General features: G+C 63.7%; 43 protein-coding genes, 1 tRNA gene and 2 riboswitches (1 of these 46 running past the window's edge). Of the genes, 27 read left to right on the top strand and 17 right to left on the bottom strand.

Annotation, left to right across the window (positions count from 1 at the left end; all coding sequences use genetic code 11):
* The 9 genes from atpB to AB4Y34_RS25960 form a co-directional block, all read left to right on the top strand.
* On the top strand, positions 1 to 399 hold the final stretch of the coding sequence (atpB, locus tag AB4Y34_RS26000; RefSeq protein ID WP_013090956.1) for a F0F1 ATP synthase subunit A. The gene continues 453 nt to the left of window position 1, outside the view; 399 of the gene's 852 nt are visible here — the last part of the coding sequence; its start codon lies off the left edge, out of view; its stop codon occupies positions 397 to 399.
* An 81-nt stretch (positions 400 to 480) separates the two neighbouring features.
* On the top strand, positions 481 to 750 hold the full coding sequence (gene atpE / locus AB4Y34_RS25995; protein ID WP_007180033.1) for a F0F1 ATP synthase subunit C: 270 nt from the start codon (positions 481 to 483) through the stop codon (positions 748 to 750).
* A gap of 136 nt (positions 751 to 886) precedes the next feature.
* Positions 887 to 1357 carry a F0F1 ATP synthase subunit B gene (locus AB4Y34_RS25990; protein ID WP_176125381.1) on the top strand — a complete coding sequence of 157 codons (471 nt, stop codon included), beginning with the start codon at positions 887 to 889 and terminating at the stop codon, positions 1355 to 1357.
* A 2-nt stretch (positions 1358 to 1359) separates the two neighbouring features.
* Positions 1360 to 1899, top strand: coding sequence for a F0F1 ATP synthase subunit delta (locus AB4Y34_RS25985; protein ID WP_176109928.1), 540 nt, complete (start codon positions 1360 to 1362; stop codon positions 1897 to 1899).
* A 56-nt stretch (positions 1900 to 1955) separates the two neighbouring features.
* Entirely contained in the window at positions 1956 to 3497 is a 1542-nt protein-coding gene (gene atpA / locus AB4Y34_RS25980; protein ID WP_018432453.1) for a F0F1 ATP synthase subunit alpha, read from the top strand.
* A gap of 140 nt (positions 3498 to 3637) precedes the next feature.
* Positions 3638 to 4522 carry a F0F1 ATP synthase subunit gamma gene (gene atpG, locus AB4Y34_RS25975; protein WP_368717643.1) on the top strand — a complete coding sequence of 295 codons (885 nt, stop codon included), beginning with the start codon at positions 3638 to 3640 and terminating at the stop codon, positions 4520 to 4522.
* Positions 4523 to 4623: 101 nt separating this feature from the next.
* Positions 4624 to 6018, top strand: coding sequence for a F0F1 ATP synthase subunit beta (gene atpD, locus AB4Y34_RS25970; protein WP_176109931.1), 1395 nt, complete (start codon positions 4624 to 4626; stop codon positions 6016 to 6018).
* 158 nt (positions 6019 to 6176) lie between these two features.
* On the top strand, positions 6177 to 6602 hold the full coding sequence (locus AB4Y34_RS25965; RefSeq protein ID WP_008917918.1) for a F0F1 ATP synthase subunit epsilon: 426 nt from the start codon (positions 6177 to 6179) through the stop codon (positions 6600 to 6602).
* 222 nt (positions 6603 to 6824) lie between these two features.
* Positions 6825 to 8555 carry an AMP-binding protein gene (locus tag AB4Y34_RS25960; protein ID WP_176380022.1) on the top strand — a complete coding sequence of 577 codons (1731 nt, stop codon included), beginning with the start codon at positions 6825 to 6827 and terminating at the stop codon, positions 8553 to 8555.
* An 818-nt stretch (positions 8556 to 9373) separates the two neighbouring features.
* Here the strand turns inward: AB4Y34_RS25960 and AB4Y34_RS25955 are convergent.
* A complete protein-coding gene (locus AB4Y34_RS25955; protein ID WP_176380023.1) occupies positions 9374 to 10165 on the bottom strand; it encodes a transporter substrate-binding domain-containing protein in 792 nt (263 codons plus the stop codon).
* 294 nt (positions 10166 to 10459) lie between these two features.
* On the opposite strand from AB4Y34_RS25955, the gene hemE reads away from it, so the two are divergent.
* The 5 genes from hemE to AB4Y34_RS25930 all read left to right on the top strand — a co-directional run bounded on the left by hemE (position 10460) and on the right by AB4Y34_RS25930 (position 21893).
* The gene (gene hemE / locus AB4Y34_RS25950; protein WP_176380024.1) at positions 10460 to 11560 is read left to right on the top strand and encodes a uroporphyrinogen decarboxylase; all 1101 of its coding nucleotides are present in this window, start codon (positions 10460 to 10462) and stop codon (positions 11558 to 11560) included.
* Positions 11561 to 12025: 465 nt separating this feature from the next.
* A complete protein-coding gene (locus tag AB4Y34_RS25945) occupies positions 12026 to 14272 on the top strand; it encodes a primosomal protein N' (RefSeq protein ID WP_368717642.1) in 2247 nt (748 codons plus the stop codon).
* Between the two features lie 169 nt (positions 14273 to 14441).
* The gene (locus tag AB4Y34_RS25940) at positions 14442 to 15872 is read left to right on the top strand and encodes a YeiH family protein (protein ID WP_176380026.1); all 1431 of its coding nucleotides are present in this window, start codon (positions 14442 to 14444) and stop codon (positions 15870 to 15872) included.
* Between the two features lie 845 nt (positions 15873 to 16717).
* Positions 16718 to 20656: a trifunctional transcriptional regulator/proline dehydrogenase/L-glutamate gamma-semialdehyde dehydrogenase gene (gene putA, locus AB4Y34_RS25935; protein WP_368717641.1), complete on the top strand. Its 3939-nt coding sequence runs from the start codon at positions 16718 to 16720 to the stop codon at positions 20654 to 20656.
* A gap of 88 nt (positions 20657 to 20744) precedes the next feature.
* Positions 20745 to 21893: a branched-chain amino acid ABC transporter substrate-binding protein gene (locus AB4Y34_RS25930; RefSeq protein ID WP_176109940.1), complete on the top strand. Its 1149-nt coding sequence runs from the start codon at positions 20745 to 20747 to the stop codon at positions 21891 to 21893.
* Between the two features lie 72 nt (positions 21894 to 21965).
* Here the strand turns inward: AB4Y34_RS25930 and AB4Y34_RS25925 are convergent, their stop codons facing one another.
* The 8 genes from AB4Y34_RS25925 to AB4Y34_RS25890 form a co-directional block, all read right to left on the bottom strand.
* Positions 21966 to 23693: a thiamine pyrophosphate-binding protein gene (locus AB4Y34_RS25925; protein ID WP_368717640.1), complete on the bottom strand. Its 1728-nt coding sequence runs from the start codon at positions 23691 to 23693 to the stop codon at positions 21966 to 21968.
* Between the two features lie 239 nt (positions 23694 to 23932).
* The gene (locus AB4Y34_RS25920; protein WP_368717639.1) at positions 23933 to 25321 is read right to left on the bottom strand and encodes an L-serine ammonia-lyase; all 1389 of its coding nucleotides are present in this window, start codon (positions 25319 to 25321) and stop codon (positions 23933 to 23935) included.
* Positions 25322 to 25349: 28 nt separating this feature from the next.
* Positions 25350 to 26480, bottom strand: a complete 1131-nt coding sequence (locus AB4Y34_RS25915) for an alginate lyase family protein (protein WP_176380031.1) — start codon at positions 26478 to 26480, stop codon at positions 25350 to 25352.
* 124 nt (positions 26481 to 26604) lie between these two features.
* On the bottom strand, positions 26605 to 29541 hold the full coding sequence (gene gcvP / locus AB4Y34_RS25910) for an aminomethyl-transferring glycine dehydrogenase (RefSeq protein ID WP_368717638.1): 2937 nt from the start codon (positions 29539 to 29541) through the stop codon (positions 26605 to 26607).
* An 82-nt stretch (positions 29542 to 29623) separates the two neighbouring features.
* Positions 29624 to 30004 (bottom strand): glycine cleavage system protein GcvH, encoded by a 381-nt coding sequence (gene gcvH / locus AB4Y34_RS25905; RefSeq protein ID WP_013090937.1) that lies wholly within the window; start codon positions 30002 to 30004, stop codon positions 29624 to 29626.
* Between the two features lie 60 nt (positions 30005 to 30064).
* Positions 30065 to 31183, bottom strand: coding sequence for a glycine cleavage system aminomethyltransferase GcvT (gene gcvT / locus AB4Y34_RS25900; RefSeq protein ID WP_368717637.1), 1119 nt, complete (start codon positions 31181 to 31183; stop codon positions 30065 to 30067).
* 80 nt (positions 31184 to 31263) lie between these two features.
* Positions 31264 to 31424, bottom strand: a riboswitch (glycine riboswitch).
* Positions 31425 to 31444: 20 nt separating this feature from the next.
* Positions 31445 to 31547, bottom strand: a riboswitch (glycine riboswitch).
* Between the two features lie 49 nt (positions 31548 to 31596).
* Positions 31597 to 31947, bottom strand: coding sequence for a hypothetical protein (locus AB4Y34_RS25895; protein ID WP_176109946.1), 351 nt, complete (start codon positions 31945 to 31947; stop codon positions 31597 to 31599).
* Between the two features lie 217 nt (positions 31948 to 32164).
* The gene (locus AB4Y34_RS25890) at positions 32165 to 33214 is read right to left on the bottom strand and encodes an oxidoreductase (RefSeq protein WP_368717636.1); all 1050 of its coding nucleotides are present in this window, start codon (positions 33212 to 33214) and stop codon (positions 32165 to 32167) included.
* A 249-nt stretch (positions 33215 to 33463) separates the two neighbouring features.
* Here AB4Y34_RS25890 and AB4Y34_RS25885 point away from each other — a divergent pair, with 249 nt between their 5' ends.
* Positions 33464 to 35548: a UvrD-helicase domain-containing protein gene (locus tag AB4Y34_RS25885; protein ID WP_176380035.1), complete on the top strand. Its 2085-nt coding sequence runs from the start codon at positions 33464 to 33466 to the stop codon at positions 35546 to 35548.
* Positions 35549 to 35665: 117 nt separating this feature from the next.
* Here the strand turns inward: AB4Y34_RS25885 and AB4Y34_RS25880 are convergent, their stop codons facing one another.
* Positions 35666 to 36565, bottom strand: coding sequence for a cytochrome c5 family protein (locus AB4Y34_RS25880; protein WP_368717635.1), 900 nt, complete (start codon positions 36563 to 36565; stop codon positions 35666 to 35668).
* 308 nt (positions 36566 to 36873) lie between these two features.
* On the opposite strand from AB4Y34_RS25880, the gene AB4Y34_RS25875 reads away from it, so the two are divergent.
* A tRNA-Arg gene (locus tag AB4Y34_RS25875) sits at positions 36874 to 36949 on the top strand.
* A gap of 224 nt (positions 36950 to 37173) precedes the next feature.
* Here the strand turns inward: AB4Y34_RS25875 and AB4Y34_RS25870 are convergent.
* Entirely contained in the window at positions 37174 to 39306 is a 2133-nt protein-coding gene (locus AB4Y34_RS25870) for a tetratricopeptide repeat protein (RefSeq protein WP_368717634.1), read from the bottom strand.
* A gap of 293 nt (positions 39307 to 39599) precedes the next feature.
* Here AB4Y34_RS25870 and AB4Y34_RS25865 point away from each other — a divergent pair, with 293 nt between their 5' ends.
* The 6 genes from AB4Y34_RS25865 to rpsU all read left to right on the top strand — a co-directional run bounded on the left by AB4Y34_RS25865 (position 39600) and on the right by rpsU (position 48391).
* Positions 39600 to 40799, top strand: a complete 1200-nt coding sequence (locus AB4Y34_RS25865) for a flagellin (protein ID WP_368717633.1) — start codon at positions 39600 to 39602, stop codon at positions 40797 to 40799.
* Positions 40800 to 40947: 148 nt separating this feature from the next.
* Complete coding sequence (fliD, locus tag AB4Y34_RS25860; RefSeq protein ID WP_368717632.1) at positions 40948 to 42519, top strand: flagellar filament capping protein FliD; 1572 nt, start codon at positions 40948 to 40950, stop codon at positions 42517 to 42519.
* 19 nt (positions 42520 to 42538) lie between these two features.
* Entirely contained in the window at positions 42539 to 42838 is a 300-nt protein-coding gene (gene fliT, locus AB4Y34_RS25855) for a flagellar protein FliT (RefSeq protein ID WP_368717631.1), read from the top strand.
* Between the two features lie 210 nt (positions 42839 to 43048).
* Positions 43049 to 46492 (top strand): tetratricopeptide repeat protein, encoded by a 3444-nt coding sequence (locus tag AB4Y34_RS25850; RefSeq protein ID WP_368717630.1) that lies wholly within the window; start codon positions 43049 to 43051, stop codon positions 46490 to 46492.
* 326 nt (positions 46493 to 46818) lie between these two features.
* The gene (locus AB4Y34_RS25845; protein ID WP_368717629.1) at positions 46819 to 47760 is read left to right on the top strand and encodes an aldo/keto reductase; all 942 of its coding nucleotides are present in this window, start codon (positions 46819 to 46821) and stop codon (positions 47758 to 47760) included.
* A 418-nt stretch (positions 47761 to 48178) separates the two neighbouring features.
* Entirely contained in the window at positions 48179 to 48391 is a 213-nt protein-coding gene (gene rpsU / locus AB4Y34_RS25840; protein ID WP_006050883.1) for a 30S ribosomal protein S21, read from the top strand.
* 101 nt (positions 48392 to 48492) lie between these two features.
* Here the strand turns inward: rpsU and AB4Y34_RS25835 are convergent, their stop codons facing one another.
* Entirely contained in the window at positions 48493 to 48918 is a 426-nt protein-coding gene (locus AB4Y34_RS25835; RefSeq protein ID WP_368717628.1) for a hypothetical protein, read from the bottom strand.
* A gap of 161 nt (positions 48919 to 49079) precedes the next feature.
* On the bottom strand, positions 49080 to 49676 hold the full coding sequence (locus AB4Y34_RS25830) for a DNA-3-methyladenine glycosylase I (protein ID WP_368717627.1): 597 nt from the start codon (positions 49674 to 49676) through the stop codon (positions 49080 to 49082).
* Between the two features lie 140 nt (positions 49677 to 49816).
* Between AB4Y34_RS25830 and AB4Y34_RS25825 the strand changes: the two genes are divergently transcribed.
* Positions 49817 to 50707, top strand: a complete 891-nt coding sequence (locus tag AB4Y34_RS25825) for a BadF/BadG/BcrA/BcrD ATPase family protein (protein ID WP_368717626.1) — start codon at positions 49817 to 49819, stop codon at positions 50705 to 50707.
* Positions 50708 to 50754: 47 nt separating this feature from the next.
* Positions 50755 to 51576 (top strand): Cof-type HAD-IIB family hydrolase, encoded by an 822-nt coding sequence (locus tag AB4Y34_RS25820; protein ID WP_368717625.1) that lies wholly within the window; start codon positions 50755 to 50757, stop codon positions 51574 to 51576.
* Between the two features lie 99 nt (positions 51577 to 51675).
* Here the strand turns inward: AB4Y34_RS25820 and AB4Y34_RS25815 are convergent, their stop codons facing one another.
* The 3 genes from AB4Y34_RS25815 to aqpZ form a co-directional block, all read right to left on the bottom strand.
* Positions 51676 to 51969, bottom strand: coding sequence for a PXPV repeat protein (locus tag AB4Y34_RS25815; protein ID WP_176109961.1), 294 nt, complete (start codon positions 51967 to 51969; stop codon positions 51676 to 51678).
* 287 nt (positions 51970 to 52256) lie between these two features.
* Positions 52257 to 53024, bottom strand: a complete 768-nt coding sequence (locus AB4Y34_RS25810) for a histidine phosphatase family protein (protein ID WP_368717624.1) — start codon at positions 53022 to 53024, stop codon at positions 52257 to 52259.
* Between the two features lie 173 nt (positions 53025 to 53197).
* Positions 53198 to 53938, bottom strand: a complete 741-nt coding sequence (gene aqpZ / locus AB4Y34_RS25805) for an aquaporin Z (RefSeq protein ID WP_368717623.1) — start codon at positions 53936 to 53938, stop codon at positions 53198 to 53200.
* A 285-nt stretch (positions 53939 to 54223) separates the two neighbouring features.
* On the opposite strand from aqpZ, the gene AB4Y34_RS25800 reads away from it, so the two are divergent.
* Positions 54224 to 54526 carry an H-NS family nucleoid-associated regulatory protein gene (locus AB4Y34_RS25800; RefSeq protein ID WP_013090908.1) on the top strand — a complete coding sequence of 101 codons (303 nt, stop codon included), beginning with the start codon at positions 54224 to 54226 and terminating at the stop codon, positions 54524 to 54526.
* 295 nt (positions 54527 to 54821) lie between these two features.
* On the opposite strand, the gene AB4Y34_RS25795 is transcribed toward AB4Y34_RS25800, so the two are convergent.
* The gene (locus AB4Y34_RS25795) at positions 54822 to 55886 is read right to left on the bottom strand and encodes a glycosyltransferase family 4 protein (protein ID WP_176124460.1); all 1065 of its coding nucleotides are present in this window, start codon (positions 55884 to 55886) and stop codon (positions 54822 to 54824) included.
* 803 nt (positions 55887 to 56689) lie between these two features.
* On the opposite strand from AB4Y34_RS25795, the gene flhD reads away from it, so the two are divergent.
* Both flhD and flhC read left to right on the top strand, forming a co-directional pair.
* Positions 56690 to 57010, top strand: coding sequence for a flagellar transcriptional regulator FlhD (gene flhD / locus AB4Y34_RS25790; RefSeq protein ID WP_176109964.1), 321 nt, complete (start codon positions 56690 to 56692; stop codon positions 57008 to 57010).
* Positions 57010 to 57660 carry a flagellar transcriptional regulator FlhC gene (gene flhC / locus AB4Y34_RS25785; protein WP_176109965.1) on the top strand — a complete coding sequence of 217 codons (651 nt, stop codon included), beginning with the start codon at positions 57010 to 57012 and terminating at the stop codon, positions 57658 to 57660. Before flhD ends, flhC begins: the two co-directional genes overlap by 1 nt.
* Positions 57661 to 57671: the final 11 nt, after the last annotated feature.

The raw sequence follows: 57671 nt of genomic DNA, 5'->3' as shown, positions 1-57671 counted from the left end.
ATCGCACTCGGCGTGTTCGTGCTGATGATTTACTACAACTTCAAGATCAAGGGCGCTGGCGGCTTCGTGCATGAACTGCTGTCCGCTCCGTTCGGCGCGCATCCGCTGCTGTGGATCCCGAACCTGGCACTGAACATCATCGAGTTCGTCGCGAAGACGGTCTCGCTCGGCATGCGGCTATTCGGCAACATGTACGCGGGCGAACTGTTGTTCCTGCTGATTGCCCTGCTCGGCAGCATCTGGAGCTTCGGCGCGGACACGACGGTGCTTGGCTTCATCGGCCACGTGGTCGCCGGCACAGTGTGGTCAATCTTCCACATCCTGATCGTTCTGCTGCAGGCGTTCATTTTCATGATGCTGACGCTGGTGTACATCGGCCAGGCACACGACGCGCACTAACCTGCGTTGTCGGCAAAGACTCGTAGTTTTTTAAATCCCAGTTCCAACCAGTTCTAAAAGACTTTTCACAAAGGAGTGATCATGCAAGCTTTCATCGCCAACATCCAGGGTCTGACCGCCATCGGTATCGGCATCATCATCGGCCTGGGTGCTATCGGCGCCTGTATCGGTATCGGTCTGATGGGCGGCAAGTACATCGAAGCATGTGCCCGTCAGCCGGAACTGATGAACCCGCTGCAAACCAAGATGTTCCTGCTGGCTGGTCTGATCGATGCGGCGTTCCTGATTGGCGTTGGTGTGGCAATGCTGTTTGCGTTCGCGAACCCGCTGCTCTCGAAGCTGGCAGGCTGAGGTTCCTCGGAGGTTTGCGCTTGAGCTATAACAAGTAAAGGCGCAGGGCGGAACGGGTACTGGGGCGCTGATCGAGCAGAATCGATGAGCGCCTTGCCGTTTCACTTTCCGAACAAGCAACGTTTAAGGAAACACCGTGAATCTCAACGCAACCCTGTTTGCGCAAATGGTCGTGTTCCTGATCCTCGCGTGGTTCACGATGAAATTCGTGTGGCCGCCGCTGATCAACGCCCTCGACGAGCGCGCGAAAAAGATCGCCGACGGTCTGTCCGCCGCGGAAAAGGGCAAGCAGGAACTCGAAGCCGCTCATAAGCGCGTCGACCAGGAACTGGCCCAGGCTCGCAACGACGGCCAGCAACGCATCGCCGACGCTGAAAAGCGCGCTGTCGCAGTCGCCGACGAAATCAAGGCTCAGGCGCAGGCGGAAGCCGCCCGCATCATCGCGCAGGCGAAGGCCGAAGCGGACCAGCAAGTCGTGAAAGCGCGCGAAGCGCTGCGTGGCGAAGTCGCTGCACTCGCTGTGAAGGGCGCTGAACAGATCCTGAAGCGCGAAGTCGACCAGGCAGCTCACGCTGACCTGCTGAATCAACTGAAAGCCGAGCTCTGATCATGGCCGAACTTGCAACCATCGCCCGTCCGTACGCGGAAGCGCTGTTTGGCGTGGCCGAAGCTGGTGACATCGCCGCCTGGTCCACGCTCGTGCAGGAGCTGGCACAGGTTGCGCGTCTGCCCGATGTGCTGTCGATCGCCTCGAGCCCGAAAGTGAGCCGCGCCCAAGTAAGCGATCTGCTGCTGGCTGCGGTCAAGTCGCCGCTCAAGGACAACGCGCAAGCGAAGAATCTGGTGCAGATGCTGGTGGACAACCATCGCCTGCAGCTGCTGCCTGAAATCGCCTCGCAGTTCGAAGAGTTGAAGAACGCCCGCGAAGGCGCGGCAGATGTGCTGGTCGTCAGCGCATTCCCGCTCGAAGGTGCGCAGTTGAACGAACTCGTCGCAAGCCTCGAACGCAAGTTCAAGCGCAAGCTGAAGCCGACGGTCGAAATCGATCAGTCGCTGATCGGCGGCGTACGCGTGACGGTCGGCGACGAAGTGCTCGATACCTCGGTCCGCGCGCGGCTCGCCAGGATGCAAACGGCCCTGACGGCCTGAAGCGCTTCGCGCTTTAGCGGCTGGCACGCAACAGAATTGACTATCAGGAGCGAATAATGCAACTCAATCCCTCTGAGATCAGCGAGCTGATCAAGAGCCGGATCCAGGGCCTTGAAGCGAGCGCAGACGTTCGCAACCAGGGCACCGTGATCTCCGTGACCGACGGTATCGTGCGTATCCACGGTCTGTCGGAAGTGATGCAGGGCGAAATGCTCGAATTCCCGGGCAACACCTTCGGTCTGGCGCTGAACCTCGAGCGCGACTCGGTCGGCGCCGTGATTCTGGGTGAATACGAACACATTTCGGAAGGCGACATCGTCAAGACGACGGGCCGCATTCTCGAAGTGCCGGTTGGTCCGGAGCTGCTCGGCCGTGTGGTCGACGCGCTCGGCAACCCGATCGATGGCAAGGGCCCGCTCAACGCGAAGATGACCGACGCAATCGAAAAGATTGCACCGGGCGTGATCTGGCGTAAGTCGGTTTCGGAACCGGTCCAAACCGGTCTGAAGTCGATCGACTCGATGGTGCCGATCGGCCGTGGCCAGCGTGAGCTGATCATCGGCGACCGTCAGTGCGGCAAGACCGCAGTCGCGGTCGACGCGATCATCAACCAGAAGGGCAAGAACCTCGTCTGTATCTACGTCGCGATCGGCCAGAAGGCTTCGTCGATCATGAACGTGGTGCGCAAGCTCGAAGAATCGGGCGCGCTCGAATACACGATCGTCGTCGCCGCTTCGGCTTCGGATTCGGCCGCAATGCAATACCTCGCGCCGTACGCCGGTTGCACGATGGGCGAATACTTCCGCGATCGCGGCCAGGACGCGCTGATCGTTTATGACGACTTGACCAAGCAGGCTTGGGCATACCGTCAGATCTCGCTGCTGCTGCGCCGCCCGCCGGGCCGTGAAGCTTACCCGGGTGACGTGTTCTATCTGCACTCGCGTCTGCTCGAGCGTGCTGCTCGCGTCTCGGAAGAGTACGTCGAGAAGTTCACCAACGGTGAAGTGAAGGGCAAGAGCGGTTCGCTGACGGCACTGCCGGTCATCGAAACGCAGGCAGGCGACGTGACCGCATTCGTTCCGACGAACGTGATCTCGATTACCGACGGCCAGATCTTCCTTGAAACCGACCTCTTCAACGCAGGTATCCGCCCGGCAATTAACGCTGGCGTGTCGGTGTCGCGTGTGGGTGGTGCGGCTCAGACGAAGGTCGTGAAGAAGCTGTCGGGCGGTATCCGTACCGACCTCGCGCAGTACCGTGAACTCGCTGCGTTCGCGCAGTTCGCATCGGACCTCGACGAAGCGACCCGCAAGCAGCTCGAGCGCGGCCGCCGCGTGACGGAACTGCTGAAGCAGCCGCAGTATCAGCCGCTGCAAGTGTGGGAACTGGCTGTGTCGCTGTTCGCAGCGAACAACGGCTATCTCGACGACCTCGAAGTTGCCCAAGTCCTGCCGTTCGAGAAGGGCCTGCGCGATCACCTGAAGTCGAGCCATGCTGACCTGGTCAAGCGTATCGAAGATACCAAGGAACTCTCGAAGGACGACGAAGGCCTGCTGCACACGGCCGTCAAAGACTTCAAGAAGTCCGGCGCGTATTGATCCGCGAGTGATCCGCAAGGCATAAACGGACCTTGAAGCGGCGCGGGCCGCATGCGAATGCTCCCGCGCTGCTTCGGCCGCTTTGCATGGGACCCGAGTAAGCGCTGAAGCGCTAACTCGGGCCGACAAAGGAGCAAGCAATGGCTGGAATGAAGGAAATTCGCGGCAAGATCAAGAGCGTGCAAAACACGCGCAAGATCACGAAAGCGATGGAGATGGTGGCCGCATCAAAGATGCGCCGCGCTCAGGAGCGCATGCGCGCTGCTCGCCCGTATGCCGACAAGGTCCGCGACATCGCCGCGCACATGAGCCGTGCGAACCCGGAGTATCGTCACCCGTTCATGGTGTCGAACGAAGGCGCAAAGGCGGCCGGTATCATCCTCGTCACGACTGATAAAGGTCTTTGCGGCGGGATGAACACCAACGTGCTGCGCGCGTCGCTGCAGAGGTTCAAGGAACTTGAAGGCCAGGGCAAGACGATCGAGGCAACCGCGATCGGCAGCAAGGGTCTGGGCTTCCTGAACCGTCTGCAGGCGAAGGTCGTGTCGAACGTCGTGCAACTGGGCGATACGCCGCATCTGGAAAAGCTGATCGGCGCGGTGAAGGTGCAACTCGACCTGTTCTCGGAAGGCAAGATTTCGGCGGTGTACCTCGCGTACACGCGCTTCGTCAACACGATGAAGCAGGAGCCGGTGATCGAGCAACTGCTGCCGTTGTCGGCGGACCAGTTCGAGCGCACGGAAGAAGACGGTACGACGCCGAGCACGCAGTGGGACTACATCTACGAGCCGGATGCGCAAGCAGTGGTGGACGAACTCCTGGTGCGTTATGTCGAAGCGCTGGTCTATCAGGCCGTCGCGGAAAACATGGCATCGGAGCAGTCGGCCCGCATGGTCGCGATGAAAGCCGCTTCGGACAACGCGAAGACGGTCATCAGCGATCTGCAGCTCGTGTACAACAAGAGCCGTCAGGCCGCGATCACGAAAGAACTGTCGGAAATCGTCGGTGGAGCGGCGGCCGTCTGACCTCGGTCAGACAGGTCGTTGCGTGTGCGCCCGAGCGGCGCACCCATCGGAGAAACTGCGCCTTTGCGCGAGTGAAGAATTGAGTATCTAAAGGAAAAGCGATGAGTACTACTGCTTTGGTAGAAGGCAAGATCGTACAGTGCATCGGCGCGGTGATCGACGTGGAATTTCCGCGTGAATCCATGCCGAAGATCTACGACGCGCTCATTCTCGAAGGTTCGGAGCTGACGCTCGAAGTCCAGCAGCAGCTGGGCGACGGCGTGGTCCGTACCATCTGTCTGGGTGCTTCGGACGGTCTGCGCCGCGGCACGATCGTGAAGAACACGGGCAACCCGATTAGCGTGCCGGTCGGCAAGCCAACCCTCGGCCGTATCATGGACGTGCTGGGCCGTCCGATCGACGAAGCCGGCCCGATCTCGAGCGAAACCACGCGTGCGATCCACCAGAAGGCTCCGGCGTTCGACCAACTGTCGCCGTCGACCGAACTGCTCGAAACCGGCATCAAGGTTATCGACCTGATCTGCCCGTTCGCAAAGGGCGGTAAGGTGGGTCTGTTCGGTGGCGCCGGTGTGGGCAAGACCGTGAACATGATGGAACTGATCAACAACATCGCGAAGGAACACGGCGGTTACTCCGTGTTTGCCGGTGTGGGCGAGCGTACCCGCGAAGGGAACGACTTCTATCATGAAATGAAGGACTCGAACGTTCTCGACAAGGTCGCGCTGGTGTACGGCCAGATGAACGAGCCGCCGGGCAACCGTCTGCGCGTTGCGCTGACCGGTCTGACGATGGCCGAGCACTTCCGTGACGAAGGCCTCGACGTGCTGTTCTTCGTCGACAACATCTACCGTTTCACGCTGGCCGGTACCGAAGTGTCGGCACTGCTCGGCCGTATGCCGTCGGCGGTGGGCTATCAGCCGACGCTGGCTGAAGAAATGGGTAAGCTGCAAGAGCGGATTACGTCGACCAAGACTGGCTCGATTACGTCGGTGCAGGCCGTGTACGTCCCTGCGGACGACTTGACCGACCCGTCGCCGGCTACGACCTTCGGCCACCTGGACGCAACCGTCGTGCTGTCGCGTGACATCGCTTCGCTCGGTATCTACCCCGCGGTGGACCCGCTCGATTCGACCTCGCGTCAGATCGACCCGCACGTGATCGGCGAAGAGCACTACTCGATCACGCGCGGCGTGCAGCAAACGCTGCAGCGCTACAAGGAACTGCGCGACATCATCGCGATTCTGGGCATGGACGAACTCGCGCCGGAAGACAAGCTCGCCGTCGCGCGTGCTCGTAAGATCCAGCGTTTCCTGTCGCAGCCGTTCCACGTCGCCGAAGTGTTCACGGGTTCGCCGGGCAAGTACGTGCCGCTGAAGGAAACGATCCGCGGCTTCAAGATGATCGTCGAAGGCGAGTGCGATCACCTGCCGGAGCAAGCGTTCTACATGGTCGGCACGATCGACGAAGCCTTCGAAAAGGCCAAGAAGATCCAGTAAAGGTCGGGTGTAACGAAGCGGGCGCGGGCCTCGCGCATCACGACTGCCAAAACGGTAGTGTTGAGCAAAGCCAGCGTCTCTTATTACGCTCAACCCGCCTTGCATGGGACGGGGGTCAGCACTAAAGCGCTAACTCTCGTCGACAGGAGTCGACACATATGGCAACCATTAAAGTAGACGTCGTCAGCGCGGAAGAGGAAATCTTCTCGGGCCAGGCGAAGTTCGTCGCGCTGCCAGGCGAAGCGGGTGAACTCGGCATTCTGCCGGGCCACACGCCGCTCATCACACGGATCCGTCCGGGTGCGGTGCGCATCGAAGTTGAAAACGGCGAAGAAGAGTTTGTGTTCGTCGCCGGCGGCATCCTCGAAGTCCAGCCGGGCGCAGTGACGGTTCTCGCCGACACCGCGATTCGTGGCAAGGATCTCGACGAAGCCAAGGCCGAAGACGCACGCAAGCGTGCGGAAGAGGCGCTGCAGAACACGGGTTCGAACCTCGAGTACGCCACCGCACAAGCGGAGCTCGCGTACGCGACCGCACAACTCGCGGCAATCCAGCGTCTGCGCAAGCTGCGCGGCCAGCACTAAAGCAGCACGTAGCAGAAGAAAGCAGCCCACGCGGCTGCTTTTTTTTTGATATCTGGTTGACGTTTACGTAAAGGACGGCAAAATCCATGAGGGTGGAGACATGGGAGTCGGTCGGCGCGATGCGGTGCGGGTAAGACTTGATGCCGGCCCGGTACGCGCCGGTGCACAATCGATTTCAAATTCATTTCAATCGAGCGCGCTCGCGCTCACGGAGACAACACCATGGCAACGCATAGCTCGGGCGAAGGTGCGCTCATCGAACCCGCAGATGGACTGTCGTACGTGCGCGGGTCGACTGAAAATCCGTTGAGCGAAGCGACCGTCGGCGAGTTTCTGCGCGACACCGCGGCGCGCTTTCCCGAACGACCGGCCGTGGTGTTTCGCGAGCAGCGCATTCGCTGGACGTGGAGCGAATTCGCGCAAGAAGTGGACGTGCTTGCGTCCGGGCTGCTTGCACTCGGCATCGCCAAGGGCGACCGCGTAGGCATCTGGTCGCCGAACCGCGTCGAGTGGCTGCTGACGCAGTTCGCGACCGCGCGTATCGGCGCGATCCTCGTCAATATCAATCCGGCCTACCGGCTTGCGGAGCTCGAATACGCGCTGAACAAGGTCGGTTGCAAGGCGATCATCACCGCGGAGCGCTTCAAGACGTCGATGTACCTCGAGATGCTGCAGGAGCTTGCGCCCGAACTCGCGACGCAGCCGCCGGGCGAACTGCATGCCGCGCGGCTGCCGGAGCTGCGCTACGTGATCCGCATGTGCGACACGGAGACGCCAGGCATGCTGAGCTTTTCCGATGTGATCGAGCGTGGGCGCGCGTCATTCGACGCCACCCGGCTCGATGCGATCGGCGCGACCTTGTCGTGCCGTGAACCAATCAACATCCAGTTCACCAGCGGCACAACTGGCAATCCAAAGGGCGCGACGCTGACGCATCGCAACGTCGTGAACAACGCGCGCTATATCGCGATGGCGATGCGGCTCAGTGAGCAGGACGGCCTGTGCATTCCAGTGCCGCTGTACCACTGCTTCGGGATGGTGCTGGCGGTGCTCGCATGCGTGTCGGTCGGGGCGAACATGGTGTTCCCGGGCGAGGGCTTCGATCCCGCCGCGACGCTCGCCGCGACAGCCGAGGAAAAATGCACCGCGCTGCACGGCGTGCCGACGATGTTCATCGCCGAACTCGACCATCCGACCTTCGCGTCTTACGACTTCTCGCGGCTGCGCACCGGCATCATGGCGGGCTCGCCGTGCCCGATCGAGACGATGAAGAAGGTCGTCTCCAAGATGCACCTGAGCGAGATCACGATCGCCTACGGCATGACGGAAACCAGCCCGGTCTCGTTTCAAAGCTCGACGACCGATCCGCTCGATAAGCGGACGACGACTGTCGGGCGCATCCAGCCGCATCTCGAAGTGAAAATCGTCGATCCACTGGGCAATACCGTCCCGGTTGGCGAAACCGGCGAGCTATGCACGCGCGGCTACTCGGTGATGCTCGGTTACTGGGGCGACGAAGCGAAGACGCACGAGAGCATCGTCGACGGCTGGATGCATACGGGCGACCTGGCGACGCTCGACGCCGAAGGCTATTGCAACATCGTCGGCCGGCTGAAGGACATGCTGATTCGCGGCGGCGAAAACATCTATCCGCGCGAGATCGAGGAGTTTCTGTTCCGCCATCCGAAGATCCAGAGCGTGCAGGTCTTCGGCGTGCCCGATACCAGGTACGGCGAAGAAGTATGCGCGTGGATCGTGCTGCGGACGGGTGAACAGGCAACGGCAGAAGAGATCCAGCAGTTCTGCCACGGACAGATTGCGCACTACAAGGTGCCGCGATATATCCGCTTCGTCGACGAACTACCTATGACCGTGACCGGCAAGGTACAAAAATTCGTGATGCGCGAAAGCATGATCAGCGAATTGAAACTCAGAGAGGACAAGACGGCATGACGCTGCCGTGGCAGGCTCCGCAGCCAAACATGAGCAATGGGTGAGGAGTCGAACCGAAGTTGCGCGGCGGACATTCGTCGCGCGCAAACGTTTGAGCAGACGAAAAAAAAGCGGGCCTGGAGCCCGCTAAAAACCACACGCTACGGGGTTAGCGCGAGGAGACCAATGATGGGACGGTTATGCCGACGACCCTGCGTCGATCACGGCCCCAGCAGGGATGCCCCTTCACAGGGCTTCGGCAACCGCCGACCGGCAAGTGCATCGTATCCGCTCACACCACGCACACAGCCACATCCGTGTTGAAACCGTTGAGGGCATTGTGGGCGAATTAACCTACGAAGGCGGTAACAAAGTGTTTCAGGTTGTAACGCCCGCCAGATAAGGCGTTGCGGGATTTATTGCCAAAACAAAAGCGTGTGAAACGTAATTTTTACCGATGACTGCGACGCAGTTCACGCAGCATGATTGATGCCAGTCATGACGCACATCACAGTATAAATTCGGTCATTCATCAGCGTGAAATGGTTGCATTTGCAGCTTTCGAGCGACGAACTTCCTGCGAATAAGCACTGCGACTATGCCCCGAAATATTCGCAAACCGGCGAAAATCTGCGCTGCAACGCAACGACACGAAGCCCCTTGCGCCACTGATTAAATAGAGGCGCATGTCTTCCTTATAGAGCTGATCCGGCAGGTATTACAGCTCGAAGACATCGCCCTTCGTTACATCCTCGCCGATGCGACGCCTTCAGGCCTGCGCAAACCGCCCATGCCGCAATTATTTAGCAGGCTGACGGCCCGGCACGCACACGGTCGTCTTACTTCAACCACTTGTCCGAAATAGCCTGATACTCGCCGGTCGCTCGGGCGAGGTGCAGCCACTGATCGACGTATTGCTGGAACGCGACGTCGCCGCGCGGCAGCAGCCATGCCTTCTCGCCGTACTGAAACGGCTTGTCCGGATGCACAGAGCATAGGCCGGGATTGAGCTTCTGCTGTAGCAAGGTCTCCGACGCATCCGTCACCATCACGTCCGCCTTGCCCGCGAGAATCTGTTTGAAGATCGTCACGTTGTCCGGATAAACGGTCACGTTTGCGTGCGTGAAGTATTGCTTCGCGAACTTCTCGTTGGTGCCACCCGGGTTGACGATCACTCGCGTGGACGGTTGATCGATCTGCGCGACCGTCTGATATTTGTTTACGTCGTCGCAACGGACGATCGGCGTCTTGCCGTCGATCATGTAAGCCTGAGTGAAGAACGCATGCTTCTGGCGCTCGAGCGTCGGCGACACACCGCCGATGCCGATGTCGCACTTCGCGACGAAGTCGTTCATCAGATTCGACCATGACGTCTTGACGAACTCGACCTTCACGCCGAGCGACTTCGCGAGCGACTCAGCCATGTCGATATCGATGCCCTCGAACTGGCCATCGCCTTTGTAGAACGAGTACGGCTTGTAGTCGCCGGTAGTGCAGGCGCGTATCGTGCCGCGGCTGATGATGTCGTCGAGCCGGGACGGCGCGGCCGCGGCGCTTTGGGCGTTGGCCACGCCGACATGCATGAGGACGCCGGCGAGCGCGCCGAGCATTGCGAGTGCTGCCTTCTTCATCGAGTCTCCTAGTGGTGTGTAGTGTGTAATTCATCGGTAAAGCTGTCGGATAGTAGCTTGGCAGCGCGGGCTTGAACATTGGCCGTTCAGCCAGGGTGACCGGGGCAGCAGAAGACAGCGACCCGAAGCCGTACACGCAGTGGCGGCCGGCAGCTGGCGGAGGTAGGCCCGAGCTGCACTTCGCCCGCTTCCCACGACGCGCAGTCGCAACGTCGATTACCCCGCGATGCGCGATGACCGCGGCCGCCTCCGGTAAAATGCTCTTTTGCCCTCAGCCCTCCAGTCGCACGCAACGTGGCCCATCAACTCCTGAACGACACTTTCCTGCGCGCGCTGCTGCGCCAGCCCACCGACTACACGCCGATCTGGCTGATGCGGCAAGCTGGCCGCTATCTGCCGGAATACAACGCCACGCGCGGCCGCGCGGGCAGTTTCCTCGGTCTCGCGAAGAATCCGGCTTTCGCGACGGAAGTCACGCTGCAGCCGCTCGATCGGTATCCGCTCGACGCCGCGATCCTGTTCTCCGACATCCTGACCGTGCCTGACGCGATGGGCCTCGGCCTCGATTTCGTCAACGGCGAGGGGCCGAAATTTGCCCGTCCGGTGCGCACCGAAGACGACGTCGCGCGCCTCGCGGTGCCGGACATCGACGCGACACTGCGCTACGTGACCGACGCCGTGCGTGAAATCCGCTCGGCGCTAAAGGACGCGCAAGGCCGCCAGCGGGTGCCTTTGATCGGCTTCTCGGGCAGTCCGTGGACGCTCGCGTGCTACATGGTAGAAGGCGGGGGCTCGGCGGACTTTCGCACGATCAAATCGATGCTGTACGCGCGTCCCGATTTGCTGCAGCGGATTCTCGAGATCAACGCGCGCTCGGTCGCGGCGTATCTGAACGCGCAAATCGAAGCCGGCGCGCAAGCAGTGATGATTTTCGACACATGGGGCGGAGCGCTCGCCGATGGCATCTATCAGCGCTTTTCGCTGCGCTACATCGAGCAGGTGGTCAGTCAGCTGAAGCGCGAGCACGACGGCGAAAAAGTGCCCGTGATCGCCTTCACGAAGGGCGGTGGCCTGTGGCTCGACGATATCGCCGCGAGCGGTGTCGACGCGGTGGGCCTCGACTGGACCGTGAATCTCGGTAAGGCGCGCGAGCGTGTCGGTAACAAGGTGGCGCTTCAGGGCAACATCGATCCGTCGGTGCTGTTTGCACCACCCGCCGCTATCCGCATGGAAGCGCGCGCGGTGCTCGACAGCTTCGGCAATCATCCCGGCCACGTTTTCAACCTGGGTCATGGCATTTCGCAGTTCACGCCGCCAGAGCATGTTGCCGAGCTGGTCGACGAAGTGCATCGTCACAGCCGCGCGATCCGTAGTGGTGCACACACACCTTCGTGAGACTGTAATCGTTACCGTTTCGTGTTGCGTTGCAGCGAATTGGGCTCTGGGCCTAAGGACCGCAGTTCCTCGAAGAGGCCGTCAGATGGTGGTCTTACGAAAGTCAAGAGTTGACTTATGCACACTTCGCACGCTGCGGCGCAGTAGAGGCTTTAATCGCGGCCGGACCCTTGCACATAGCCGGCGCATTTGATCTGAGCCTTGTCGGGCAAGGCTTTGCGGCGAGCGGGACGAAATGTGCGGAATCCCACACAAGGCCGTCGCTACGCCATTTGCGGCCCGTCGAAGCGAAGTTCTCAACAAAGTTATCCACAGGGCCACGCGCCGAGCGGAATTGTTCAGCCGAATCCAAAACTTAGCGGTGAAATTAAGGTTTTACTTTAACTTCGACGGTATCGCCTACCGCGCGAGCCACCGCGCGCCGCGATTTGGCCTCGTGCCGGCTCGTCCTCAGCGCCTCGCCGAGTGAACGAAGTGTTCGTCCGCGTCGCGCTCGATCATCCGCTGCCGACCTTGTTCGACTACCGCTGCGGCACATCCAAGGCGGCTGTCGTGGGCGCGCTCGTCAGCGTTCCCTTCGGCAAACGGCACGTGGTGGGGCTGATCTGCGAGGTGGCCGCTCACAGCGAGGTGCCCGCCGAACGCCTGCGGGATGTGGATAAGGTCTGCGCGTCGTGTCCGCCGGTGTCGGCGCATTGGCTCGCGCTCGCCGGGTTCGCCGCGGACTACTATCAACGCAGTCTCGGCGAAGTGGCGCTGCCCGCGCTGCCGCAGGCGCTGCGCGACGCGTCCCGCTGGTCGCGGCTGTTCGCGCCGGAAGAGCGCTATCGGTTGACGCCGGAGGGTCGCACGGCATTGCCTGACGCGTTGCCGGTCCGCGCGACGGCCCTCCGAGGGCTCGCGCAGGCACTCGCGCAAGCCGACTTCCTGCTCGCCGCCGACGCCCGCGCGCTGCATCCGAAAGCGCTGGCGACACTCGACACATGGCAGGCCGCTGGCTGGGTGACGCTCGACGTGATCGACGCCGCCGCGGTGCCCGCCGCCGCTTCGCTGCAGGACGCGCCCGCGCCGGTCCTGCCGACCCTCACCGACGAGCAGGCGAGTGCTGTCGAAGCTATCCGCGCCGCCGACGGCTTCGCGCCGTTCCTGCTGCACGGCGTGACGGGCAGCGGCAAAACCGAGGTGTACCTGCGCGCACTCGCCGCGATCCTGGCCGCCAGGCCCGATGCGCAAGCGCTCGTGCTGGTGCCGGAAATCAACCTGACGCCGCAGTTCGAGGCGGCGTTCCGTGCCCGCTTCGCCGCCTTTGACGCCGGCGCGATCGTCACGCTGCACAGCGGCCTCGCCGAAGGCGAGCGCGCCCGCAACTGGTTCGCCGCCCACACCGGCCGCGCGCGCATCGTGCTCGGCACACGGCTCGCGGTACTCGCGTCGCTGCCGCGGCTGGCGATCATCGTTGTCGACGAAGAGCACGATCCGGCCTACAAGCAGCAGGAGGGCTTGCGCTATTCGGCGCGCGATCTCGCGATTTATCGGGCGAAACAGCTCGGTGTGCCGGTCGTGCTCGGCTCGGCGACGCCATCGCTCGAGAGCTGGTGGCAGGCCGATCAGGGCCGCTCCAAGCGGCTCACGCTGTCGCGCCGGGCCGTCGCCGACGCCGCGCTGCCGGCCGTACGCCTGATCGATCTCGAAGACGAGCGCCGCCGCGGGCGGGCGTCGATCGAAGGCTTGTCGGGTCCGTTGATCGCCGCGATGAAGGCGCGGCTCGAACGCGGCGAGCAGAGCCTCGTGTTCCTGAACCGACGTGGCTACGCGCCGCAACTCGCCTGCGACGCGTGCGGCTGGGTGGCCGGTTGTCCGCGCTGCAGCGCCTACGTCGTGCTGCACAAGCCCGAGCGCGCGCTGCGCTGCCATCACTGCGGCTGGGAGTCTCGTATTCCGCGTTCGTGCCCGGAGTGCGGCAACGTCGACATCGCACCGCTCGGGCGCGGCACGCAGCGCGTCGAGGAAACGCTCGCCAGCGCGGTTCCGGGCGCCCGCGTGCTGCGTATCGATGCCGATAGCACGCGCCGCAAAGGCAGCGCGCAGGCGTTGTTCTCCGACGTGCACGCGGGCGAGGTCGATATTCTGGTCGGTACACAGATGATCGCGAAAGGGCACGATTTCCAGCGCGTGTCGCTGGTAGGCGTGCTGAATGCCGATACCGCGCTGTTTTCGCATGATTTCCGCGCGAGCGAGCGCCTGTTCGCACAGCTGATGCAGGTGAGCGGCCGCGCGGGCCGCGCCGGTTTGCCGGGCGAAGTGCTGGTGCAAACGCGCTATCCGCGGCACGCGCTGTATCACGCGCTGGGCCGTCACGACTACGTCGGCTTCGCCAACTCGACGCTCGCGGAGCGACGCGACGCGCACCTGCCGCCGTTCGTCTATCAGGCGCTGCTGCGAGCCGAAGGCCGCACGCTCGAAGCGGCGCTCGCGTTCCTGCAGCAGGCCGCCGCCGAGCTTGCGCAGATTCCGGCCGCCGAGCGTGTCACCGTATACGACGCGGTGCCGCTCACGATCGTCAAGGTGATGCACGTTCATCGCGCGCAGCTGCTGATCGAAAGCGCGTCGCGCGCCGCGCTGCAGGCCACGTTGCGTGCATGGCAGCCGCTGTTGCGCGCGCTCAAGGGCGTGCTGCGCTGGAATCTCGAAGTCGATCCGCTCGACATCTGACGTCACGGCCCAGGTGACGCCGGCCTTACTTCTTTGAGTCATATCCATAGAGCGAATGATCGTTTCGCTTTGCGATAGCGCTCGCCTATATTCGCCAAATCGGCGCATTTTGCGGCTAAACGACAATAATTTCGCGCCGATGCCACTCAACTTTCTCGGGGCATCTGCAATGAGCGACACCCATCATCCAGCACCGGCGGGCACCGCACCGGGTCATCGGCAAGGTGCACAAGACGCGCAAACCGCACGAGGCAGCGGCTTTTCGCTGACCGAAGACTGGCTCGCCGCTGGCGTCGGCCTGCTCGTGATCGTGATTGCGTGGGCGCTGTTCGCGTCGGGCAGCAGCATCAGGTGGCTCGCGGTCGCGCCGGCCAAATGGTCGAGCGTCGCGCAGGCCGCGCAGGACATCGGCAAACATTTGCCCAACTACCTCGCGCTGTTCGCGACATTCGCGGTGCTGTTCGGAGCGAGCGTCGCTCTGCTCAGGCAGCGCGTCGGCGCGTTTCTCGCGGCGTTCGTCGTCGTATTCGTCGCTTCCGCGCTGATCCTGACGCTCGGCGCGTGGGTCGACGCGTCGAAGTACAACCTCGAGCCGCCGCTGGTTGCGCTCGCGCTCGGGCTGCTCGTGTCGAACCTGTTCACGCTGCCGCAGTGGCTCGGGGCGGGGTTGCGCGTCGAGTTTTACATCAAGGTCGGTATCGTGCTGCTCGGCGCGACGCTGCCGTTCACGTTGCTCGTGTGGGCCGGGCCGGTTGCGGTCGTGCAGGCGAGCATCGTGTCGTTGGTGACGTTCTTCGTGATCTTCTTCGTCGCGCGCGCGTTCGGGCTCGATCGGCGCTTTGCCGCCGTGCTCGGTGTCGGCGGCGCAGTGTGCGGCGTGTCGGCGGCGATCGCGATTGCCGGCGCGGTACGGGCGAAGCGCGAGCAGGCGTCGGTCGCGATCACGCTGGTCGTGCTGTGGGCGATCGTGATGATCTTCGTGCTGCCGTTCGTGTCGCGCTCGCTCGGCCTGTCGACGGCCGTCGCCGGCGCCTGGATCGGCACCTCCGAATTCGCCGACGCCGCAGGCATCGCCGCGGCCCAGGCCTACGGCGATTTCGCGCGGCACGCCGGCGGCGCGATCGCCGGCGCGCCGGAAGCGTCGTTGCAGGCGTTCACGCTGATGAAGGTGGTCGGCCGCGACATCTGGATCGGCATTTGGGCGTTCGTGCTCGCAATCGTCGCGACGACGCGCTGGGAAGCGCAGGACAGCGGCGTCACCGCGCGCGCGAATGCCGGAGAGATCTGGGCGCGTTTCCCGAAGTTCGTGATCGGCTTCGTGATCGCGTCGGCGTTGGTCACGTGGATCGCAAGCCATTATTCGCTTGCCGACTACCGCAAGGTCGTCACGCCGGAGTTCGTCGCGCCGATCACGGTGCTGCGCACGTGGGCGTTCACCTTCTGCTTCCTGAGCATCGGTCTGACGACGCGCTTCCGCTCGCTTGCGGCGACCGGTCTGAAGCCGTTCCTCGCGTTCACGGCGGGCGTGGTGGTCAATATCGCGATCGGCTATGCGCTGTCCGCGCACGTGTTCGCGTCGTACTGGAACAGCCTCGGATAATGCCCGTGAAGGTTTCCAAGGATCGTGGCGCGGCGGACACGCGGTGCTGCGCCGGATGCCGGCATCGCGCGAGTGAACGGGACGCGCTCGAGCAGCGTATTCCAGGGCTTGTCGCGTTTAGTTCGGGGTTCGGCGCGAGCGTCGCCGATAGCAGGCTGTGTCGTCTGCACGACCAGCTGGTTTCCCCCGGCGATGTCTGTGCGCAGTTCGAGCCCGTTGCGCCGTCGCTCGGGCCGCGCTGACCCGTAAGCGCGATCTTCAGGCGCCAAGCTCCGCGCACCAATCCAGCTGCACGTTCCCACATCCGCGCGCGTCCGGCTTCATGAGCCGTCGCGCGGGCTTCCCCCGATCTCAGTCATTCAGCGCGCTTCGCGTATCGCCCGCCGATCCACGCGAGGCCGCGCTTGCCTGTTTGCGCTCGTCTTCGCGCGGATTCGAGCTCCTGGTCGCGCCTCGAATGAAAAACACCGCACAAGCCGCGCACATCATCCAGATGCCCAGTATTACCAGCCACTTTTCCATCACACCAACCCTCGGGAACCCCGTTTATCTTTTCTGCGTGCCCTGAAACCGACGTTTCGGGCCGTCCATCGTCATGCTTCTGTATATCGGCGCGCGAAGTCGTTTGATAAGGCTTATTTCAAAAAGAATCACGCCAGGGAAAGTACCGATCGAAAACACCACGCTCCGACTCGCGCTCACCGCCCGGAAAGCCCCGTCCCACAAGGCTCGCGGCATGGTGCAACCAACCTGTCGAATTGGTTGCACCTTTTTATTTGTAGGCGTACGATTCGCCCAACTTTTAGTCTTTCGCCAGGCTCACGCCCGGTATCAAAGAAGGAAACATGGCTAGCACCACCCTTGGCGTCAAGGTCGACGACCTCCTGCGTTCCCGGCTCAAAGATGCCGCCACCCGCCTAGAGCGCACCCCGCACTGGTTGATCAAGCAGGCGATTTTCGCCTACCTCGAAAAGATCGAGCACGGCCAGTTGCCGGCCGAACTGTCGGGCGCAACCGGCACGGCCGATCTCGCCGACGGCGCGGCGGTCGAGAACGAGGAAGATGGCGCGTCGCATCCGTTCCTCGATTTCGCGCAGAACGTGCAGCCGCAGTCGGTGCTGCGCGCGGCGATCACCGCCGCGTATCGCCGCCCTGAACCCGAATGCGTGCCGTTCCTGCTCGGCCAGGCGCGTCTGCCGGCCAACCTCGCGGGCGACGTGCAGGCGATGGCCGGCAAGCTCGTCGAAACGCTGCGCACGAAGAGCAAGGGCGGGGGCGTCGAAGGGCTGATTCACGAATTTTCGCTGTCGAGCCAGGAAGGCGTCGCGCTGATGTGCCTCGCCGAGGCGCTGCTGCGCATTCCCGATCGCGCGACCCGCGACGCGCTGATCCGCGACAAGATCAGCAAGGGTGACTGGAAATCGCACGTCGGCCAGGCGCCGTCACTGTTCGTCAACGCGGCGACCTGGGGTCTGATGATCACCGGCAAGCTGGTGACGACCAATAGCGAGACGAGCCTGTCGTCGGCGCTTACGCGGCTGATCGGCAAGGGTGGCGAGCCGCTGATCCGCAAGGGCGTCGACATGGCGATGCGCCTGATGGGCGAGCAGTTCGTCACCGGCGAGAACATTTCCGAAGCGCTCGCGAACAGCCGCAAGTACGAGGCGCGCGGTTTCCGCTATTCGTACGACATGCTCGGCGAAGCGGCCACCACCGAGGCCGACGCGCAGCGCTACTACGCCTCGTACGAACAGGCGATCCACGCGATCGGCAAGGCCGCGGGCGGCCGCGGCATCTACGAAGGCCCGGGCATTTCGATCAAGCTGTCGGCGCTGCATCCGCGCTACTCGCGCGCGCAGCAGGAACGCACGATGAGCGAGCTGCTGCCGCGCGTGCGTTCGCTCGCGATCCTTGCGCGCCGCTACGACATCGGCCTCAATATCGACGCCGAAGAAGCCGACCGCCTCGAACTGTCGCTGGATCTGCTCGAAGCGCTGTGCTTCGATCCGGAGCTGCAAGGCTGGAACGGGATCGGCTTCGTCGTGCAGGCGTATCAGAAGCGCTGCCCGTTCGTGATCGACTACATCGTCGATCTGGCGCGTCGCAGCCGTCACCGCATCATGGTGCGGCTCGTGAAGGGCGCGTACTGGGATACGGAAATCAAGCGCGCGCAGGTCGATGGCCTCGAGGGCTATCCGGTCTACACGCGCAAGGTCTATACCGACGTGTCGTACCTAGCCTGCGCAAAGAAACTGCTCAGCGCGCCCGATGCCGTGTATCCGCAGTTCGCGACGCACAACGCGCACACGCTGTCGGCGATCTATCACCTCGCCGGCAACAACTACTACCCCGGCCAGTATGAGTTCCAGTGCCTGCACGGTATGGGCGAGCCGCTGTACGAAGAAGTCACCGGCCGCGACAAACTGAACCGCCCGTGCCGCGTGTACGCGCCGGTCGGCACGCATGAGACGCTGCTCGCGTACCTCGTGCGCCGGCTGCTCGAAAACGGCGCGAACACGTCGTTCGTGAATCGCATCGCCGACGAATCCGTCGCGATCAAGGACCTGGTCGCCGATCCGGTCGAGGAAGCGTCGAAGATCGCGCCGCTCGGCGCGCCGCACGCGCGCATTCCGCTACCGCGCAATCTGTACGGCGCCGAGCGGCTCAATTCGATGGGTCTGGATCTATCGAACGAGCATCGGCTCGCGTCGCTGTCATCGGCGCTGCTCGCGAGCGCGCATCATCCGTGGCGCGCCGCGCCGATGCTCGAAGACAACGAGATCGCCGCCGGCGCCGGACGTGACGTGCGCAACCCGGCCGACCATCGTGATCTCGTCGGCACCGTCGTCGAAGCGACGCCGGAGCACGTGAGCGCCGCGCTCGGCCACGCGGTGGCCGCCGCGCCGATCTGGCAGGCGACGCCGGTCGAGGCGCGCGCCGATTGCCTCGCGCGTGCCGCCGATCTGCTCGAAGCGCAGATGCACACGCTGATGGGACTCGTGGTGCGCGAGGCGGGCAAATCGCTCGCCAACGCGGTCGCGGAAATCCGCGAGGCGATCGACTTCCTGCGCTACTACTCGGCGCAGATCCGCGACGAGTTTTCGAACGACACGCATCGGCCGCTCGGTCCGGTCGTCTGTATCAGCCCGTGGAATTTCCCGCTGGCGATTTTCATGGGCCAGGTGGCCGCCGCGCTCGCAGCCGGCAACACGGTGCTCGCGAAGCCGGCCGAGCAGACGCCGCTGATCGCAGCTCAAGCTGTGCGGATTCTGCGCGAAGCGGGCGTGCCGGCGGGCGCGGTGCAACTGCTGCCGGGTAATGGCGAGACGGTCGGCGCCGCGCTGGTCGCCGATCCGCGCACGCGGGCGGTGATGTTCACCGGTTCGACCGAAGTCGCGCGTCTGATCAACAAGACGCTGTCCGGCCGACTCGATCCGGATGGCAAACCGATCCCGCTGATCGCCGAAACCGGCGGCCAGAACGCGATGATCGTCGACTCGTCGGCGCTCGCCGAGCAAGTCGTCGCCGACGTCCTGCAATCGTCTTTCGACTCGGCTGGTCAACGGTGTTCGGCGTTGCGCGTTCTATGTCTGCAGGACGATGTTGCGGACCGCACACTCGAAATGCTGACGGGCGCGATGCGCGAGCTCGCGCTCGGCAACCCGGACCGGCTGTCGACCGATGTCGGCCCGGTGATCGACCTCGACGCCAAGCGCGGCATCGACGCCCACATCGCGGCGATGCGCGACAAGGGCCGCAAGGTCGAGCAACTGCCGCTGCCGGAAGGCGCGACGCAGGGTACGTTCGTGCCGCCGACGCTGATCGAGCTCGACAGCATCGACGAGCTGAAGCGCGAAGTGTTCGGCCCGGTGCTGCACGTGGTGCGCTATCGCCGCAGCCAGCTCGAGAAGCTGCTCGAACAGATTCGCGCGACGGGTTACGGTTTGACGCTCGGCATTCACACGCGCATCGACGAAACGATCGCGCACGTGATCAGCCGCGCACACGTGGGCAACATCTACGTGAACCGAAACGTGATCGGCGCGGTGGTCGGGGTGCAGCCGTTCGGCGGCGAAGGACTGTCCGGTACGGGGCCGAAGGCCGGCGGCGCGCTGTATCTGCAGCGTCTGCTCGCGACCCGTCCGGCTGGTTTGCCGAAGTCGCTCGCGAAGGCGCTGGTGGTCGAAGTGCCGCAGGCGGCGCAGGCAGCAGAAAAGGGCGACAATCCGGCGGCCGCGCTGACCGCGTTGCGCGACTGGCTGATCGCCGAGCGCGAGCCGCAGCTTGCCGCGCGTTGTGACGGCTATCTGTCGCATGTGCCGGCGGGCGCAACCGCGGTACTGTCGGGGCCGACGGGCGAGCGCAATACATACACGCTGGGCCCGCGCGGCACGGTGCTGTGCATCGCATCGACGGCGAGCGGCGCACGCGTGCAGTTCGCGGCGGCGCTGGCTACGGGAAATCGTGCGTTGTTCGAAGGCGCGGCCGGTGAACAATTGGTCTCGCAATTGCCGGCGTCGCTGAAGGCGCATGCGAGCGTGAAGAAGAGCGCCGACGCACCGTTCGACGCCGTGCTGTTCGAAGGCGACAGCGACGAGCTGCTCACGCTCGTGAAAGAGGTCGCGAAGCGCGCGGGGCCGATCGTGTCGGTGCAGGGCGTCGCGGCCCGGGCGCTTGCGAGCGGCGAAGAGGACTACGCGCTCGAGCGTCTGCTGACCGAGCGCTCGGTCAGCGTGAATACCGCGGCGGCAGGCGGTAATGCGAATTTGATGACGATCGGTTGAGCGAACCTCGGCGATTTCTTCAATAGAAAGGAAGCGGGCACGGCGACCCCGACACCGCTTCATCCACACCTGGTATCAAGGAGAAGCTATGCAACACAAAATGAAACAGCTGGCAGGCGCAGCTCTGGTTGCCGCTATGTCGCTGGCGGGGACGGCCAACGCTCAATCGACGGAAGACGTGAAGATCGGCTTCGCTGGTCCGATGACGGGCGCACAGGCGCACTACGGCAAGGACTTCCAGAACGGCATCACGCTCGCGGTCGAAGAGTTCAACGCGACGAAGCCGGTGATCGGCGGCAAGCCGGTTCGCATCGTGCTCGACTCGGCCGACGACCAGGCCGACCCGCGCACCGGCACGACGGTCGCGCAGAAGCTCGTGGATGACGGCATCAAGGGCATGCTCGGCCACTTCAACTCGGGCACGACGATTCCGGCCTCGCGCATCTATGCGAACGCGGGCATTCCGCAGATCGCGATGGCGACCGCGCCGGAATACACGCAGCAGGGCTTCAAGACCACCTTCCGCATGATGACGTCGGACACGCAGCAAGGCTCGGTCGCTGGCACGTTCGCGGTGAAGAACCTCGGCATGAAGAAGATCGCGATCGTCGACGATCGCACCGCTTACGGCCAGGGCCTCGCGGATCAGTTCGAGAAGGCAGCGAAGGCGGCCGGCGCGACGATCGTCGATCGTGAATACACGAACGACAAGGCCGTCGACTTCAAGTCGATCCTCACCAAGCTGAAGTCGTCGAACCCCGATCTGATCTACTACGGCGGCGCGGATTCGCAAGCGGCACCGATGGTCAAGCAGATGAAGCAGCTCGGCGTGAAGGCGCCGCTGATGGGCGGCGAAATGGTCCACACGCCGACCTTCATCAAGCTCGCCGGCGACGCGGCGAACGGCACGGTGGCATCGCTCGCCGGCCTGCCGCTCGATGAAATGCCGGGCGGCAAGGCGTACGTCGAAAAGTACAAGGCGCGCTTCAACGAAGACGTGCAAACGTACTCGCCGTACGCGTTCGATGGCGCGATGGCGATGTTCAACGCGATGAAGAGCGCGAACTCGACCGATCCGGCCAAGTACCTGCCGGTGCTCGCGAAGACCTCGAAGCCGGCCGTCACGACGGCCAACCTCGCGTACGACGAGCGCGGCGATCTGAAGAACGGCGGTATCACGCTGTACAAGGTCGTCGATGGCAAGTGGACGACGCTGCAAAGCGTGGGCGGCAAGTAATTTTTTGGGCTGAACCCGGTTGACCACAAAAAACCCCGCTTCGGCGGGGTTTTTTGATTGGCGGCGCGATTTTCACTCCCCCCGCATCTTCCTCCCCTGCTCACGAATCATCTCGAGTGTCGCCGCGGGCGTGCTCGCTTCCTGCGGCATCCGAATCTCGATCACGGCCGGCAGCTGCGATTCGATCGCGCGCTGCAACGCCGGCAGAAAATCCGCGGTACGTTCAACGGTCTCGCCATGCGCACCGAACGACCGCGCAAATGCCGCGAAGTCCGGATTCGTGAGACCGGTGCCATGCACGCGATGCGGATAGTGCCGCTCCTGATGCATGCGAATCGTGCCGAAATGGCTGTTGTTGACGACGATGAACAGCACGCGCAGGTCATACTGCATCGCTGTTGCCAGTTCCTGCGCGGCCATCATGAAGCAGCCATCGCCGGCGAGCGCGACCACCGCGCGTTGCGGATACAGCGACTTTGCCGCGAGCGCCGCCGGCACGCCGTAGCCCATCGCGCCGCTCGTCGGTGCGAGCTGCGAACGGAAGTGTCGATATGAGAAATGTCGATGCAGCCACGTCGCGTAATTGCCCGCGCCGTTGGTGACGATCGCGTCCTCGGGCAAATGCGCGCGCAATTGCTCGATCACTTCCCCCATCTGCACGTCGCCGGGAGTCGGACGCGGCTTGCGCCATTCCAGATACGCGCGATGCGCTTCTTCTGCGGCACCCGCCCAGGCGAGCTTGCCGGACGTCGACGGCTTCAGTTCCGCCAGCATCGCCGTGAGTTCAGGCATGCCGGAGACGATTGGCAGATCGGCCGCATAGACGCGCCCCAGTTCTTCCGCACCCTGATGCACGTGCACCAGCGTCTGTTTCGTCTTCGGGATGTCGAGCAGCGTGTAGCCGTTGGTCGTCGCTTCGCCGAGGCGCGGACCGAGCGTGAGCAGCAGGTCCGCGTCGCGAATGCGCTGAGCGAGCGCGGGATTGACGCCGAGACCGACGTCGCCCGCATAGTTCGGATGCTCGTTGTCGAAGGTGTCCTGGAAGCGGAACGCGAGGCCGATCGGCAACTGCCAGTTTTCGATGAAGCGCCGCAGGTCCGCGCATGCGGCCGCTGTCCAGCCGCTGCCGCCGGCGATCACCATCGGCCGTTGCGCGCCTTCGAGCAACTCGCTTAGTCGCGCGATCTGCGCTGCTGAAGGCGATGCGGCCACGCGGTGATAAGCGGGCGCGACAGGCACCGCGTCGCAGGCATCGCTCAAGACGTCTTCGGGCAGCGCCAGCACGACCGGCCCCGGCCGTCCCGAGGTGGCCGTATGAAACGCATGGCTCAGATATTCGGGGATACGCTTAGGGTCGTCGATCTGCGCGACCCACTTCGCCATCTGACCGAACATGCGCCGGTAGTCGATCTCCTGGAACGCCTCGCGATCGAGATGTTCGCGCGCGCACTGGCCGATCAGCAGGATCATCGGCGTGGAGTCCTGAAACGCGGTGTGCACGCCGATCGACGCATGCGTCGCGCCCGGTCCGCGCGTGACCAGCGCGACACCCGGGCGGCCGGTCAGCTTGCCGACCGCTTCGGCCATGTTCGCGGCCGCGGCTTCGTGACGACAGACGATCGTCTGGATGCGCTCGGTTTCGTCGTGCAGCGAATCGAGCACGGCGAGAAAGCTTTCGCCGGGAACGCAGAACACACGTTCGACGCCGTGCGTGAGCAACGCATCGACGACGAGGCGCGCGCCGGTCGTGCGTGCGGTATGGGAAGCGGAATTGGCAGCGGGAGCATTCGGCAGCGACATTGCGAAGAAGCCTCCTGGCAGTGCGTGAGTGCGTTGTGATGGAGCCGCATCGGCGGAACCTGCAACAGCGGCCGATGGGTGCTTCGACAGCTTACGCCGAGCACGTGGGCGCTGTCATGGCGCAGCGCAACTGTTCGATCGGCGTGGGCGCAACGCGGTCGCCCAAATGAAAAACGCGGGCCATAGAGCCCGCGCTTTTCCGATGCGATTGCATGCAATTGAATGCCGCGCTCACCGACTCAACACTCGACGATATTCACCGCGAGGCCGCCGCGCGAGGTTTCTTTGTACTTGGTCTTCATGTCCGCGCCGGTTTCACGCATCGTCTTGATCACCGAATCGAGCGACACGTAGTGGCTGCCGTCCCCGCGCAGCGCCATGCGCGCGGCATTGACCGCCTTCACCGATGCCATCGCATTGCGCTCGATGCACGGAATCTGCACCATGCCGCCAACCGGATCGCAGGTGAGCCCGAGGTTGTGCTCCATGCCGATTTCCGCGGCGTTCTCGACCTGCTTCGGCGTGCCGCCCATCACCGCGGCCAGCGCCCCCGCGGCCATCGAGCAAGCGACGCCGACTTCGCCCTGGCAGCCCACCTCCGCGCCGGAGATCGACGCGTTCAGCTTGTACAGGATGCCGATCGCGGCGGCCGTCATCAGGAAGTCGATCACGCCCTGCTCGTTCGCACCCGGCATGAAGCGCGTGTAGTAATGCAGCACCGCCGGAATGATGCCGGCCGCGCCGTTGGTCGGCGCGGTGACGACGCGCCCGCCCGCGGCGTTCTCTTCGTTGACGGCGATCGCGTACAGGTTGATCCAGTCGACCATCGACAGCGGGTCCTGCAACGCGCGCTCAGGGTTGCCCGTCAACGCACGATACAGCTGCGGCGCGCGCCGCTTCACCTGGAAGGGGCCGGGCAAGTGACCATCGGCGTCGGGATTGTTGATGCCGCAACCGCGCGCGACGCATGATTGCATCACGTCCCAGATCTTCAGCAGACCCGCGCGCGTTTCTTCCTCGCTATGCCAGACACGTTCGTTTTCCCACATCAGCTGCGCGATGCTCTTGCTGCTCGACGCGCACAGCGCGAGCAACTCGTTGGCGGTGCGAAACGAGTGCGGAAGCTGATCGACGGCGCTCAACACCTTCGTGTTCGGTGCGCCAGCCGTCACGACGAAGCCGCCGCCGACCGACAGATAGGTCGACTCGCGCAGCGTCGCGCCTTGCGCATCGAACGCGAACAGCTTCAGGCCGTTCGGATGCTCGGGCAACGCCTGGCGATAAAACGCGATCTGCTCCTTCTGCACGAAAGGCACCTCGTGCGTGCCGAGCAGCGCGAGTTTGCGCGACGTGCGCACCGCTTCCAGCCGTTGCGCGATCGTGTCGGGATTCACGGTGTCGGGCGCATCGCCCATCAGGCCTAGCATCACGCCGCGATCGGTGCCGTGCCCCTTGCCGGTCGCGCCGAGCGAGCCGTACAGCTCCGCTTTCACCGCTGCGGTGGCATCGAGCAGCCCATCGCGCTCGAGTCCCTGGACGAACATCAGCGCCGCGCGCATCGGCCCGACCGTATGCGAGCTCGACGGACCAATGCCGATTTTGAAGAGATCGAAAACGCTGACTGCCATGTACTGCTCCCTGCCTATAGATAAGAGTTTAGCGCGCCGCCAGCGGCAAGCACACGGCGAGCCACGCGGGCGGCGTCGGTGCGAGCTGCAGCGCGACTGGCGTAAAGCGTCCATCGAGACGCGCCGCCAGGTGAAACAGTTCCGCCGCGTTCTTCGGATCCCACCGACCCGAATAGCCGGGCAAGCCGGCCTCGCGACGTTTTGCATCGAACGCGACGTTCGAATGCACGAATTCCTCATGCGTCTGGGTGCCCATCGCAAACGGCACGAGCCAGTTCAGCGCGGCGAGCAGCGTCGCGCCGTTCGCGCCCTTCTCCTGCAGCCAGTTGCGGTTGTGGCGGCGCGCGGCGAGCGCGGCCGTCACCAGCGGTTGCAGATCGTAGGTGACGTAGTGCAGCGCATCGCGCTCGCCGAAGTCGATCGTCGAGCCGTCCGGCGCGATGTTGTCGCCGATATGCTCGACGAACAGCCGTTGCGCGGCGTTGATCATCTTGCGATTGTCGAGCGTGAACGCGGCCATCGCGATCAGCTTGATACGGTGGCTTTGCCAATTGTTACGGAACGTGCCGGTGAGCGGCCGCGGCTGCGCGTCGATCTGTGCGATATAGCCGTTGGCGAACTTCGTCAGAAACGCCATCGCCGCATTGCGCGTTTTGACGGGCAGCGCGCTCGCTGTCATGTCGTAGGCGAGAATCAGCCCTTCGAAACCCGTTTCGTCGATCGGATTGAAGCTCGGCTGATAGGTCGTGACCCATGTATACAGCAGACGATCGACGAGCTTCAGGAAGCGGTCGTCGCTGGTCGCGCGCCACGCGAGCGCGGCATCGCGCAGCAGGTCGAGATCCTTCTGCGCTTGGACGCTCTGATCGTAGATGCCCTCGTGCGGCAGCGTGCCTTCGGTGTGCAGTTTCGCGAGCGCATGGGGCTGCTCGTTCAGATGCGCCTGCACGTTGGCGACGAGCGCCTTGACGCCGGGATCGGCATTGGTGCGCTCGCTCGTTTGCAGCGCCGGCGCCGCGCAGAAATTCATCGCGGCCTGCGCCTCGCGCAGCGGCAGCAGCACGGCCGCAGCGGCCAGCAGCACAGCGTAAGCGGGTCGCCACGGACGGAGACCCGCCGCCTCGTCCCGGCTTTGCATCAATCGCACCTTTCGCGCCATGCGAAACTCCTCGTTAGGCTGATTCGGTGTGTGATGTTAGCCGGTTGCGGCTTTCAACAACAGGATCGCGCGCGGACGCTGACGGACCTTCGCAGCGCCGCGCGAGACTTCCCTTGACTCGCTCTTACTCGTAATCGGCGATCGGCACGCACGAGCAGAACAGGTTGCGATCGCCGTACACGTTGTCCGCACGACCGACCGGCGGCCAGTACTTGTTCGCGATCAGCGTGTTCAGCGGATACGCAGCGGTCTCGCGCGCATACGCATGCTTCCAGTCGTCGGCGATCACGACCGCCGCCGTGTGCGGCGCGTGCTTCAGCGGATTGTCCTCGCGGTCCGAGCGGCCTTCCTCGACCGCGCGGATTTCCTCGCGGATCGCGATCATCGCCTCGATGAAGCGATCGAGCTCTTCTTTCGACTCCGATTCGGTCGGCTCTACCATCAGCGTGCCCGGCACCGGGAAGCTCATCGTCGGCGCGTGGAAGCCGTAGTCGGCGAGGCGCTTGGCGACGTCGTCGACGGTGATGCCGCTCGTGTCCTTGATCGGACGCAGATCGAGAATGCACTCGTGCGCGACGAGACCGCCGGGGCCCGAGTACAGCACCGGATAGTGCGGCGCGAGCTTGTTCGCGACGTAGTTCGCGTTGAGGATCGCGGTTTCGGTCGCGGCCGTCAGGTTCTTCGCGCCCATCATCGCGATGTACATCCACGAGATCGGCAGGATCGACGCCGAGCCGTACGGCGCGCCCGACACCGCGCCGATGCCGTTCTCCGCGCGCTGATAGCCCGACGAAGTCTGGTTCGGCAGGAATTGCGCGAGGTGCGCGCCGACCGCGACCGGACCGACGCCCGGTCCGCCGCCGCCGTGCGGAATGCAGAAGGTCTTGTGCAGGTTCAGGTGCGAGACGTCGCCGCCGAACTGGCCCGGCGCGCACAGGCCGACCATCGCGTTCATGTTCGCGCCGTCCACGTACACCTGGCCGCCGTGCGCATGCACGATCTCGCAAATTTCGCGGACGTTCTGCTCGAACACGCCGTGCGTCGACGGGTACGTGATCATGATCGCAGCGAGCTTATCGGCATGCTGCGCGGCCTTCTTCTTCAGATCCTCGATATGGACGTTGCCCTGCGCGTCGCATGCGACGACCACGACCTGCATGCCGGCCATCTGCGCCGACGCCGGGTTCGTGCCGTGCGCCGAAGCGGGAATCAGACAGACGTTGCGATGCGCTTCGCCGCGCGACGCGTGATATGCGTGGATGATCAACAGACCCGCGTACTCGCCCTGCGAGCCCGCGTTCGGTTGCAGCGACACGGCCGCATAGCCGGTTGCGGCGACCAGCATCTCTTCGAGCTGATCGATCATCTCGCGATAACCGACGGTCTGTTCGGCCGGTGCGAACGGATGGATCTGGCCGAACTCGGGCCACGTGACCGGCAGCATTTCCGAGGTCGCGTTCAGCTTCATCGTGCACGAGCCGAGCGGGATCATCGAGCGATCGAGCGCGAGGTCCTTGTCCGACAGGCTGCGCAGATAGCGCAGCATTTCCGTTTCCGAATGATGGCGGTTGAACACATGATGCGTGAGGTACGTGCTCGTACGTTCGAGCGCGGCCGGCACCGACGCGGTGTTCGATGCGCTCAGCGCGGCGTCGAGCGCGTCGACTTGCGGCACGTCGCTCGCGAAGGCCGCTTGCGCGAACACCGCGAGCAGGTCGGCCAGATCGTGGCGCGTGGTGGTTTCGTCGATCGACAGACCGACTTGCGTCGCACTCACGCGGCGCAGGTTGATGCGCCTGGCCGTGGCCGCGTCGAGCAGCGCTTGAGTGCGTGCGCCGGTGTCGAACGTAAGCGTGTCGAAGAACGTTTCATTGACGAGCTTATAGCCGAGCTGCTTCGCGCCTGCGGCGAGCAGCGCGGCGACCCGGTTCACGCGCAGCGCGATCGTCTTCAGGCCGCGTGGGCCGTGATAGACCGCATACATGCTCGCCATGATCGCGAGCAGCGCCTGTGCGGTACACACGTTCGAGGTCGCCTTCTCGCGGCGGATGTGCTGCTCGCGCGTTTGCAGCGCGAGACGCAGCGCGGGGTTGCCTTGCGCGTCGACGGTCACGCCGACCAGACGTCCCGGCATCTGCCGCTTGAATTCGTCGCGCACCGCGAGGTACGCGGCATGCGGGCCGCCGAAGCCGACCGGCACGCCGAAACGCTGGGTATTGCCGACCGCGACGTCCGCGCCCCATTCGCCCGGCGGCGTCAGCAGAGTCAGCGCGAGCAGGTCGGCGGCGACGACCACATGGCCGCCCGCCGCGTGGATCGCTTCGGTCAGCGCGCGGTAGTCGCGCACGTCGCCGTTCACGCCCGGGTATTGCAGCAGCACGCCGAACGCGTTGGCGTCGGCGGCTTCAGCGGCCGGGCCGACCTTCACTTCGATGCCGACCGGCGTCGCACGCGTCTTCACGACTTCGATGGTTTGCGGCAGCACGTCGTCGGCGACGAAGAACACGTTCGACTTCGGTTTGCCGACGCGTTGCAGCAGCGTCATCGCTTCGGCTGCAGCGGTCGCTTCGTCGAGCAGCGATGCGTTCGAGATCGCGAGGCCGGTCAGGTCGGTGACCATCTGCTGGAAGTTCAGCAGCGCTTCCAGGCGGCCTTGGGAAATTTCAGGCTGGTACGGCGTGTACGCGGTGTACCACGCCGGATTTTCCAGCACGTTGCGCAGGATCACCGTCGGCGTATGGGCGTTGTAATAGCCCTGGCCGATGTAGGAGCGGAACACCTGGTTCTTGTCCGCGAGCTCGCGCAAGGCGGCGAGCGCTTCGGCTTCGCTCTTCGGTTGCGCGAAGGGGCCGAGCGGCAGCGCTTCGGTGCGGCGGATCGTCTTCGGAATGACGGCGTCGATCAAGGCCGCGCGCGACGCGAAGCCGAGTGCTTCGAGCATCGCTTGCTGGTCGGCCGTATCCGGGCCGATATGCCGTTCGGCGAAGGCGTCGTGCACTTCGAGCGCGGCGAGCGAGAGAGGAGTGCGGTTCATCAGACGATCCGGGTGTTCGAGCTTCATGGGTGTTCCTGGCGGCGCGGCGCGCGCCGTTGTGCGAGCGCCGCGCCTGACGGTTAAAACGAAAAGTGAATCAGGCAGTGACTCAGGCGCCGATCGACTTCGCGTACGCGTCGGCGTCGAGCAGACGCTCGAGCGACGCGTCGGCGGCCGGCTTGATCTTGAACAGCCAGCTGTCGTACGGCGTGCTGTTGACGGTGTCCGGCGAGTCGCCGACGGCCGTGTTCGCTTCGATGACTTCGCCCGAAACCGGCGCGTAGATATCGGAAGCGGCCTTCACCGATTCGATCACGGCGACGGTGTCGCCGGCGGTCACGGACTTGCCGAGTTCCTGGACTTCGAAGAAGACGATGTCGCCGAGCGCTTCCTGCGCGTGGTCGGTGATGCCGACCGTCAGCGTGCCGTCCGCTTCGGTGCGGACCCACTCGTGCGATTCGGTGTATTTCAGATCGGCCGGGATGCTCATTGGATGCTCCTGAACGGTATGTTCGGTAGTGGTTTGAATGTAGGGGCGTGCGCCGGCCGCTTAGACCGCCAGCACCTTGCCGTTGCGCACGAACGGCAGTTTTACCACGCTTGCGGGGCAGGCTTTGTCGCGAATCTGGACATGCACGGTGTCGCCCGGCTGCACGCCTTTCGGCACGCGCGCGAAGGCGATCGATTCCTGCATGGTCGGCGAGAACGTGCCGCTGGTGATTTCGCCGTCGCCGTGCGGCGTGACGACTTTCTGATGCGCGCGCAGCACGCCGGCAGCCTTGCCGTTGTCCTTCAGCAGGATCAGGCCGACGAACCCGGCGCGCGAGCCGTCGGCTTCGAGGCTGCTCTTGCCGATGAAGTCGCGCGGTGAGGTGAGGTCGACGGTCCATGCGAGGCCGGCGTCGAGCGGCGAGACATTGTCGTCCATGTCCTGGCCGTAAAGATTCATGCCGGCTTCGAGGCGCAGCGTGTCGCGTGCGCCGAGACCGGCCGGGCGCACGCCTTGGGCGGCGAGCGCATTCCACAGCGCTTCGACATGCGTAGCGGGCACGATGATCTCGAAACCGTCTTCGCCGGTGTAGCCGGTGCGCGCGACGGTCAGCTCGCCGAACGGCGTGCCGTCGATGCGCGCGGCGTTGAACGGCTTCAGCGCTTCGGTCGCGGCGCGCGCGGCCGGCACCGTTTGCCAGGCTTTTTCGCGCGCGTTCGGGCCTTGCACCGCGACGATCGCCAGATCGCGGCGCGGCGTGATGGTGAGGCCGAAGCCGCCTTCGGCGTTGAGCTGGCCGAACCAGGCGATGTCTTTGTCGGCGGTGCCGGCGTTGACGACCACGCGGAAGTGGTCTTCGCCGAAGTAATAGACGATCAGGTCGTCGATCACGCCGCCGTTCGGATTCAGCATGCAGGAGTAGAGCGCGCGGCCCGGCGTTTGCAGCTTCGCGACGTTGTTCGCGAGCGCGTATTCGAAGAACGCGCGGACACGCTCGCCGGTGAAGTCGACCACGCACATATGGGACACGTCGAACATGCCGGCGTCGGTGCGCACCGCGCGATGTTCCTCGATCTGCGAGCCGTAGTTGACGGGCATGTCCCAGCCGCCGAAGTCGACCATGCGGGCATTGAGCGCACGGTGAGCGGCGTGGAGCGGGGTGCGTTTGAGTTCGGTCATGGGGCCTCGGGCGTCTCGCGGAACAAAAAAGGCCATGCGGCGCACTGCCTCGCGGCCTTGTGCCTGCGAGCGTGGTTCTGCATGACCCCTCTGTCCTCGATACCTGAGAGATTGCGCCGCCGCGACTGGCTCAATGAGCTCGATTCGTCACGGGGAAACGCGCGCCCCTTCGGTGGGCAGCTTGCCTGCGGTGCACGACGTGCGACGCGGATGGCTACTGCCGCTCTCCAGAGTGCGAAAAAACCGCCGAAAGACGGGTTTTTCGACGCGGTCGGTCCTTTTGCCTGAGAGTTTGCGGGTGTGCCCCTTCGGCGGCGCGGCCTGCGATTTTTCGCTTGCCAGCACGCTCTCCCGACGCGTGCGGCGAATGTACGCGACGGGCCGGGGCTTGTCAAATAAAGGGCCGGGAGCGCTCACTCGCCGATCGCATGAGCCGCATTGTCCAGTTCCTGGTTCAGCACGCGCTGTTCTTCCGCGGACAAACCGCCACCGTGCTGCGTGGCCATGTCACGCGCTTCCTGACGGATCGTCTCGAGGCGGTGATGCAGCGCGGCGCCTTGCGGCGGTGGGTAATAGCCCTGATTCACCCGAGTGTCGATACGGCGCGCGAGATTGTCGATGCGGCCCTCGACCTGATGCAGGCGCTGGTCCGCGATCTGCTGCGGAGTGGGGCTCGGGTGCGGGGCCGGCGGCGGCGTTACCACGCAGGCGGCGACGGAGCCGAGCAGCGCGCATGCAACAAGGGCACGGATGATTCGAGACATGGATTCTCCAGGAGTCGTTGTCGTATCGATTGCTACCTCGCTAGCAACGGATGACGAGGAACGCCCGCTGACTCGGCAGCGGGCGAATTTGTAACGTTATGTTCCTTTCTGGAACGTCAGGAAAGGCACGCGCCGACGGCCTTTAAGGCGCGGAAGGTCATCCTGTTTTCGGTACACAGACCGCGCGAGCACGGTGCCACGCGCAGCGATGCAAGGCTCAGCGAATGCGCTCGAACGGCAGCCGCACGCCTTGCTCGGAGCTGCGCGCGGCCAGTTCGATGATCGTCATTACGTCGACCGCGTCGCGCGTGCTGACCGGAAATGCGATGCCGTTCTGGATCGTGTCGGCCAACGTAATATAGAAGCCTGCGTACTCGCCGTTGCGGGTGGGCAATTCACGTTCGACTTCCTGGTCGCCTTGGAGCACGCGCAGCACGCCGGGGGTGTTGCCGGCGCCGAAGCCTGCGTCGCCGGGGCGCAGGCCGGCTTTCAGCTGATCTTCCTGGGTGTCGAGGCCGTGTTTCACATAGCTGCCGCGCGTTCCATGGATCGCAAAGCGCGGTCCCGGCAACGCGGTCAGCGCGCTTGCATGCAGGACGACCTCGAACTCCTCGTAGCCGAGCTGGATGTGCACGTAGTCGGGTGCGCTTGCGTCGTCGCGATGCGTGCGCACCGTCGCCGAGACGGTCTGCGGTGCGCCGAAGAGGGCGAGCGTCTGGTCGATCAGGTGCGGACCGAGATCGAACAGCAGACCGCCGCCGCGCGTCACGTCTTCGCGCCAGCGCTGACGCACGCTCGGTCGGAAGCGGTCGAAATGCGATTCGTAGTGCGTGATGCGGCCCAGTTCCACGCGCGCGAGCAGGTCGCGCACGGTCAGAAAATCGCCGTCCCAGCGGCGGTTGTGAAAGGGTGCGAACAGCTTGCCGCGGGCGAGCGCGATATTGGCAAGGGTGTGGGCGTCGGCGGCGCTCAGCGTGACAGGCTTGTCGACGACCACGTGCTTGCCGGCTTCGAGCGTGCGGCGCGCGAGGTCGAAGTGGGTGTCGTTGGGCGTCGCGATCACGACGCAGTCGATGTCGTCGAGCGCGAGCAGCGCGTCGAGATCGGCGACGATCTTCGCGTGCGGATAGTCGGCGTGCGCGCGCTCGGATTGCCCGGTCGCAATCGCGGCGACGCTCGCGCGTCCGCAATGTTCGATCACCGGTGCGTGAAACGTCGCGCCGGCGAAGCCGTAGCCCATCAATCCAACCTTCAGCGATGCGGACATGCGATTCTTCCTGGAGAAACGGCGCGCCGCCTTGCCACCGCGGCGGCGGCGCGCAATCTCATCATTGTGGCATTTGTGGGCTGGACCAGGGGCTGAGCATCACCCCATCGCGGAGTCCATCGCGGTTGTCCATGTTAACATCGCACCTCTCGCGCGCATCGAGCCGCGCAGCATGTCCCGGGCCTTCGGCCGGCGCCTCCCGCCGGTCCGACCTCAGCGGCCCTCAACCGTCTTACCCATCCACAAACGATGTCCGCAGGCCTGAACCCCGCTCAAAGTGAAGCGGTCCGTTATCTCGACGGTCCCTGTCTCGTACTCGCCGGCGCCGGCAGCGGCAAGACGCGCGTGATCACACAGAAAATCGCTCACCTGATCGAAGCGAAGGGCTTCGAGCCACGCCACATCGCCGCCGTGACGTTCACGAACAAGGCCGCGGCGGAAATGCGCGAGCGCGTCGGCAAGCTGCTCGAAGGCAAGACGCTGACCGCGCCCGGCAAGGAAGGCCGCAAGGTGCCCGTGAACCAGCTGACGGTGTGTACCTTCCATTCGCTCGGCGTGCAGATCCTGCGGCAGGAGGCGGAACACGTCGGCCTGAAGCCGCAGTTCTCGATCATGGATTCCGACGACTGCTTCGGCATGATCCAGGAACAGGTCGGCTCGACGGACAAGGGCTTCATCCGCAAGATCCAGTCGATCATCTCGCTGTGGAAGAACGGCCTGATCATGCCCGAGCAGGCGATCGCGACCGCCTCGACCGAGGACGAGCATCAGGCGGCGATCGTCTATCGCAACTACGTGGCGACGCTGCATGCGTATCAGGCGGTCGATTTCGACGATCTGATCCGCCTGCCCGCCGAGCTGTTCGCGAGCAACGAGCAGGTGCGCGATCGCTGGCAGAACAAGCTGCGCTATCTGCTGATCGACGAATATCAGGACACCAATGCGTGCCAGTACGAACTGGTGAAGCTGCTGGCCGGCAAGCGCGCGGCATTCACGGCGGTCGGCGACGACGACCAGGCGATCTACGGCTGGCGCGGCGCGACCCTCGAGAACCTCGGCCAGCTCGGCAAAGATTTTCCGAATCTGCACCTGATCAAGCTCGAACAGAATTACCGCTCGACGGTGCGCATTCTGACCGCCGCGAACAACGTGATCGCGAACAACCCGAAGCTGTTCGAGAAGAAGCTATGGTCCGAGCACGGCATGGGCGACACGATCACGGTGACGGGCTGCAACGACGAGGAGCACGAGGCGGAGTCCGTCGTGTTCCGGCTGTCCGCGCACAAGTTCGAGCGGCGCGCGAATTTTCGCGACTACGCGATCCTCTATCGCGGCAACTTCCAGGCGCGCATCTTCGAGCAGGTGCTGCGCCGCGAACGGATTCCGTACGTGCTGTCGGGCGGCCAGTCGTTCTTCGACAAGGCCGAGATCAAGGACATCTGCGCGTACCTGCGCCTGATCGCCAATGCAAACGACGACCCCGCGTTCATTCGTGCGATCACGACACCGCGTCGCGGCGTCGGCAATACGACGCTGGAGGCGCTCGGCGCGTTCGCGGGCCAGGCGAAGGTGTCGCTGTTCGAGGCGGTCTACATGGGCGGCATCGAGGCACGTCTGTCGCCGCGTCAGATCGAGCCGATGCGCGCGTTCTGCGACTTCATGCAGCGCCTGACCGACCGCGCGGAGAAGGACGCGGCGGGCATGCTGCTCGACGAGCTGATGGAAGCGATCCACTACGAAGCTTACCTGTACGACGCGTTCGACGAACGCCAGGCGCAGGCGAAGTGGCAGAACGTGCTCGAGTTCGTCGAGTGGTTGAAGCGCAAGGGCACGAAGGAGGAGCCGGCGGCCGGCAGCGAGGCGACCGGCTACGACACCGCCGACGGCTTCGGCGACACCGGCAAGAACCTGCTCGGCTTGATCCAGACGGTTGCGCTGATGTCGATGCTCGAAGGCCGTGAGGAAGATCCGGATGCGGTGCGGCTGTCAACCGTGCATGCGTCGAAGGGACTGGAGTATCCGCACGTGTTTCTGGTCGGCGTCGAGGAAGGCATCATGCCGCATCGCGGCGGCGCGGACGACGAACCGATCGACGACGCGCGCATCGAGGAGGAGCGCCGGCTGATGTACGTCGCGATCACGCGCGCGCAGCGCAGCCTGCACCTGAACTGGTGCAAGAAGCGTAAGCGGGCGCGGGAGACGATCGTCTGCGAACCGTCGCGCTTCATCAACGAAATGCTGCTCGACGATGCGCCGCCGCCGACGCCGGAAGAAGCGCCGATGTCGCCGAAGGATCGGCTCGCGAGTCTGAAGGCGCTGTTGCAGAAGGCGTGAGCGGGCGGGGCTTCAAGTGCCGGCCTGGTGCGGTTGCTTGTCGTTGCGCATAAAAAAATCCCTGCATCGCGTTAGCGCATGCAGGGATTTTTCGTTTAGCGTCCGATGCCGCCCGTTTTACTTCACCGCGCTGACCATATAGTCGACCGCGGCCTTCACGTCCGCATCCGATGCGTTCGAGCCGCCCTTCGGCGGCATCGCGCCCTTGCCGTGCAGCGCGTAGTTGTAGACCGTGTCCATCGAGTCCTTCAGACGCGGCGCCCATGCTTCCTTGTCGCCGAACTTCGGCGCGTTCAGCACGCCGGCCGCGTGACAGGCCTGACATACCGACTGATACAGCGCCTTGCCGGCCTGCGAAGCGTCCGCGCTTTGCGCGCCGCCTGCTGCCGGGGCGGGAGTCTGCGGCACGCTGGCCATGGCGGCCATTGCCGCGGCGGCCTGGGCCGCGCCCGCGTCCGATGCGAGTGCCGTACCGGATGCCGCAGCGGCACCCGATGCCGCGGCCGCGCCCGCCGCCGGCTGCGCCGGCTCGGGGAAGCTCGCGCCCGAATTGTTCGCCATATAGACGACCGCGCGCGCGATCTCGAAGTCGCTGTAGTCGTCGGGGCTCGTGCCGCCGCGCGGCGGCATCGCGCCCTTGCCGGACAGCGCGGTGTGCCACAGCGTGTCGAAGCCTTGCGCGATGCGCGGCGCCCAGTCGGCGGTGTTGGTGAATTTCGGCGCGCCTGCCGCACCCGACGCGTGACAGGCCGAGCAGACCGCCTTGTAGACTTCCTCGCCACTCTTGTAGACGCGCGGCGCATTGGCGTCGCGGATTTCGACACGGGCGATTGGATGGATGCGGGAGTTGACTTCGGCTTCGGCGAGGGAGTCAGTGCCGGCGCCGGTGCGCGTCGAATTGTCGACGTAGACGGCGAGCAGAACGATGATGATGATGGGCACAGCAAAACCGGCGATGACCGCGGCGATGAGCTGTGCTGGGGTTTTGATCGGGGCTCCGTGTGGTGCTTCGCTCATGCTTGTCTCGTCTCCGTGGGTATGTGAGCGGTACAGCGCGCCGGCAACTTCTTGTTCTTTGTCAGCCACGGACGATTATAGACGCAAGGTTTCGGCGGCGGCGAGGGGGCCTGGAGGGTGTTCAGCAGGCGTTTACCCGCATCGGCATGGACGATGGCGGGACTCGGGGAAGAAGCTGGAGCGCGCGTCGGAGGCCGTCTGGTGGACGGTTCGGCCGAAACCGGGTATCCTTGCGGTCTCTCGCGTTGGCGTCGCGCCCGTTCTGGTTGCCGTGCTTTCGCGTAGATTCCCCGCAGTTTTGTGGTGAAGCGCCCGTAGCTCAATGGATAGAGTACTGCCCTCCGAAGGCAGGGGTTGCTGGTTCGATCCCAGCCGGGCGCGCCAGGATTAGAGATGGTGCTGGGTTCGCAGAACCCGAACAAAACAAGGCCCTTTGGCGAAAGCCCGGGGCCTTTTGTTTTTCTCGTGGCGTCAGAACCAACGTCTTGCGCGCCAACAGGCGTGCTTTCGGCATGAATTGCCGGGATCATCCCACCAGCAACGCTGACGCCAAGAAAACATTCTGCGCCAAACCGGAAGCCCACTTCAGCGCAAGCGCGGCGTTAATGTCACGCGCCGAACCACGCAGCGCAGGCCTGTCGTACGCGTTCCGCGACTGCGGGCCACGGTTCATCCAGCCCTCGCCTGAACAGCCGAACCGTATCGGGATACCACGGCGAGTCGTCGCGGCCGTGCATCCAGCGCCAGTCCACGTCCCGTTCCGGCAACAACACCCAGCATGGTTTACCGAGCGAGGCTGCCAGATGTGCTGTCGACGTGTCCACGCAGATCAGCAGGTCGAGTTGCGAGATGACCGCAGCCGTGTCGGTGAAGTCTTCGAGATCCGCGCCGAGAGGCAGTATCGGGAGGCTCGCCGGAAATGACAGCGCTTCGTCTTCCCCCGCGCCTTTTTGCAGACTCACGAACTTTACGCCCGGCAGGCTCCAGAGCGGCGCCAGTGCGTTGAGCAACGGTAGCGAACGGTGCACGTCGTTGTGGTGTTTCGGATTGCCCTTCCAGACGAGACCCACTCGGTGTCCCGCGCCCAGCGCGGCAAGGCGCGCGCGCCAGTGCGCGACGCGCGACGGTGCGAGTGTGAAGCGCAGAGGAGGAGGGATCGTGTCGAGCGTCGTGCCCAGATACAGCGGTGCGCTGAGCGCGCTGGTCCAGCAATCGAAATCGCCGGCACGCGCCGAGGCTTCGTCATGACTGAGCACGGCGTCGACTCCATCGACATCGACGAACAGGCGTTGTAGCTGTGCCATACAGGCAAACGCGACGTGCGCGGCGCCTTGAGCCTTCAAGAGGCGCAGATAGCGCCCGAATTGCAGCATGTCGCCGAGTCCATCTTCCTGCCAAACGAGGAGTGACTTGCCGGCGAGCGGCTCGCCTCGCCAGCGCGGGCACCGCAGCATCGACTGCGAGGCGTGATGCGCGAACCCAGGCATGTCGTAGCGGCATTCGTAGAGCAGAAAGCCTTCCTCGAAGCGGCCCATGCTGATGAGCAGCGTGGCGAGACGGAACTTCGCGTCGCCGTAGTCGGGGCGCAGCGCGAGCGCGTGGCGATAGGCGGCTTCTGCTTGCTCCAGGTCGCCGAGTTCTTTCACGATGCTGCCGATGTTGAAGTGCGTTTCGGCGATGTCGGCGCGCAATGTGAGTGCGTGGCGAAACGCCGCGAGGGCCTCGGGCAAGCGCGCTTGCGCCAGCAGCGTACAGCCCAGGTTATTGGCCGCTTCGACACGGTTCGGCGCGAGCCGAAGCGCCTCGCGATACGCGGATTCGGCATCGGCCAGTTTGTCCTGTGCGAGCAGCACGCAACCGAGGTTGTAGTGCGCCTCGGCGAAGGCGGGGCGCAACGCGAGCGTCTGCCGGTAGGCGTTTTCCGCCTCAGGTAGGCGCTTGAGTTCGGTGAGCACGCAGCCGAGATTGTTGAGTGCGTCCGCGTAGGCCGGACGGATCTGAAGCGCGAGGCGGCAGGCCAGCTCGGCTTCGCGGAGCCGGCCGCGCGCCCTGTAAAGGGCCCCCAGGTTGTTCAGTGCCTCAGGGTATTGCGGCTGCGCGAGCAGTGCCTGCCGATACGCTTCTTCAGCCTCTTCGATCCGGCCGCGTTCGCACAAAATATTGCCGAGGTTGTTGTTCGCCTTCGCAAATTGAGGATTCGCGGCGAGCGCGGTGCGATAGGCCGCCTCGGCTTCGTCGAGGCGGCGCTGTTCGTGAAGGACGATGCCGAGGTTGTAATTCGCATCGACGTGATCCGGGCGAAGCGCGAGCGCGACGTGGTATGCGGCCTCGGCCGCGTCGTGCCGTCCGAGACGGTGCAATACGATCCCGTGATTGCTGTGGACGTCGGGGTCATCGGGGCGTATCGCGGCGAGCCGCGCGTAATACGCTTCCGCTTCGGTAAGCTGGTTGAGGGTCGCGAGCATCGCTCCGAGGCCCAGATACGCGTCGGCGAAATCCGGCTGCGCTTGAATGCAGCGCAGCCATAGAGCTTGCGCCTGCGCGGGCTGGCCCGCTCCCGTCGCGCACATGGCCGCGAGGTTGAGTGCATCGGCGTGCTCCGCGTCCTCGGGAGTGGCCTCCGTGCCAACGAGAGGTGCAAGCAGCGCCAGTGCGTCGGCGAAGTGCCCGGTCGCGCTGAGGGCGGTGGCTTCGCTCAGAACGTGCTGGCGCGTGGGGGCAAGTGGGCTCGTAGCGGTCACGGTGGTCGTGCAGGGGTGGTGGATTGGCAGCTTAAGGCATGAGCTCGCGCGGTGGCGGCCGGAATTGAGCGGGGAGCGCGGTTCAATTCGAGCGATGACGCGCAGCACGGGCCTTATCTTTCGACGTCGTAAGGCCGGGGGACATCAGGCGCGATCGCTGGCGTGAAAAGGGCGGCAGGGGCGTATCAACAAGTGGCTAAAGTTTTCCCGGGTGGGGTCGTAATCACAAACAAGGCGGCCGACCAACGAACCGCTGCCGTTACTGGGCCGATGGCCCCATCAGGAGAATTTCAATGCTCGGAATCAACAGCAATATCAACTCGCTCGTCGCGCAACAGAACCTGAGCGGCTCGGGCAGCGCACTGTCGCAGGCGATCACGCGTCTGTCGTCGGGCAAGCGCATCAACAGCGCAGCAGACGACGCAGCAGGTCTTGCGATCTCGAACATCATGCAGACCCAGATCAACGGTCTGAATCAAGGCGTGTCGAACTCGAACGACGGCACGTCGCTGGTGCAAACCGCGTCGAGCGGCCTCGCTTCGCTGACGAGCAGCCTGCAGCGTATCCGCCAACTGGCCACGCAAGCAGCAAACGGTTCGATGACCGCTGACGACCGCGCAGCACTGCAGAAGGAAGTCACCCAGCAGGTTTCGGAAATCAACCGTATCGCGTCGCAAACGACGTACAACGGCATGAACGTGCTGAATGGCTCGCTCGGCACGGTGACGTTCCAGGTTGGCGCAAACGTCGGCCAGTCGATCAGCCTGAGCCTGACGCAAGACATGTCGGCTGCGAAGCTCGGCAATGGCGTGCCGCAAGCAGGCAACACGCTCGGGACGTTCACCAATCTGTCGCTGGACTCGACGGGTGCGCTCGCCTCGGACGCGGGTGGTGCGGCTGCCAATGGAGCGACCGCGATCACGAGCATCAACATGATCGCCGATGGCAGCGGCGGCTACACGCTGACTGATCAGAACAATCAGGCACTGACCGCAGCCGCGGCGACCAACCTTGGCTTCACCGTGGTCAATGGACAGGCCACCATCGCGGCTGCCGCAGGCGCAGCAACGACTCTCGCAGGTAAGATTGGTACCGCAATGACGGGTACGACGAACACGAACTACAGTTCGACGGCGACCACTGCTACCGGTACGGAGGTTGACGCCCTCGACAAGGTGGCGACGGTTGCTGACATCAACATCAGCACCGCGAGCGGCGCCAGCATGGCCATGGAGTCGGTCGACAATGCGCTGACGACGCTCAATAACCTGCAAGCAACGCTCGGTGCGGCACAAAACCGCTTCTCGGCAATCGGCACGACGCAGCAAGCTCAATCGACCGACCTGTCGACGGCACAATCGTCGATTCAGGATGCCAACTTCGCGCAAGAAACGGCAAACCTGAGCAAGGCGCAAGTGCTGCAGCAAGCTGGTATCTCGGTGCTCGCACAGGCGAACTCGCAGCCGCAGCAGATCCTGAAGCTCCTCCAGTAAGGCGCTTCCCGCTGCAGGCATCCGGCGCGCGGCTCAATGCGCGCCGGACGCAAACCCGTCGGGAGGCTCGCCTCCCGATTGTCTTTTCCAGCGTTAATCCGCTCGTTAAACCGCTTTAACCGGAATTGCCGACGCACGGAGCCTCCTCATGTCCACCGTAACCGGATCCACCAACAGCGCGATCGCAAGTGCAGTCGCTACCACGACCGCAAGCGCCAACGCCACGCTGCAGGCAGCCGCACAGTCGATCATTAGCGGCTCGACCAATTCGTCGATGGACACAAGTTCGCTCGTCACCGCGCTCGTCAACTCCAAGACCGCCGGCCAGGCCGCGACCATCGCTGCCGAGCAGACTGCCGACAACACGCTGATCTCGGCCTACGGCACACTCTCCGCAGCACTGTCCGCGTTGCAGGCCGCCGCCTTGCCGCTCAGCGACGGCGCGACGCTCAACTCGTTCTCGTCCACCTTGAGCGGCAGCGGCGTTACCGCCACGACCAGCCCCGGCGCGGTGGCGGGTTCGTACTCGCTCAATGTGGCGCAGGTCGCCACGTCGCAAGTGCTCACCTCGGCGGCCTACGGTTCGACCACGAACCTGGCTTCCGGCGCGGCCACGATGACCCTGACGGTCAACGGCAAGACCAGCACGATTTCCCTGAATAGCTCGAACAGCACGATGGCCGGCATTGCATCGGCAATCAATTCGGCCAACGACAATCCCGGCGTAGTCGCGACCGTGGTGACCGGCGCGGACGGCGCGCACCTCGTGCTGCAATCGACCTCGACCGGTGCGTCGAGCGGCATCAGCATCGCGATCAACGATTCGACCTCGACCGACGACCTGAACAAGCTCGCGGTGACGACCACCAATGGCAAGTCGATCTCCAGCGCGAGCGACCTCACCGGTACGGATAGCAGCGGCAAAACGGTCAATCCCAGCCAGTCGACCATTGCCGGCTCGGGATGGACCCAGACACAGGCCGCCCAGGATTCGTACTTCACGCTCGGTGGCGTCGGCGTGAGCAGTTCGACGAACTCGGTGACGACGGCCCTGTCCGGCGTGACGCTGAACCTCACCTCAGCGGCGGTCGGCACCACGCAGACGCTCACGATCGCGCAGGACACCAGCGCGGAGTCCTCGGCGATCAACAATTTCGTCAGCCTCTACAACACGCTCGTCACGACGATGGGATCGCTGACGGCGTACAACGCGAACGCGACGTCACAGGGCGTGCTGATCGGCGATTCTACGGTGAGCATGATCCAGAATCAGCTCGGCAAGATCGTGGGCAGCGGCGTGGGTAGCGGCACCTCGAAGACGACGCTCGCCGCGATCGGCATCACGCTCCAGGCGGACGGCACGCTCTCGGTCGACGACACGACGCTCAGCAATGCGCTGCAGAACAACCAGTCGGCCGTGGCATCGCTGTTCAACCCGACGAATGGCATCGCCGCGCAACTGGACGACAGCGTCACGACCTACACCTCGTCCGGCGGCCTGATCCAGAACCGCACGGATGCGATCAACAACGACCTGACGAGCCTCACGAATCAGAAGACGACGCTCACGACGTGGCAGGCCCAGCTCACTAGCATGTACACCGCGCAGTTCACCGCGCTCAACACGCTGATGGCAACGATGAACAACAACACGCAATACCTCACGCAACTGTTCGGTGGCACCAACAGCGCAGGCGCGCTCGCCACGAACAAGAACTGAGCGCGACGGGGAGCGAGTCATGCAGAACGTTGCCCCGATCGAGCGCATCTGGCAGATGACGAAAGAGCTCGAACTGGCGGTCGCTGTCGGCGAGTGGGAGCGGGCCGCGCAGCTCGCGGACGAGCGCTCGCCGCTCTTGACGGCGCTCGGCGCACCCCAGCCGCAGGAGGTCATGGCACGGCTCAAGGCGATCCACGAGATCGACAGCCGAATTGTCGAGGCCGCGCAGGCCGCGCAGCAGGCGCTGGGCGCCGAGTATCAGGCGAGCATGCAAGCGAGCCGCAACGCCGGGCAATATCTGAGCATGGCGCGGTACTGAAGCCGGAACAACGATTCATTGCGTCCTTCGCGGCGCAAGCGCGTACCTTGGCCCGCCTTGTGCGGGCTTTTCTTTTCCTTTCCGTTGTCCTGAGAGTTCATCGAAGGCAAATTGGCGGCCATTTTGACGCTAGCTCGGACGATCGGTGCGATTGCCCGCCCCCCATAATTCCAACGGTCCGAGTTCCCGACGCGTACGCGCGCCTTCGTCATGACCGCCTTCCTGCCTTCGGGCTGCACCGCCACGCCTGCCACCAAATCGCAGCAGAATCACGACATCGCGCTCGCCATGCAGAGCGCGATCGAACATCATCGCCAGCAGGAATATGACGAGGCGGCCGCGCGCTATGCCTGGGTCCTGAAGGTCCAAAGCGATCATACCGACGCGCACTACCACCTCGGCGTGCTACTCATGCAAACGGGGCGGCCCTCCGAAGCAGTGCCGCATTTCGAGGCGGCGCTCGGGCAGATGCCGAAAAATGGGCAGATCTGGGTCTACTACATCAACGCCCTCGTCGCCAGCGAGCAGACCGAGGCGGCGCTGATCGTGCTCGACCTCGCGCGGCAACAAGGCCTGCCCGAGGCTGCCGTCCAGGTGCTGCAGGCGCGCATCAATGGGGAAGAAGCGCCGCTCCCGGCCCCGCCAGAGCCCGATGCCGCGACCGCTCCCGCTCCCCAGACTGATGCGAGGGGGAGCGACACGCGCCCCCCTGCCGTGTCCGACATGGACGAGCGCGTGAAGCTCGATACGCGCCGGGCAAGCGTCAAGGAAATCCGCCAGTTCGAACAACTTTTCAACAGCGGAAAATACGCGGCGGCGCTCAAGGTCTCCCGCCGCTTGACGCAGCAATACCCGTCGCACGGCGAATGCTGGTACGAACTTGGGCGTGTCCTGCAACGCACGGGCCACTACAATGAATCCGTCGAGGCGGCCGAGCACGCCGCCCGGCTGCTGCCCAACTTCATCGCCGCCCAGACGATGCTGGCTAACGGGCTGATCACCACCCGGCAATATCAGCGAGCTGCAACGCATTGCCGCCAGGCGCTCGAAAAATATCCCGAAAGCGCCGTGCTACATCGCAATCTGGGTGCCGCGTTACAGGAGATGGGCCAGTACGCCGAGGGGATCGTCCATCTTCGCCGTGCCGTAGAACTGGCGCCGAACGATGCCATCGAGTACGACGCGCTTGCCCACTCGCTATTCGGGCATGGTCTGCACGACGAAGCCGAAACGGCCTACCGCCGTGCGCTCGAACTGGCACCGATGCAGGCGATAACGCACAGCAACTTGCTGTTCAACCTGATGCACAAGCCCGATCTCGATGCGCCCAGCGCATTCGCGGAGTTCCGCGAATTTGCAGCGCGCCACGAGGCGCCGCTGCGTGCGCGTTGGCCCCGGCACACCAATGACCGCGATCCGTCGCGGCGCCTGCGGGTTGGCTTTGTTTCCGGCGATCTGCTCGGTCACCCGGTTGCGTATTTTTTCCTGTCGGTGCTGGAGCATCTGGCGCTCGATTCGAGTCTGTCACTGCACATCTATTCGAACTACGCGGTGACCGACGGCTTCACCGAGCAGATTCGTGCACATGCGCAGACGTGGAGCGAAATCTTCGGCATGAGCGACGACGCAGTCGTGCAGAAGATCCGCGATGATCGCATCGATATTCTCGTCGATCTGTCTGGCCATACCGGCCGCAACCGGCTCGTAGCCTTCGCGCACAAGCCGGCGCCGGTTCAAGTGAGCTGGATCGGCAACCCGGCCACGACGGGCCTGGATGCCGTTGACTATTACCTGTCGGACCGTTTCGTCACGCCGCTCGAGCAATTCGAGCACCAGTTCTCGGAAAAGCTCGTGTTCCTGCCGGCGCTCGCGCCGTTCAAGCCGTACCCGCAAGCGCCGGACGTCAACGAGTTACCTGCGCTGAAAAACAGCTTCATCACGTTCGGCAGCTTCAGCCGCATCATCAAGATCGGGCCGGAAGTCGTGGCGCTCTGGGCACGCGTGATGCGGGAGGTGCCGGATTCGCGCATGGTCATTGGCGCGATTACGGCACGGGAGCAGATGGACAAGCTGAATGGGCTGTTTGAGAGCGAGGGGATTGACTTGAGCCGTATCAGCTTTCTACAGCGGGGGAATGTTCCGACCTACCTGCAGCAGCACAATCTGATTGACGTCTGTCTCGACACGTTGCCCTTCGGCAATTCGACCACGACCATGCAAGCGTTGTGGATGGGCGTGCCCACCATGACCCTGCCGGGCGTTTCGATGGCAAGCCGCGGCAGCACTGGGTGGCTCTCGCACCTCGGGCTCGATTCAGCCTTCGTTGCTCAGGACAAGGACGACTTTGTGCGCAAGTGCGCCGCGCTGGCCGCCGATCCCGAGGCGCTGGCGGTAGTGCGCCGCGAGCTGCGCGAGTACTGCAGACAGTCGGTCCTGATCGACGCCGGCGCGATCTCGAACGCTGCCTCGCGCGCATTTCGCATCATGTGGCAGCGGTGGTGCGACGGACTGGAGCCGGAGCATTTCGAGGTTCCGGCGCATGTCAGCAATACGCACACTGTCGGGGAAAGTCCAGCAGACCTGGCGCCCGAGCAGCGCGCCGCACTGGCCGGCGAGTTCGTCGATACGCTCACGCTCCTGCTCGACAAGCAGCAGTTTTCCGAGGCCGAAGCCGTCGCCCGCCAGTTCACCACGCTATTGCCAGAAATCGGCAAGGGATGGCACATGCTGGCGACGTCGCTGCAGCAGCAAGGCAAATCCGTCGAGGCACTGGAGCCTTTGCGCAAGGCCAACACCCTGCTGCCGAACGATCGGAACATCCGTCAGGAATTGAGTCGGATCTCACAATACGTGACCGACCTCGAGCGCATCGCGCCGGTCAACCAGTCTGGACCAGCGAGCGAGCTGGCAGCGCTCAGGGAGGGTAGCCGCCAATACCGCCATCCGGTCGGGGCCCTGATCGCCAATGTGCCGGTTCTGATCCCGACCTTCAACAACGTCACATATCTGCGCCGGATGGTGTCGCAGCTCCAGGGCAGAGGGTTGCGCAACCTCATCGTCGTGGACAACGCATCGAGCGCCCCCGGTATGCTCGACTACCTTGCCAGCATTCAGGATACGGTGAGCGTTGTCCAACTCGACCACAACGTCGGACCGCGCGCGATCACCCTTTCGGACGTCATCTATCACCGGCTGCCGGATATTTTTTGCATTACCGATCCCGATCTCGAACTGAACCCCGAGTTGCCCGATACTTTCCTGTTCGACCTGATAGACGCCACGGAAGCTTTGAAAATCGGCAAGGCCGGCTTTGCTCTCGACATCTCGCAACCCGCGCTGATGGACGAAAAAGCACTCTCCATCATGCAGTCGGACGGCGTGAAGAACTATGGGCTGATCGACTGGGAAGCGCGCTTCTGGCAACAGCGGGTCGCGACGACCGCCAACGGTGACCCGATTTTTCGCGCGCCGATCGACACGACCTTTGCGGTCTATAACAAGCGGTACTTCCGCCGGGAAACTCATCTCGCTGCGGTGCGTTTCGGTGGACGGTACACGTGCAAGCATCTGCCCTGGTACAAGGACAACGGACTGGATGCTGCGGAGGATCAGTTCTACCGCAAACACCAGGCATGGTCGACGTTCCTGAAGTGACCAGCAGGACTCGTTGGTCAACGAAAGCTCTGTTGCGGGTGGTCTCCCCACGTAGCGCGTGCCCGCGTCGCGGTTGTCGGCGACGCTGCCGCCGGTGGCGTTCGTGGATACCAGCGGTGTACTGAAAGGCTTGAGACGGGCGCGCAGCGTTTGCGCCATCCGTTGCGCCATGCATCAAATGCATTCGGGCGCAAGCCGTGCTGCGTTGCCGTCGTTCCCCGCTGCAACCTGGTGAAAGGCGGCGTATGCTCAACGGTCCCGGCGTCGCCCTGAGCAGTTCGCTCGCGCCATTCCGCCCACCCTACCCACCCTAATCCGGAGCCATCATGGAACTACGCAGGATCGGCACTTCCTCGTTGCAGGTCGCCCCGCTGATGTTCGGCGGCAACGTATTCGGCTGGACGGCCGATGAAGCCACCTCTTTCTCGATCCTCGATGCGTTCGTCGAAGCCGGACTCAATTTCATCGACACCGCCGATGTCTACTCGGCCTGGGTGCCCGGCAACCAGGGCGGTGAGTCGGAGACGATCCTCGGCAAGTGGTTCCGGCAGAGCGGCAAACGCGAGCGGATCGTGCTCGCGACCAAGGTGTCGAAGCATCCGCAGCGCAAGGGGCTGTCGGCGGCAAATATCCGGGCGGCGGTCGAAGAATCGCTCCGCCGCCTGCAAACCGATTACATCGACGTCTATTTCTCCCACGACGACGACTTCGCGACGCCCCTCGCTGAAACGCTCGGTGCGTATCAGAAGTTGATCGAGGCGGGCAAGGTGCGCGTGATCGGTGCGTCTAACTATAGTGGCGCGCGCGTCGAGGAAGCGCTTGCGGTGTCGCGCGAGAACGGGCTGCCCGAGTATCAGTTGCTGCAACCCGAGTACAACTTGTACGACCGCGCGCAATACGAGAGCGACAACGAACCGGTGGCGCTGGCGAACCATCTCGGCGTGGTGGTTTACTACAGCCTCGCGAGCGGGTTCCTGTCGGGCAAATACCGCAGCGAGGCCGATCTGGCCGGCAAGGTGCGTGGAAGCCGGGTCGAAAAATACCTGAACGGGCGCGGCTTGCGGATTCTCAGCGCGCTCGACCGCGTCGCGCAACGGCACGGCAGCACGCCGGCCGCGATCGCGCTTGCATGGCTGATCGCGCGGCCGAGCGTTACGGCCCCCATTGCGAGCGCGACTTCGGTCGAGCAGTTGAAGAGTCTGGTCGCAGCCGTCCACCTGTCCCTCACCGCCGACGATATTCGTGAACTGGACGAAGCAAGCGCCTGATAGGGCGACCGCTTCGATGGCCGATCCAGACGCCATCCGCGCCAGGGAAAAGCCTGGCGCAATCGGTAAACCCCTGGTAGGATGGAAAGTTTCCTGATATCATCGGGAGTGAATTGAGATCTTTGCCTGTTTCGTCAGTGTTCTTCATTGATGAAAGGTTGGCGAAACGGCAACAGACGCGGCTTTTGCATCACGTCTGTCCGCGTTCCGCGGTGAACTCCCCACCTCTCTTTTCCGGCCTCCGTGGCCGCTTTGCCTCTCGCTTCATTCGTGGTTTGGCCGGGGTTGTTTATGAGCCTCGCGTTTGCCTGTTACTGGCCATGAATCGGAGTGACCGGAGTGCCGGTGCGTAAGTGGTGACCCGAGCGGTTACTGCCAAGCAATTAAACCCGTATCTAGTGATTGAGTTAGGAATTACATGACGACGATTCTTCTGAAGGAAAACGAGCCGTTCGAAGTGGCAATTCGCCGCTTTCGTCGCGCAATCGAAAAGAACGGCCTGATCGCTGAACTGCGTGAGCGTCAGTCGTACGAAAAGCCGACCACGGCTCGCAAGCGCAAGAAGGCAGCAGCTGTTAAGCGCCTGCACAAGCGTCTGCGCAGCCAGATGCTGCCGAAAAAGCTGCACTAAGCACGCTTTTTACGTACGCCGAACGGCGGTGTGAGCTTCGAAAGAAGCCACACCGCCGTTTTGCTTTTGCGGCGTCGAACTTGCGCGCCACCGAGCAGCCGTTACGCCGCGTTCCTCAGCCGCTCGGCCGACAGTCCGAATTCGCGCGCGATCGAGCCCAGCCGGTCGTGCCACTCCCATGTGCCGAATACGTCGTGCACGTTTTGCAGGCAACTGAGCAGAGCGATGGTCATCGGGTCATACACGTTGATGCGGGCGCGCAGCAGCGCTTTTTTCAGCGCGGCCACGCCGACGTCCATGTAAGCGGGCACCTCCGTCGGTGGTTTGCCGATGAAGCGCACGGGCACGCCTTCCATCGCGGTCACATAGTCGCGCGGTTTGATCAGGTTACCGACCGGGCAGCCGCCACAATAGCCGCGGTAAGCGCCGCCGCCCCTCGGCAGCAACGCAGCGCGTTTCTGTTCGAACAGATGCGTGACAGACTGATCGTAAATATCCTGATGGGTCAGGAAGCTAAGAGTTTTCATGGTCGGTCTCCCGCGTCCGAGGCGGTAGTTATCTGTTGTTGAACGCGCATCGGTGAGCGCATGGCGACGAGTATCCACCGTGCGCCGTTCGGCGAAGGACCGACTACGAGCATGAAAGGGCGCCAATTCGCGAGTTTGCGCGTCAGACGGACGCCCCGCCCTCACCCCGCCTTACGACGACGCCGCTTATTGCCCAGCGACGCGCATCGCTCTCGGCACATGCAGGTCGTCTCATGATCGTTGACCATGCCAACCGCCTGCATGAATGCATAGCAGATCGTCGACCCGACGAATTTGCAGCCGTAACGCTTGAGCGCCTTGCTTAGCGCGTCGGAAACTTCTGTCGACGCAGGCGCATGCTTATACGAAGCCCATTCGTTCTGAATCGGCGTGTCGTCGACGAATGACCACACGAAGTTCGCGAGCGAGCCGTGTTCGGCCTGAATCTGCTGCACTGCGCGCGCGTTCTGGATCGCCGCCTCGATTTTGCCGCGATGCCGCACGATGCTCTCATCGGCGACGAGCGCATCCACCTGCTTCGGCGTAAAGGCTGCGACCTTGCCGATGTCGAAGTCGGCGAAAGCACGGCGGTAGCCGGCGCGCTTGTTGAGTATCGTCGACCACGACAAACCGGCCTGCGCGCCTTCGAGCACTAGCATCTCGAACAGGTGCTGGTCGTCCCGCGAGGGTACACCCCACTCGGTGTCGTGGTACTGTGCGAGCGCTTCGCTCGATACCCAGTTGCATCGTTGTGTCACTGTCGCGCTCCCGCGTGGTCGTATCGATCGCCAGCATAGCGGAAGCGGTGTACGCCGCAAGCTGGCCAATCGGCTAATTGCGCGATTCAAACTGACCTGCCACCCTAAGCGTTATTCACCCACGGAACTGATTCGATTCGATGAACCACGACTTCTTTCTGATCGGCGTCGACGGCGGCGGCACCGGCACGCGCGTCGTGCTCGGCGATGCGCAGGGCCGCGAACTGGCGCAGGCGGCAAGCGACCCATCGGGCCTCGGGCTCGGCATCCCGCGCGCATGGCAGTCCATTCAGGCCGCCTGCGGCGAAGCGTTCGAGCGAGCCGGAGTCGCGCTGGACTGGTCGCGCTGCGTGCTCGGTTGCGGACTTGCGGGCGTCAACAATCGCGACTGGCTCGCCGAGTTTCACGAGCAGGCGCCGCGGCTGGCCGGACTGGCCGTCGAATCCGACGCCTACACGACCTTGCTCGGCGCGCACGAAGGCGCGCCCGGCGTGATCGTCGCACTCGGCACCGGCAGCGTCGCGGCCTCGCTTGCGAGCGACGGCGAGTTCCGCATGGCCAGCGGCTACGGCTTTCCGTCAGGCGACGAGGCGAGCGGCGCGTGGCTCGGCCTCCGGCTGATCGTGCACGCGCAACAGGCGCTAGACGGCCGGGCGCCCGTCGACGATCTCGCGCATGCGTTGCTCGCGCATACGGGCACTCAGGATCGCGACAGCCTGGTCGTATGGCTGTGCGCGGCGAATCAGACTGCCTACGCGCGGCTCGCACCGATCGCGATCGAACACCGCGCACATCCGTTCGCGGCACGCTTGCTCGGCGAGGCCGGCGTCGAAGTCGGCAAGATGATCGCCGCGCTGGACGCGACGGGCGTGCTGCCGGTCGCACTATGCGGAGGCCTCGGCGCGCCGCTGCGCGAGTACGTGCCCCAGGCGTATCAGGCGCGCCTGCGCGAGCCGCGGGCGGATTCGGCGCATGGCGGCTTGCAGCTGGCGCGGCGCGAGGCGCAGCGGCTGGCCGGACGACACCTGTAAAATATCCGCTTTGACGCTGCCTCGACGGCTCGCCCGCCGGACTCACCATGTATAAAGTCATCGCCACGGATCTCGACGGCACACTGCTCAACGCCGATCACCAGGTAGACCCGTTCACGGTCGCCACGGTGCGCAAGCTCGAAAGCGACGGGCTGCAGTTCGTGATCGCCACGGGGCGGCATTACTGCGACGTCGCGGGCATCCGCGATCTGCTCGGCATCAATCCGTACCTGATCACGTCGAACGGCGCGCGGGTTCACGCGCCTGACAACACGGTGATCCACGCCGACGATCTGCAGCCCGCGATCGTCCAGCGTCTCGTGCAGCCAGAAATTGTCGGCGCGCATGGTCGCGTGATCGTCAGTCTGTTTGCAGACGAGGCGTGGCTGATCGATCGTGACGCGCCCCATCTGCTGGAATTTCACCAGGACTCTGGCTTCACGTACGAAGTGACCGACCTGCCGAAGCACGATGGCGTCGACATTGCCAAGGCGCTGTATATCGGCGATCCCGCTGATCTCGCGCAGGTTGCCGCCAATCTGGAACGCGAATTCGGCGAGCGGCTATACGTGACGTATTCGTTGCCGGATTGTCTCGAAGTGATGACCGCGAATGTGTCGAAGGGGCGCGCGCTGCAGATCGTGCTCGAGCGACTCGCTATCGACGCGTCGCAGTGCGTCGCGTTCGGCGACAACATGAACGATATCGATCTGCTCGAGACGGCCGGCCATCCATTCATGATGAACAATGCCAATCCCGATCTGATCATGCGTCTGCCGCATGTGCCGCGCATTGGCAACAATTTCGAGGCCGGCGTTGCGCATCATCTGCGCAAACTGTTTGCTCTCAACGACGAACTGGCGTCCTGAACCGCAATCACTCAAATTGAAGGCGGCCCGCATCCACACTCGCGTGGATGCGGGCCGCAGAAGTTGCTCGCGGAGCGTGATGCACTCCGCTTACGCCCGTCAATCCCGCCAGCCGCGGTGCTCACCGCGATAGTCATGGCCCCAGCGACGATCGTCGTGACCCCAGCCGCGGTCATCGCGGTGATAGTCGCGGTAGTAGTCGCCGCGCGGATAGCGATGATCCCAGCCGCCGTAATACACCGGCTCCGGCGCGGCGTAGACGCGCGCGGGCGCGGCATAAACCGGAGCGCCGAGCGATAGGCCGACGCTCAGATCCGTATGCGCCTGCGCGACACCGCATGCGCCCGCCGCGAGTCCGGCAGCAACCAGCAAGTGAGTGACGATGCGTTTCATGTTGGTCTCTCCTGTGAGGCGACGTAGGTTTGTCGCACAGGACCAATGTACGCACTCGAGCCGGGGCGGACTGCGACCAGATGTTACGGACTGCAAGCATCGTCGAAGTCAGCGAAGGCAGGCATAAAGATCGCGCGGACGTTGCGCGCAGACACCTCACTTCGTTGGCAGCCGCGCCCCACGGGGCTTTGCGGCCGGCCAATTCAAGCAGGCAGGCGGCTCGTCGCCCACGCTTGTCGCTTGATGCACCAGCACACGTAATCGCGGCTTACATCTGTTTTACCCTATTAATCCGCCGCAGGCGCCGAAGCGTTCGAACTGGCGGAAGAGGCCGTCCCTGCCGAAGACGCCGGCTCTGCGGGCAACGCCGCACAAGGGCAATCGGTCGCCCGCCCATCGAGCCCTTCGCGATCGTGCCTGAAGCTCGCGCGCGGCGTGCCGTTCTGCCAGTCGAGTCGGACGATGTAAATGCTGTCGAAGTCGTCGCTTTGCCATTTCGGCACGTCGGCCGCGCGACCGCCATGCGCGTTCAACATCTGCCGCAACAGCTTCTCGATCAGCTTGTGCTCCCACGCAATCAGGATCAGCTTGCCGCGATTGGCCGGGTCGACGAGCGCGGTGCCGAGCTGGTCGATCTGCCCAAAGCCGTACGGCGTTTGCACCGGCATCTGGAATTGAATCGCGGTCGGCTCGATCGTCGCGAGCGGGCGCACGTAATAGTACGGATGACCGCCGTCGTCTTTTTGCTGGCCAGGGTCGGGCGCGTAGATCGCATCGGGTTTGCCGAATTTGGCGGCGATCACGGCTGGCAACGCGAGCGCACGGTTGAGCCCCTGGCAGTCTAGCTGGCCATAGCCTTGCGCGGGTTTCTCGCCATGGCGAACGAATACGAGGGTTTCGATATTGCCGCCCGCCGCAGCCGTGGCGGGAGCGGCCGCTGCGACGACAGTCGCCGTGCTCGTCGCCGCGTACGCGGCCGGCGACGTCAACGTGCTCACGCACAAGCCGCCGAGCGAGAGGGCGACGCCTTGCAGGAATCCGCGGAAACGGTTCATCGAAAGCACCTGTGCGAGGCTGGGAAGTCGCCCGATTCTAGCAGCGGTGCTCTCCGGCACGCGGTCGCCGCGGAATTCATATCGCATTGGCGCTCGCAATGAATAACGGGCGCCGGGGCGCCCATTCATGCGAACTACGCGACGATCACGCGACCGACGCGCCGAACCGGCCGTCAGTCGAGCGCCAGCTTGCGCGCATCGTTGCAGCGATCCTCGGCGATCAGCGGATAGACGACTCCCGCGATCACCGCTCCGATGATCGGCGCAGCCCAGAACAGCCACAGCTGATCGATCGCCGCGCCGCCGACGAATAGCGCCGGGCCCGTCGAACGCGCCGGATTGACCGACGTGTTGGTGACCGGAATCGAGATCAGGTGGATCAGCGTCAGGCACAGGCCGATCGCGATGGGCGCGAAGCCGGCCGGCGCGCGGCGATCGGTCGCGCCGAGGATCACGAACAGGAAGAAGCCCGTCATCACCACTTCGCAAACGAAGGCGGCGGCGAGCGCGTAGTGCCCCGGCGATTGCTCGCCGTAACCGTTCGTCGCGAAGCCGCTCGCGACCAGGTCGAAGCCCGGCTTGCCCGACGCGATCAGCGACAGCACGAATGCACCCAACACCGCGCCGACTACCTGCGCGGCGATATAGGGCAGCAGATCGCGCACCGGAAACCGGCCGGCGACGGTCAGGCCGACGCTCACCGCCGGATTCAGGTGACAGCCCGAAATGTGGCCGATCGCAAAAGCCATCGTCAGCACGGTCAGGCCGAAGGCCAGCGACACGCCGACGAAACCGATGCCCAGACCATGAACCGGCCCGGCGAAGTTAGCGGCGAGGACCGCGCTGCCGCAGCCTCCGAGCACGAGCCAGAAGGTGCCGAACAGTTCGGCAACGAGGCGCTTTGACAACTGCATGTTTGGTGATCCTAAAAAGAATTGGCACTTCAGAAGCACGCATCGAAAAGGGCGAGTACGTACGTTGAGCGCGCAATTCTAGGTAGGCAGCGCCAAATCAGGTGTCAAGGATTGTCAATCTGGACAGAATTTATAAACTATTACGAGATAAAGCGCGTGTTTTACAATTCACACGCTTTAATAATTATCAGAGGAAAATTCGCTAAACCGGTATTAGTGGCCATTGCGAATTTCTATAATTGCAGCTAGTCTGCGGTCGAATGAGTTCTAGAAAGGGAGAACCGAATGTCTCAATACGCAGACCTCAAGGCGCAGATAGCCAAATTGCAGGCACAGGCAGAAGAAGCGCGACGCACGGAAATCGACAATGTCGTTGCCGACATCCGCCAAAAGATCGCCGAATACGGTCTGACCGCGCAGGATCTCGGTTTCGCGGTCGCCGCCAAGCGCGGCCGCCCGCCCAAGAAGACGCCGCTGCCGGCGAAATATCAGGACCCGAAGTCGGGCAATACGTGGAGCGGGCGCGGCAAGCCGCCCAAATGGATCGTCGGCAAGAATCGCGAGCGCTTTCTGATTGGCTCGGCCTGATGTCCGCCCGAGGTGACGCGGTGCAAGCGGTCTGAAGGGTTTTTTGCCGTTTCGGCTTAATCGCTCCGCGCTAATCCGCGGTGGAAGCGCCACCATCGCAGTATTAAAAAAGCCACCCATACAGGGCGGCATTTTTCGCGTCCGGCGGCGAGAATGACTTCGTTTTCCGGTCCCGCAAACGATACCGGTGCCGGATTCGTCCGCTATTGGGCGTTATCAGCGAAGGTTCACAGCGCTGCTTCAAAGCGGACCGAAAACGGCCGGCCGTAAAAGCGCCGGCCGTTTTCAAGCGCGCTTAGCCGACCGCGACTTGGCGCAATACCGGGCGCCGCGACGTTTCAATCAAGGCCGAATAGCCGTCGACATAGTTCTGCGCCATCGTTTTCGAACTGAAGCGGCGTTCGAACTGGGCGCGGATTTCTGTGCGCGACAGCTCGTCCAGACGCTGCAGAGCCGCTACCGCGCCTTGCACGTCCTCGACGATATAGCCGGTCACGCCGTGGTCGATCACTTCGGGCACCGAGCCGCGGTTGAATGCGATAACCGGCGTGCCGCAGGCCATCGACTCGATCATCACGAGGCCGAACGGCTCCGACCAGTCGATCGGGAACAGCAGCGCCTTCGCGCCCGACAGAAACTCGGGTTTCTGCGCCTCGTTGATTTCGCCGACGAACTCGACATGCGCCATCGACAGCAGCGGCTCGATCTCGCGCTTGAAGTACTCCATGTCGACCTTGTCCACCTTGGCGGCGATCTTCAGCGGCAGACCGCTTTGCGCGGCGATCTTGATGGCTGTATCGACGCGTTTTTCCGGGCAGATGCGGCCGAGGAACGCGAGGTATTCGGGCTTTTTGTGCGGCTGCGGCGTCAGCAACTGGTCCGGCAGACCGTGATAGACCGTGCTGAGCCAGTTGGCCTGCTGCAGCGGCAGACGCTGCGAATCCGAAATCGACACGACCGGCACATGCGAGAACGCGTCGAACACCGGCTGCAATTCTGGCAGGTCCAGGCGCCCGTGCAGCGTGGTCACGAACGGAGTGTCCATCGTCGTGAAGAGCGGGAACGGCATGTAGTCGAGATGGAAGTGGAGCACGTCGAACTCGTGCGCGACCTTGCGGACCTTTTCCATCATCAGCACGTGCGGCGCCAATGCATCGCGAATCGTCGGATCGAGGCGCAGCGCGCGCGGCCAGCACGCCTCGAGATTGGCGGACGTGACCGAGTCGCCGCTCGCGAACAGCGTGACGTCATGGCCCAAGTCGACGAGCGCCTCGGTCAGATACGACACGACACGTTCGGTGCCGCCATAGAGTTTCGGTGGGACAGCTTCGTAGAGCGGCGCGATTTGTGCGATTCGCATGCGTTTTCTCCTGTATCGATCGGAGTTAGCGCGAGGGGCGCTGACCCGAATCACATGCAGATTTTTGACACTCACCGGGGCTTCGCACGACGGCGGGATCGCTCGAGGTACGTAGGCCTAACGGGCGGTTGGGCGCGGTTTCTCCCCGCCCGAAGGGTGGTCCGAAATAGGTATCGGGTAATCCCTTAGCCTCCATTATCGGGATCGACCGCGGTAATTCGAGTCATTTTTCAAACGCTTAATGTTGTTACAGCGCGAAACATGGACCGTTACAGCTTAGGCTCACGGTCTCATCGCAACCGCTCCCCATAATGGGCAAACGCAAGTGCGCCGGCTCAATCGAACGGGCAACAGGCGAAATGGACCGTAGCAAGCGGCGGACCCGGGGGTCGGATGAAGGGGAAAAGCGGCTGACCGAGCCTGATGGCAGGCGGGTGAAAACGTCTTATAATTCTTTCTCACCGTTTTACGGTGCGGCGGTGAAGTTCTGAAAACTCACCAACCGGTACACGCCGCAACCGTCAAAAATTCCCAGCCCGCATCATCAGCCCCGCCCAGCGCCTCAATTCGTCCCAATCTGGGCTTCGACGCGTCCTGCGTTGTAGGAATAATTCCTACACAAATGACGGATTAATCCGTCATCCAGGTGGGGTGTCTCTCCGATTTTCGGGTGTGCCCCCTTTCGAGACAATGCTTGCAAGACCAAAGACGAGGCGAATCGCGCGGGTTCAGCGCGCGCGTTCGAGCAAACGTTTCCGCAAAAAAAATCGGCCTGACCAGCCGGGCATACGAACGGGGGAATCATGAGCACGACGAGCCACATGCTCAGTGAGATCAGGGAAGTCAATCTGTCCTATCTGCTGCTCGCACAGCGTCTGCTGCGCGAAGACAAGCCGATGGGCATGTTCCGCATGGGTATTTCGGACCAGCTGGCCGACGTGCTCGCCAATCTGTCGTTGGCGCAGACCGTCAAGCTCGCGGCGTCCAACCAGATGCTATGCCGCTTCCGCTTCGACGATCACGCGGTGCTGTCCGCCCTCGCGGACAAGGACAAGTCGAGCGCGATCGCGCAGGCTCATTCGGCGATCCTGATGGCGAGCCAGCCGGTCGAGCAGCTCGGCTGATGGCCAGCAAGAGCGTCGTACTCGAAGCCCGGGAAATCACCCTCGCGATCGAGCTGATCGAACTGGGCGCGCGTCTGCAATTGCTGGAGGCGGAAACCAGCCTGTCGCGCGACCGGCTCATCAAGCTGTACAAGGAACTGAAAGGGGTGTCGCCGCCCAAGGGCATGCTGCCGTTTTCGACCGACTGGTTCATGACCTGGCAGCCGAACTTTCATTCATCGCTGTTCTACAACATCTACCGTTTCATGGCCGGCTACGGCGGCTGCCGCGCGATCGAATCGATCGTGAAGAGCTACCGGCTATATCTGGAACACGTGCAGTTGCACGACGACGAGCCGGTGCTCAGTCTCACGCGCGCTTGGACGCTGGTGCGCTTCTTCGACTCGGGCATGCTGCAGCTGAGCGCCTGTCGCCGCTGCGGCGGCCATTTCGTCGCGCACGCGCACGATCCGCAGCACGCGTTCGTTTGCGGGCTGTGCCAGCCGCCGTCGCGCGCGGGCAAGACGAAAAAGGCAGCACAAACGCGGGCCGAGCGGCAAACCGCCGTCGCCGGAATCCCGGCCGAGGTGCCGCAAGTGGCCGACACGCGGGCTCACGAGGTCCGCTGCACCGCTCCCACGCTCGACATCCTCGTCACCGCCGAAGTTTGAGCGGCACACGT

The organism is Paraburkholderia sp. BR10954 (assembly GCF_040965775.1).
Taxonomy (GTDB): domain Bacteria; phylum Pseudomonadota; class Gammaproteobacteria; order Burkholderiales; family Burkholderiaceae; genus Paraburkholderia; species Paraburkholderia youngii.
The sequence above is the reverse complement of the archived record's forward strand: the minus strand, read 5'-3'. Positions and strand labels throughout refer to the sequence as shown.

Excerpts from the sequence above, each read along its gene's own strand:
- AB4Y34_RS25865 (WP_368717633.1), top strand. The coding sequence starts at position 39,600 with ATGCTCGGAATCAACAGCAATATCAACTCGCTCGTCGCGCAACAGAAC.
- flhD (WP_176109964.1), top strand. The coding sequence starts at position 56,690 with ATGAGCACGACGAGCCACATGCTCAGTGAGATCAGGGAAGTCAATCTG.
- AB4Y34_RS25985 (WP_176109928.1), top strand. The coding sequence starts at position 1,360 with ATGGCCGAACTTGCAACCATCGCCCGTCCGTACGCGGAAGCGCTGTTT.
- AB4Y34_RS25895 (WP_176109946.1), bottom strand. The coding sequence starts at position 31,947 with ATGTCTCGAATCATCCGTGCCCTTGTTGCATGCGCGCTGCTCGGCTCC.
- AB4Y34_RS25920 (WP_368717639.1), bottom strand. The coding sequence starts at position 25,321 with ATGGCAGTCAGCGTTTTCGATCTCTTCAAAATCGGCATTGGTCCGTCG.
- AB4Y34_RS25930 (WP_176109940.1), top strand. The coding sequence starts at position 20,745 with ATGCAACACAAAATGAAACAGCTGGCAGGCGCAGCTCTGGTTGCCGCT.
- AB4Y34_RS25960 (WP_176380022.1), top strand. The coding sequence starts at position 6,825 with ATGGCAACGCATAGCTCGGGCGAAGGTGCGCTCATCGAACCCGCAGAT.
- AB4Y34_RS25915 (WP_176380031.1), bottom strand. The coding sequence starts at position 26,480 with ATGGCGCGAAAGGTGCGATTGATGCAAAGCCGGGACGAGGCGGCGGGT.
- putA (WP_368717641.1), top strand. The coding sequence starts at position 16,718 with ATGGCTAGCACCACCCTTGGCGTCAAGGTCGACGACCTCCTGCGTTCC.
- atpA (WP_018432453.1), top strand. The coding sequence starts at position 1,956 with ATGCAACTCAATCCCTCTGAGATCAGCGAGCTGATCAAGAGCCGGATC.
- AB4Y34_RS25810 (WP_368717624.1), bottom strand. The coding sequence starts at position 53,024 with ATGAACCGTTTCCGCGGATTCCTGCAAGGCGTCGCCCTCTCGCTCGGC.
- AB4Y34_RS25890 (WP_368717636.1), bottom strand. The coding sequence starts at position 33,214 with ATGTCCGCATCGCTGAAGGTTGGATTGATGGGCTACGGCTTCGCCGGC.
- flhC (WP_176109965.1), top strand. The coding sequence starts at position 57,010 with ATGGCCAGCAAGAGCGTCGTACTCGAAGCCCGGGAAATCACCCTCGCG.
- AB4Y34_RS25925 (WP_368717640.1), bottom strand. The coding sequence starts at position 23,693 with ATGTCGCTGCCGAATGCTCCCGCTGCCAATTCCGCTTCCCATACCGCA.
- AB4Y34_RS25965 (WP_008917918.1), top strand. The coding sequence starts at position 6,177 with ATGGCAACCATTAAAGTAGACGTCGTCAGCGCGGAAGAGGAAATCTTC.
- AB4Y34_RS25880 (WP_368717635.1), bottom strand. The coding sequence starts at position 36,565 with ATGAGCGAAGCACCACACGGAGCCCCGATCAAAACCCCAGCACAGCTC.
- AB4Y34_RS25885 (WP_176380035.1), top strand. The coding sequence starts at position 33,464 with ATGTCCGCAGGCCTGAACCCCGCTCAAAGTGAAGCGGTCCGTTATCTC.
- fliT (WP_368717631.1), top strand. The coding sequence starts at position 42,539 with ATGCAGAACGTTGCCCCGATCGAGCGCATCTGGCAGATGACGAAAGAG.
- AB4Y34_RS25820 (WP_368717625.1), top strand. The coding sequence starts at position 50,755 with ATGTATAAAGTCATCGCCACGGATCTCGACGGCACACTGCTCAACGCC.
- gcvH (WP_013090937.1), bottom strand. The coding sequence starts at position 30,004 with ATGAGCATCCCGGCCGATCTGAAATACACCGAATCGCACGAGTGGGTC.
- atpG (WP_368717643.1), top strand. The coding sequence starts at position 3,638 with ATGGCTGGAATGAAGGAAATTCGCGGCAAGATCAAGAGCGTGCAAAAC.
- AB4Y34_RS25955 (WP_176380023.1), bottom strand. The coding sequence starts at position 10,165 with ATGAAGAAGGCAGCACTCGCAATGCTCGGCGCGCTCGCCGGCGTCCTC.
- atpD (WP_176109931.1), top strand. The coding sequence starts at position 4,624 with ATGAGTACTACTGCTTTGGTAGAAGGCAAGATCGTACAGTGCATCGGC.
- gcvT (WP_368717637.1), bottom strand. The coding sequence starts at position 31,183 with ATGACCGAACTCAAACGCACCCCGCTCCACGCCGCTCACCGTGCGCTC.
- AB4Y34_RS25845 (WP_368717629.1), top strand. The coding sequence starts at position 46,819 with ATGGAACTACGCAGGATCGGCACTTCCTCGTTGCAGGTCGCCCCGCTG.
- atpE (WP_007180033.1), top strand. The coding sequence starts at position 481 with ATGCAAGCTTTCATCGCCAACATCCAGGGTCTGACCGCCATCGGTATC.
- aqpZ (WP_368717623.1), bottom strand. The coding sequence starts at position 53,938 with ATGCAGTTGTCAAAGCGCCTCGTTGCCGAACTGTTCGGCACCTTCTGG.
- fliD (WP_368717632.1), top strand. The coding sequence starts at position 40,948 with ATGTCCACCGTAACCGGATCCACCAACAGCGCGATCGCAAGTGCAGTC.
- AB4Y34_RS25825 (WP_368717626.1), top strand. The coding sequence starts at position 49,817 with ATGAACCACGACTTCTTTCTGATCGGCGTCGACGGCGGCGGCACCGGC.
- AB4Y34_RS25940 (WP_176380026.1), top strand. The coding sequence starts at position 14,442 with ATGAGCGACACCCATCATCCAGCACCGGCGGGCACCGCACCGGGTCAT.
- rpsU (WP_006050883.1), top strand. The coding sequence starts at position 48,179 with ATGACGACGATTCTTCTGAAGGAAAACGAGCCGTTCGAAGTGGCAATT.
- AB4Y34_RS25815 (WP_176109961.1), bottom strand. The coding sequence starts at position 51,969 with ATGAAACGCATCGTCACTCACTTGCTGGTTGCTGCCGGACTCGCGGCG.
- gcvP (WP_368717638.1), bottom strand. The coding sequence starts at position 29,541 with ATGAAGCTCGAACACCCGGATCGTCTGATGAACCGCACTCCTCTCTCG.
- AB4Y34_RS25850 (WP_368717630.1), top strand. The coding sequence starts at position 43,049 with ATGACCGCCTTCCTGCCTTCGGGCTGCACCGCCACGCCTGCCACCAAA.
- AB4Y34_RS25800 (WP_013090908.1), top strand. The coding sequence starts at position 54,224 with ATGTCTCAATACGCAGACCTCAAGGCGCAGATAGCCAAATTGCAGGCA.
- AB4Y34_RS25835 (WP_368717628.1), bottom strand. The coding sequence starts at position 48,918 with ATGAAAACTCTTAGCTTCCTGACCCATCAGGATATTTACGATCAGTCT.
- AB4Y34_RS25795 (WP_176124460.1), bottom strand. The coding sequence starts at position 55,886 with ATGCGAATCGCACAAATCGCGCCGCTCTACGAAGCTGTCCCACCGAAA.